Origin of the sequence: Terrimonas sp., assembly GCF_003075435.1 — a bacterium.
GTDB lineage: Bacteria > Bacteroidota > Bacteroidia > Chitinophagales > Chitinophagaceae > Agriterribacter.
In genome coordinates this window covers 57672-115342 of sequence record NZ_QCZJ01000013.1, presented here as the reverse complement: position 1 = coordinate 115342, position 57671 = coordinate 57672, and the positions used below count along the sequence as shown (strand labels likewise).

General features: G+C 39.3%; 58 protein-coding genes (2 of these 58 cut by a window edge). 25 read left to right on the top strand and 33 right to left on the bottom strand.

Annotation, left to right across the window (positions count from 1 at the left end):
* Nucleotides 1–113, bottom strand: partial view of a response regulator gene (locus tag DC498_RS15125; protein WP_116875011.1) — the beginning only. Its footprint begins 655 nt before the window's first position; only the first 113 of its 768 coding nucleotides appear in the window; its start codon is at nucleotides 111–113; the stop codon falls past the left edge of the window.
* A 327-nt stretch (nucleotides 114–440) separates the two neighbouring features.
* Between DC498_RS15125 and rpoN the strand changes: the two genes are divergently transcribed.
* Nucleotides 441–1925 carry an RNA polymerase factor sigma-54 gene (rpoN, locus tag DC498_RS15120; RefSeq protein WP_116875010.1) on the top strand — a complete coding sequence of 495 codons (1485 nt, stop codon included), beginning with the start codon at nucleotides 441–443 and terminating at the stop codon, nucleotides 1923–1925.
* Nucleotides 1922–2584 (top strand): hypothetical protein, encoded by a 663-nt coding sequence (locus tag DC498_RS15115; RefSeq protein WP_116875009.1) that lies wholly within the window; start codon nucleotides 1922–1924, stop codon nucleotides 2582–2584. Before rpoN ends, DC498_RS15115 begins: the two co-directional genes overlap by 4 nt.
* A 57-nt stretch (nucleotides 2585–2641) precedes the next feature.
* Here DC498_RS15115 and DC498_RS15110 read toward each other — a convergent pair whose 3' ends face one another.
* The 7 genes from DC498_RS15110 to DC498_RS15080 all read right to left on the bottom strand — a co-directional run bounded on the left by DC498_RS15110 (nucleotide 2642) and on the right by DC498_RS15080 (nucleotide 10977).
* Nucleotides 2642–3394 (bottom strand): murein L,D-transpeptidase catalytic domain family protein, encoded by a 753-nt coding sequence (locus DC498_RS15110; protein WP_116875008.1) that lies wholly within the window; start codon nucleotides 3392–3394, stop codon nucleotides 2642–2644.
* 240 nt (nucleotides 3395–3634) lie between these two features.
* Nucleotides 3635–5857, bottom strand: coding sequence for an FUSC family membrane protein (locus DC498_RS15105; protein WP_116875007.1), 2223 nt, complete (start codon nucleotides 5855–5857; stop codon nucleotides 3635–3637).
* 167 nt (nucleotides 5858–6024) lie between these two features.
* Nucleotides 6025–6882 (bottom strand): DUF6089 family protein, encoded by an 858-nt coding sequence (locus DC498_RS15100; RefSeq protein ID WP_116875006.1) that lies wholly within the window; start codon nucleotides 6880–6882, stop codon nucleotides 6025–6027.
* Between the two features lie 134 nt (nucleotides 6883–7016).
* Nucleotides 7017–7892 (bottom strand): NAD kinase, encoded by an 876-nt coding sequence (locus tag DC498_RS15095; RefSeq protein WP_116875005.1) that lies wholly within the window; start codon nucleotides 7890–7892, stop codon nucleotides 7017–7019.
* A 93-nt stretch (nucleotides 7893–7985) separates the two neighbouring features.
* A complete protein-coding gene (locus DC498_RS15090; protein ID WP_165813856.1) occupies nucleotides 7986–9389 on the bottom strand; it encodes a POTRA domain-containing protein in 1404 nt (467 codons plus the stop codon).
* A 120-nt stretch (nucleotides 9390–9509) separates the two neighbouring features.
* Nucleotides 9510–10169, bottom strand: a complete 660-nt coding sequence (locus tag DC498_RS15085) for a CBS domain-containing protein (RefSeq protein WP_116875003.1) — start codon at nucleotides 10167–10169, stop codon at nucleotides 9510–9512.
* Nucleotides 10170–10197: 28 nt separating this feature from the next.
* Nucleotides 10198–10977: an alpha/beta fold hydrolase gene (locus DC498_RS15080; protein WP_116875002.1), complete on the bottom strand. Its 780-nt coding sequence runs from the start codon at nucleotides 10975–10977 to the stop codon at nucleotides 10198–10200.
* A gap of 184 nt (nucleotides 10978–11161) precedes the next feature.
* Here DC498_RS15080 and DC498_RS15075 point away from each other — a divergent pair, with 184 nt between their 5' ends.
* From DC498_RS15075 to DC498_RS15065, 3 genes are all read left to right on the top strand, one after another.
* On the top strand, nucleotides 11162–12151 hold the full coding sequence (locus DC498_RS15075; protein ID WP_116875001.1) for an aldo/keto reductase: 990 nt from the start codon (nucleotides 11162–11164) through the stop codon (nucleotides 12149–12151).
* Between the two features lie 356 nt (nucleotides 12152–12507).
* Nucleotides 12508–13926 carry a sensor histidine kinase gene (locus tag DC498_RS15070; RefSeq protein WP_116875000.1) on the top strand — a complete coding sequence of 473 codons (1419 nt, stop codon included), beginning with the start codon at nucleotides 12508–12510 and terminating at the stop codon, nucleotides 13924–13926.
* On the top strand, nucleotides 13919–14608 hold the full coding sequence (locus tag DC498_RS15065; protein WP_116874999.1) for a response regulator transcription factor: 690 nt from the start codon (nucleotides 13919–13921) through the stop codon (nucleotides 14606–14608). The genes DC498_RS15070 and DC498_RS15065 overlap by 8 nt, the downstream gene beginning before the upstream one ends.
* A 38-nt stretch (nucleotides 14609–14646) precedes the next feature.
* Here DC498_RS15065 and DC498_RS15060 read toward each other — a convergent pair whose 3' ends face one another.
* The 5 genes from DC498_RS15060 to DC498_RS15040 all read right to left on the bottom strand — a co-directional run bounded on the left by DC498_RS15060 (nucleotide 14647) and on the right by DC498_RS15040 (nucleotide 17627).
* Nucleotides 14647–14934: a hypothetical protein gene (locus DC498_RS15060; RefSeq protein ID WP_116874998.1), complete on the bottom strand. Its 288-nt coding sequence runs from the start codon at nucleotides 14932–14934 to the stop codon at nucleotides 14647–14649.
* Between the two features lie 12 nt (nucleotides 14935–14946).
* Nucleotides 14947–15429, bottom strand: a complete 483-nt coding sequence (locus DC498_RS15055) for a response regulator (RefSeq protein ID WP_116874997.1) — start codon at nucleotides 15427–15429, stop codon at nucleotides 14947–14949.
* Between the two features lie 102 nt (nucleotides 15430–15531).
* Nucleotides 15532–16554 carry a Holliday junction branch migration DNA helicase RuvB gene (gene ruvB, locus DC498_RS15050; protein WP_116874996.1) on the bottom strand — a complete coding sequence of 341 codons (1023 nt, stop codon included), beginning with the start codon at nucleotides 16552–16554 and terminating at the stop codon, nucleotides 15532–15534.
* Between the two features lie 20 nt (nucleotides 16555–16574).
* Nucleotides 16575–16991 (bottom strand): Fur family transcriptional regulator, encoded by a 417-nt coding sequence (locus DC498_RS15045; protein WP_116875047.1) that lies wholly within the window; start codon nucleotides 16989–16991, stop codon nucleotides 16575–16577.
* Between the two features lie 24 nt (nucleotides 16992–17015).
* Nucleotides 17016–17627 (bottom strand): SCO family protein, encoded by a 612-nt coding sequence (locus DC498_RS15040; RefSeq protein ID WP_116874995.1) that lies wholly within the window; start codon nucleotides 17625–17627, stop codon nucleotides 17016–17018.
* A gap of 139 nt (nucleotides 17628–17766) precedes the next feature.
* Between DC498_RS15040 and DC498_RS15035 the strand changes: the two genes are divergently transcribed.
* From DC498_RS15035 to DC498_RS15025, 3 genes are all read left to right on the top strand, one after another.
* Nucleotides 17767–18159 (top strand): MerC domain-containing protein, encoded by a 393-nt coding sequence (locus DC498_RS15035; protein WP_116874994.1) that lies wholly within the window; start codon nucleotides 17767–17769, stop codon nucleotides 18157–18159.
* 96 nt (nucleotides 18160–18255) lie between these two features.
* Nucleotides 18256–19104, top strand: a complete 849-nt coding sequence (locus DC498_RS15030) for a sugar phosphate isomerase/epimerase family protein (protein ID WP_116874993.1) — start codon at nucleotides 18256–18258, stop codon at nucleotides 19102–19104.
* 144 nt (nucleotides 19105–19248) lie between these two features.
* Nucleotides 19249–20583, top strand: coding sequence for a Gfo/Idh/MocA family protein (locus tag DC498_RS15025; protein ID WP_116874992.1), 1335 nt, complete (start codon nucleotides 19249–19251; stop codon nucleotides 20581–20583).
* A 134-nt stretch (nucleotides 20584–20717) separates the two neighbouring features.
* Here DC498_RS15025 and DC498_RS15020 read toward each other — a convergent pair whose 3' ends face one another.
* Nucleotides 20718–21050, bottom strand: a complete 333-nt coding sequence (locus tag DC498_RS15020) for an RNA recognition motif domain-containing protein (protein ID WP_116874991.1) — start codon at nucleotides 21048–21050, stop codon at nucleotides 20718–20720.
* Nucleotides 21051–21299: 249 nt separating this feature from the next.
* Between DC498_RS15020 and DC498_RS15015 the strand changes: the two genes are divergently transcribed.
* From DC498_RS15015 to DC498_RS15005, 3 genes are all read left to right on the top strand, one after another.
* Nucleotides 21300–21944, top strand: a complete 645-nt coding sequence (locus DC498_RS15015; protein WP_116874990.1) for a DsbA family protein — start codon at nucleotides 21300–21302, stop codon at nucleotides 21942–21944.
* Between the two features lie 65 nt (nucleotides 21945–22009).
* Nucleotides 22010–22822, top strand: coding sequence for a hypothetical protein (locus tag DC498_RS15010; protein ID WP_116874989.1), 813 nt, complete (start codon nucleotides 22010–22012; stop codon nucleotides 22820–22822).
* Between the two features lie 196 nt (nucleotides 22823–23018).
* The gene (locus DC498_RS15005) at nucleotides 23019–23945 is read left to right on the top strand and encodes an EamA family transporter (protein WP_116874988.1); all 927 of its coding nucleotides are present in this window, start codon (nucleotides 23019–23021) and stop codon (nucleotides 23943–23945) included.
* Nucleotides 23946–23949: 4 nt separating this feature from the next.
* Here DC498_RS15005 and DC498_RS15000 read toward each other — a convergent pair whose 3' ends face one another.
* The 4 genes from DC498_RS15000 to kbl are packed head-to-tail and all read right to left on the bottom strand — an operon-like array spanning nucleotide 23950 to nucleotide 27673.
* Complete coding sequence (locus DC498_RS15000; protein WP_116874987.1) at nucleotides 23950–24570, bottom strand: tetratricopeptide repeat protein; 621 nt, start codon at nucleotides 24568–24570, stop codon at nucleotides 23950–23952.
* Nucleotides 24567–25568 (bottom strand): VWA domain-containing protein, encoded by a 1002-nt coding sequence (locus tag DC498_RS14995; RefSeq protein ID WP_116874986.1) that lies wholly within the window; start codon nucleotides 25566–25568, stop codon nucleotides 24567–24569. The genes DC498_RS15000 and DC498_RS14995 overlap by 4 nt, the downstream gene beginning before the upstream one ends.
* Nucleotides 25569–25604: 36 nt before the next feature.
* Nucleotides 25605–26420: a class D beta-lactamase gene (gene blaOXA / locus DC498_RS14990; protein ID WP_116874985.1), complete on the bottom strand. Its 816-nt coding sequence runs from the start codon at nucleotides 26418–26420 to the stop codon at nucleotides 25605–25607.
* Nucleotides 26421–26467: 47 nt separating this feature from the next.
* Entirely contained in the window at nucleotides 26468–27673 is a 1206-nt protein-coding gene (gene kbl / locus DC498_RS14985) for a glycine C-acetyltransferase (RefSeq protein ID WP_116874984.1), read from the bottom strand.
* Between the two features lie 297 nt (nucleotides 27674–27970).
* Here kbl and DC498_RS14980 point away from each other — a divergent pair, with 297 nt between their 5' ends.
* Nucleotides 27971–28912, top strand: a complete 942-nt coding sequence (locus DC498_RS14980; RefSeq protein WP_116874983.1) for a hydrogen peroxide-inducible genes activator — start codon at nucleotides 27971–27973, stop codon at nucleotides 28910–28912.
* Nucleotides 28913–29094: 182 nt separating this feature from the next.
* On the opposite strand, the gene DC498_RS14975 is transcribed toward DC498_RS14980, so the two are convergent.
* From DC498_RS14975 to DC498_RS14965, 3 genes are all read right to left on the bottom strand, one after another.
* Nucleotides 29095–29931, bottom strand: a complete 837-nt coding sequence (locus DC498_RS14975; protein WP_116874982.1) for an alpha/beta hydrolase — start codon at nucleotides 29929–29931, stop codon at nucleotides 29095–29097.
* Nucleotides 29924–30715 carry an alpha/beta hydrolase gene (locus DC498_RS14970; protein ID WP_116875046.1) on the bottom strand — a complete coding sequence of 264 codons (792 nt, stop codon included), beginning with the start codon at nucleotides 30713–30715 and terminating at the stop codon, nucleotides 29924–29926. Before DC498_RS14970 ends, DC498_RS14975 begins: the two co-directional genes overlap by 8 nt.
* A gap of 293 nt (nucleotides 30716–31008) precedes the next feature.
* Nucleotides 31009–32970: a KUP/HAK/KT family potassium transporter gene (locus DC498_RS14965; protein ID WP_206197631.1), complete on the bottom strand. Its 1962-nt coding sequence runs from the start codon at nucleotides 32968–32970 to the stop codon at nucleotides 31009–31011.
* 154 nt (nucleotides 32971–33124) lie between these two features.
* Here DC498_RS14965 and DC498_RS14960 point away from each other — a divergent pair, with 154 nt between their 5' ends.
* From DC498_RS14960 to DC498_RS14945, 4 genes are all read left to right on the top strand, one after another.
* Nucleotides 33125–34654, top strand: a complete 1530-nt coding sequence (locus DC498_RS14960) for a hypothetical protein (protein WP_116874980.1) — start codon at nucleotides 33125–33127, stop codon at nucleotides 34652–34654.
* Nucleotides 34655–34664: 10 nt separating this feature from the next.
* Complete coding sequence (locus DC498_RS14955; protein ID WP_116874979.1) at nucleotides 34665–35660, top strand: DUF6427 family protein; 996 nt, start codon at nucleotides 34665–34667, stop codon at nucleotides 35658–35660.
* A 97-nt stretch (nucleotides 35661–35757) separates the two neighbouring features.
* Nucleotides 35758–36435, top strand: coding sequence for a phosphoribosylformylglycinamidine synthase subunit PurQ (purQ, locus tag DC498_RS14950; RefSeq protein WP_116874978.1), 678 nt, complete (start codon nucleotides 35758–35760; stop codon nucleotides 36433–36435).
* An 81-nt stretch (nucleotides 36436–36516) separates the two neighbouring features.
* Nucleotides 36517–36978 carry a protein-disulfide reductase DsbD domain-containing protein gene (locus DC498_RS14945; protein WP_116874977.1) on the top strand — a complete coding sequence of 154 codons (462 nt, stop codon included), beginning with the start codon at nucleotides 36517–36519 and terminating at the stop codon, nucleotides 36976–36978.
* Between the two features lie 226 nt (nucleotides 36979–37204).
* On the opposite strand, the gene DC498_RS14940 is transcribed toward DC498_RS14945, so the two are convergent.
* Nucleotides 37205–37786, bottom strand: a complete 582-nt coding sequence (locus DC498_RS14940) for an RNA polymerase sigma factor (protein WP_116874976.1) — start codon at nucleotides 37784–37786, stop codon at nucleotides 37205–37207.
* Nucleotides 37787–38102: 316 nt separating this feature from the next.
* Between DC498_RS14940 and uvrA the strand changes: the two genes are divergently transcribed.
* The gene (gene uvrA / locus DC498_RS14935) at nucleotides 38103–40919 is read left to right on the top strand and encodes an excinuclease ABC subunit UvrA (RefSeq protein WP_116874975.1); all 2817 of its coding nucleotides are present in this window, start codon (nucleotides 38103–38105) and stop codon (nucleotides 40917–40919) included.
* A gap of 35 nt (nucleotides 40920–40954) precedes the next feature.
* Here uvrA and DC498_RS14930 read toward each other — a convergent pair whose 3' ends face one another.
* The gene (locus DC498_RS14930; protein ID WP_116874974.1) at nucleotides 40955–41578 is read right to left on the bottom strand and encodes a Uma2 family endonuclease; all 624 of its coding nucleotides are present in this window, start codon (nucleotides 41576–41578) and stop codon (nucleotides 40955–40957) included.
* Nucleotides 41579–41644: 66 nt separating this feature from the next.
* Between DC498_RS14930 and guaA the strand changes: the two genes are divergently transcribed.
* From guaA to DC498_RS14915, 3 genes are read left to right on the top strand one after another with little or no spacing between them, the layout of a single operon-like run.
* Nucleotides 41645–43180 carry a glutamine-hydrolyzing GMP synthase gene (gene guaA / locus DC498_RS14925; protein WP_116875045.1) on the top strand — a complete coding sequence of 512 codons (1536 nt, stop codon included), beginning with the start codon at nucleotides 41645–41647 and terminating at the stop codon, nucleotides 43178–43180.
* A 27-nt stretch (nucleotides 43181–43207) separates the two neighbouring features.
* Nucleotides 43208–44389 carry an ABC transporter substrate-binding protein gene (locus tag DC498_RS14920; RefSeq protein WP_116874973.1) on the top strand — a complete coding sequence of 394 codons (1182 nt, stop codon included), beginning with the start codon at nucleotides 43208–43210 and terminating at the stop codon, nucleotides 44387–44389.
* A gap of 37 nt (nucleotides 44390–44426) precedes the next feature.
* A complete protein-coding gene (locus DC498_RS14915) occupies nucleotides 44427–45875 on the top strand; it encodes a M28 family peptidase (protein WP_206197630.1) in 1449 nt (482 codons plus the stop codon).
* A 250-nt stretch (nucleotides 45876–46125) separates the two neighbouring features.
* Here the strand turns inward: DC498_RS14915 and DC498_RS14910 are convergent, their stop codons facing one another.
* Together DC498_RS14910 and DC498_RS14905 are read right to left on the bottom strand one after the other, a co-directional pair.
* The gene (locus DC498_RS14910; protein ID WP_116875043.1) at nucleotides 46126–46761 is read right to left on the bottom strand and encodes a carbonic anhydrase; all 636 of its coding nucleotides are present in this window, start codon (nucleotides 46759–46761) and stop codon (nucleotides 46126–46128) included.
* Nucleotides 46762–47096: 335 nt separating this feature from the next.
* Nucleotides 47097–47405, bottom strand: coding sequence for a hypothetical protein (locus DC498_RS14905; protein ID WP_116874972.1), 309 nt, complete (start codon nucleotides 47403–47405; stop codon nucleotides 47097–47099).
* A 238-nt stretch (nucleotides 47406–47643) separates the two neighbouring features.
* Here DC498_RS14905 and DC498_RS14900 point away from each other — a divergent pair, with 238 nt between their 5' ends.
* Nucleotides 47644–48321: a lipoprotein signal peptidase gene (locus tag DC498_RS14900; protein ID WP_116874971.1), complete on the top strand. Its 678-nt coding sequence runs from the start codon at nucleotides 47644–47646 to the stop codon at nucleotides 48319–48321.
* 202 nt (nucleotides 48322–48523) lie between these two features.
* Nucleotides 48524–49657: a TlpA family protein disulfide reductase gene (locus DC498_RS26580; RefSeq protein WP_240628024.1), complete on the top strand. Its 1134-nt coding sequence runs from the start codon at nucleotides 48524–48526 to the stop codon at nucleotides 49655–49657.
* A gap of 1 nt (nucleotide 49658) precedes the next feature.
* Here the strand turns inward: DC498_RS26580 and DC498_RS14890 are convergent, their stop codons facing one another.
* Genes DC498_RS14890 through DC498_RS14880 form a run of 3 tightly spaced genes read right to left on the bottom strand, consistent with a single transcriptional unit; the run spans nucleotide 49659 to nucleotide 51680 of the window.
* Complete coding sequence (locus DC498_RS14890) at nucleotides 49659–50528, bottom strand: TraB/GumN family protein (protein WP_206197629.1); 870 nt, start codon at nucleotides 50526–50528, stop codon at nucleotides 49659–49661.
* A 9-nt stretch (nucleotides 50529–50537) separates the two neighbouring features.
* Entirely contained in the window at nucleotides 50538–51167 is a 630-nt protein-coding gene (locus DC498_RS14885) for a hypothetical protein (RefSeq protein WP_116874970.1), read from the bottom strand.
* A 15-nt stretch (nucleotides 51168–51182) separates the two neighbouring features.
* Nucleotides 51183–51680 (bottom strand): RNA polymerase sigma factor, encoded by a 498-nt coding sequence (locus DC498_RS14880; protein ID WP_240628023.1) that lies wholly within the window; start codon nucleotides 51678–51680, stop codon nucleotides 51183–51185.
* Nucleotides 51681–51764: 84 nt separating this feature from the next.
* On the opposite strand from DC498_RS14880, the gene DC498_RS14875 reads away from it, so the two are divergent.
* A complete protein-coding gene (locus DC498_RS14875; protein ID WP_116874969.1) occupies nucleotides 51765–52121 on the top strand; it encodes a hypothetical protein in 357 nt (118 codons plus the stop codon).
* Nucleotides 52122–52208: 87 nt separating this feature from the next.
* Here DC498_RS14875 and DC498_RS14870 read toward each other — a convergent pair whose 3' ends face one another.
* Together DC498_RS14870 and DC498_RS14865 are read right to left on the bottom strand one after the other, a co-directional pair.
* A complete protein-coding gene (locus tag DC498_RS14870; protein WP_116874968.1) occupies nucleotides 52209–52775 on the bottom strand; it encodes a DUF1543 domain-containing protein in 567 nt (188 codons plus the stop codon).
* A gap of 22 nt (nucleotides 52776–52797) precedes the next feature.
* Nucleotides 52798–52998: a hypothetical protein gene (locus DC498_RS14865; RefSeq protein ID WP_116874967.1), complete on the bottom strand. Its 201-nt coding sequence runs from the start codon at nucleotides 52996–52998 to the stop codon at nucleotides 52798–52800.
* A 104-nt stretch (nucleotides 52999–53102) separates the two neighbouring features.
* Here DC498_RS14865 and DC498_RS14860 point away from each other — a divergent pair, with 104 nt between their 5' ends.
* Complete coding sequence (locus DC498_RS14860; protein WP_116874966.1) at nucleotides 53103–53816, top strand: MBL fold metallo-hydrolase; 714 nt, start codon at nucleotides 53103–53105, stop codon at nucleotides 53814–53816.
* 298 nt (nucleotides 53817–54114) lie between these two features.
* Here DC498_RS14860 and DC498_RS14850 read toward each other — a convergent pair whose 3' ends face one another.
* The 3 genes from DC498_RS14850 to rny form a co-directional block, all read right to left on the bottom strand.
* Nucleotides 54115–54342, bottom strand: a complete 228-nt coding sequence (locus DC498_RS14850; protein WP_116874964.1) for a Sec-independent protein translocase subunit TatA/TatB — start codon at nucleotides 54340–54342, stop codon at nucleotides 54115–54117.
* 149 nt (nucleotides 54343–54491) lie between these two features.
* Nucleotides 54492–54848, bottom strand: a complete 357-nt coding sequence (gene rplS / locus DC498_RS14845) for a 50S ribosomal protein L19 (RefSeq protein WP_116874963.1) — start codon at nucleotides 54846–54848, stop codon at nucleotides 54492–54494.
* 189 nt (nucleotides 54849–55037) lie between these two features.
* Nucleotides 55038–56603 (bottom strand): ribonuclease Y, encoded by a 1566-nt coding sequence (gene rny / locus DC498_RS14840; protein ID WP_206197628.1) that lies wholly within the window; start codon nucleotides 56601–56603, stop codon nucleotides 55038–55040.
* A 152-nt stretch (nucleotides 56604–56755) separates the two neighbouring features.
* Here rny and DC498_RS14835 point away from each other — a divergent pair, with 152 nt between their 5' ends.
* A protein-coding gene (locus DC498_RS14835) for a TlpA disulfide reductase family protein (RefSeq protein ID WP_116874962.1) crosses the window boundary here: on the top strand, nucleotides 56756–57671 show its 5' portion. 206 nt of this gene lie beyond the right edge of the window; 916 of the gene's 1122 nt are visible here — the first part of the coding sequence; it begins with the start codon at nucleotides 56756–56758; its stop codon lies beyond the right edge, outside the window.

The following is a 57671-nucleotide window of genomic DNA, read 5'->3' as shown; positions in this document are numbered from 1 at the left end:
GCTTCGGTAATGTTAGCACCCGTTCTGCTTAAAATAGCAGAAGCAAGCAAAGTATTCATCTCGTTATCCTCTACCAAAAGCACTGAGATATTTCTTAATGGCTTATCACACATAATAAACTGATGTAGAAGTGATTGATTATTAACGGATGAGCCACAAATTTAGTGTTACAGTCTTTACCCTCATTTATAAAACCGTTTTGTTTTCCACATGTGGAAAAAATAAATTTTTCAATAAAAAGAGAATGAAACCATTTATTACAAACAATTGGTTTTCAATAATTAAAATTAAAAAAAATAAATAAACCGTGTTAAATAAAACACAAAGAGGAAAATTGTTTTAGTGTATAGTTAATTTGTAAGTAATTTGCGGCCTGATTTTTGCTATGAAGCGCCATTTTTTATTAACTTCCATAATCAAATGACTTTTAATTAATCTCTATGGCCCTGAGTCAGAGTCTTCAACAAAAACTTCTTCAAAAATTATCGCCGCAGCAAATTCAATTGATGAAGTTGCTCCAGGTTCCTACGGCCAATTTAGAAGAAAGAATAAAAGAAGAAATGGAGGAGAATCCGGCTCTCGAAACAGCAGATGAAACACATGACGAAAGCGATACAGAAATAGCGGATGAATTTGAAAGCGGTGAAGATGAGGATTTTGAAAGCGAAGGCAGCGAGGATGAGTATGATAATATTGACATCAGCGACTATGTAAGCGACGAAGATGATATAGCTGATTACAAGCTAAAGGATGATAACTACCCGGAGATGGATGAGAAGCAGACCATCCCTTTCAAAATAGAGAGCACATTTCATGAGTTTCTTTTAGATCAGCTTACTATGCTTACGCTTGATGAAAAGCAACGAAAAATAGCAGAGCAGATAGTAGGCAGTATTGATGATGATGGTTATTTGAGACGCGATTATGGCGCAATAGCCGATGACCTTGCTTTCAGGCAAAATATTGCTGCTACCGAAGAAGAGATTGCAGACCTGGTAAAGCAAATACAGCAATTTGATCCGCCGGGAATATGTGCAAGAGACTTAAAAGAATGTTTATTACTGCAATTGGAAAGAAAACGCGAAGAGGGAAATGAAGTTGCCATGACCATCAATATTCTGTCTGATTATTTTGATGAGTTTACTAAGAAACATTACGATAAAATTCAGCGGGGATTAAACCTCACTGATGAAGATCTGAAGGCGGCTATTAACCAGATCATCCGCCTCAACCCCAAACCTGGCGGTAATATTGGCGAGGTCAATAAAGCTGAAAGCTATATTATTCCTGACTTTTTTATCCACAATAATAACAATACACTTGAGCTTACCCTTAATTCAAAAAACGCCCCCGACTTACGAATAAGCGAGGGTTATAAAGACATGCTGAGGGATTATGATAAGGGCAGCAAAAAAGATAAACGCCAGAAAGAAGCAGTACTATTTATCAAACAGAAAATAGATGCAGCCAAGTGGTTTATTGACGCGATAAAGCAACGCCAGCATACTTTATACACCACTATGCATTCCATAATGGAATACCAGCACGACTTCTTTTTAACAGGAGATGAAACGATGCTTAAACCTATGATTTTAAAAGATATTGCAGAACGAACAGGATTGGATATATCAACGGTAAGCCGTGTTGCAAACAGCAAATTTGTGCAAACAGAATTTGGAACATACCGGCTTAAATTCTTTTTCAGTGAATCGCTGAGCACAGAAAGTGGTGAAGAGGTATCTACAAGAGAAGTAAAAAAGATATTGAGCGATATGGTGGAAGGAGAAAGCAAAAAGAAACCATTGAGCGATGAAAGACTTACTGAGTTACTTCAGCAAAAAGGTTATAACATTGCAAGACGCACCGTAGCAAAATACCGCGAGCAGCTTAATATACCTGTTGCCCGGCTAAGAAAACAATTATGATGAGCTCTGTTTCTACTACCACTGCGGTGCATACATCGCCTGTTATTAAAGCATTAGCAAATTTCTTTTCCTGGATATTCCATCCTTTGTTTATCGGCCTGTATATGTGTTTGTATATTGTTTACCTGCAGCCGGATTATTTTATAGGGGTAAGCAAGATCACCAGGCTGCAAACGATATTGATCTATATAGTAAATAGTATTTTTTTTCCACTCATCTCCGTATTGCTATGTAAAGCCCTTGGCTTTATTGATTCTATTTATCTGAAAACCAGGAAAGACAGAATACTGCTCTATACTATTTGCATGATCTATTTTTTCTGGAACTTCTATGTATTCAAAAACAAAGGAGATATACCATCCGTGATGGCAATAATGACGCTTGGTATTTTTCTTGCCACTGCAATAGCTTTCATTGCCAACATTTATTTTAAAATCAGCATGCACACTACCGGCGCCGGGGGATTGATCGGCTTCTTTACGGTTCTTTTATATACATCCCCTGCTGTTGTAAGTATTCCGTTTGCATTTGCAGTACTTATTACAGGCATTATCTGCACCTCCCGTTTACTTGTATCTGATCATAATATGGCTGATATTATTGGAGGACTTGTTACAGGATTCATCAGCCAGTGGATAGCTGCTTGGTTTCTCGGATAAAAAAAGCCCGCTATCCATAGGATACGGGCATCAACCTTAACCATTCTTACATTCACCTTAACCGTTTAGAACCGTAGAAAGTTTGAAATATTTTTTATCGGGTGAATATATGAAAAGGCATGACCCGTCTTTAATTACATCAATAATAGCCGCGTTTTCTTCCATAGGAATGGCAGGGCATCCGAAACTCCGTCCCAATATACCTCTTGCCGCCAGAAACTGAGGATTTGCATATTCAGCACCATGCATTACAATAGCTCTCCGGTAAGCTCTGTCGTTAATATTTCTTTCCACTCCCTGCAAACGCAGAGAGTACCCGTTCTCACCCCTGTATGTTGACGCTGTAACATAAAACCCGAGACTGCTTTTATTTGAAGATGGCACATTCGAAAAACTACGGGCATATTCTCCCCCGGAATTTCTGCCATGCGCTACCAGCGTATTAAACAGCAACACTTCGTTCTTCAAATCAATTACATACAATCTTTTGTTTTTAGAAGATTTTGAAAAATCCACGATAGTAAGGATGCTGTCTTTATTCAATCGCCCTTTCATCATCAGTTTACTGAAACCTTCCATAGCTATTTCCAGCACCTTTTTTTGCAAGCCGGATGCATCCAAGCCTGCACTGTCGTACAACCTGTTGAGGAAAGATTGTTTTGCTTCAATATTAATGTCAGCGGGTAAATAATATGTAATACCGGGAAGAGCCGGAGATATAGCATTTGTTTTGAGTGTACTTGCTACAAAAACAGGAAATGCGGATAGCAATAAATATGCTATGTGTTTACGGGTAATACGGATTTTCATGGATATCTTTTTTCTAAGCCTGAATTTAAACGGCATACGCTTTTAGATATTGTTAACAATAAAAGCACTCAATCAGCAGGCAATTTCTCAAGTGGTTTAAAATCAACTCTTTTTCAGGTAGCCACACAATATAGCGGGTATTAACCGGCCAAGGTTTTGATATAGATTAACAGAAACCTATTTTGGTGTTTTTTAAATTATCTGAATGCGTTTTCTTAGCAAAATCCATACCTTGTTTTACTAAATTATCAATTTTTTGAGAACATTAATAATGTCCGAAATAATGGTTTGTATGAGTTCAAACTGATCGGATATTGCTTTAAATCCTGAAAATTGCTTACGTGTATCACTTTCCTGCATACCACTTTGGAGTTCTTCTACTCTTTTATTACGAAGATTTTGAATAATATCTCTTACTCTTGCAAAACCCTGTTCGTTGAGCACAGGCAGGTCGCTTTTTTTGTGCTGCGATAAAGCTAAAGCATACTGCATTTGCAGCTCTATTGATTGAGCTACCGATTTAAAAGCATCAGACCGGTATCTCAAAGCAAGCGATTTGGCGTAAGTAGCCAGGGAAGCAATATGAGAAGTAAGCATATGATTACTTACTACCAACTGGTGCAATAATTCCGGGTGTTTATTTCTGCCTGAAGGCTCTGATAACAAACGCTGAAACGCGTCTGATAAATTTGCCAAAGCAACATACGCTTCTTTTCTGGTGATCTTATATTCATTTATATCCAGCGAATTTGCATAAAATGCTTTGGCCACAGTAGTAAAATATTTTGTATTGGCTTCCATAAGCCGCGCAATATATTCATCTACCTGCTCACGCTCCCATTTGGGTAAAATAAAAAACGCACCAATAAAAGAAATAGCCGAGCCTATCGCCGTATCAATAATCCGATCTGTAGAAACACTTCTGAAATCTACTGGATGCAAAAAGTGAAACGACAATAAAACATACAGCGTAATACCAATTACACTGATGAAATATTTAATCTGCAAAAAACTGTAACCTACAATCATTGAAACAATGGTTCCTATAAATAATATATAAGTTTCGGTTACATAATTCAGGATTAAAAACCCGATAAACACACCTACAATTGTTCCGAGAAGCCTTTCAACATTTCTGCTTTTGCTAAGGCTGTATGCAGGCTTTAAAATGGTAACAATGGTAAGCAATATCCAATAGCTATGCCCAAAGGGAAATAACTGTGAAATGGCATACCCTGCAAAAATGCATATACTTACCCTGACCGAATGCCTGAAAATATTTGATTGCAGCGACAGATTTTCCTTAAGCAATTTGGGATCCAGTTCCTGCGTAGAAACAAATTTTTCAACATCCACAACATCTGGTTTTACTTCTTTGCTTACCTTACTGCTATATGTGCTATACCTACGCAAACGTTTAATACGTTCTGCTATGTCCTTTATTGAATTAAGCACATGCCGCAGGCTGATAAACCCTTCCAGGTTTTCAGGTGATATATGACTTTCCCTGTAAGCAACAAAATAGTCTTCTGTTTCTGTTATCAGTTCGCTAAGCCTTTCATTACCCTTAGGAGGAAAGCCGCTTTGAATCACCAGTCCTAACTTATCTAATTCAACAGCAGTTTCAACAATAAGCAATCTGAATTTTTCCAGGATATCTCCTTCTTTAAAATAGGAGCGTAAAGCGTTGTAATTTTGCTGCGTTGTCATTACCTGTTCAAAGAGGTCCACAGAATCAAGAAACATCATCAACAGTATTCTTCCTTTTGTAGTTGATTCACGCGTAAATCCTCTTGCCTTAAATAATAGCTCACGCAATTGTTCCTGCTGGTTATGTATGTTTATCTGAAGCGGAAGAATTTCTTTATAAATCTCATCAGGATCAGTATTAAAGCTATACATTTTCGATTTCACCTGTAAGTATTCCGCAGTTTCAATTATACATTCGCCAAGCGCCTGCTGAATAAGAAGGTAAGGGCGCAAAGAATATAGCACCAGGCTCATTAACATATACCACATGCCCCCTGCAAGCATAAACAGCGCATCCTGCCAAACCCTGTCCTGCGAATGATGTACATCAATGTTCAGCACGATAACTATAATTGCTATTAAACCTATTGAGCTGGCCCGCGCTCCGTAAATACCAATAAAAGAAAGGAAAAAACCGAGCAATGTAAGCTCTATAGCAAGCAGCCAGGGATAATAGCGGGTAAATCCTATAATGATGGCTACTACAAAATTTAAAATATTACTCACCAGCATACCATTGCGCCTGTGATGTATGGGGCCCGGAGAATCGGTAAGGCTAACCATTAAAGCGCCGAGCGGCATGGCAATACCTATCGACAATAAATCATAATGATATAGAATAAGTGCCGGCAAAATTGCACCCGCGGTAATGCGCACGCCCTTAGTAAGATACTGACCAGTGATGAATTTTGTAAATTCATTTATATAATTCATGTAGAAATAGGTCCTGTTTACAGCAAAGCTATCCTATAATATGGATTTATCATTTGCGGGATGGTAAAAGGCAGATGGAGGAAGGTATAAGGTCAGAGGCAGGAAGTATACGGTGCAACATACCAAACTTTTGTTCCCTGCCTTATACAATATTACAAGGTCAGCATTTAATATTTTGCCGTAGGACATTTATAAGAAGTAAGCGTTAAAGCCAGCCCTACTTCAGCAATAATATATGCATCACGCTGGCCGCTAAATCCTCTCTGGCGTCCTTTGGTTCCGATGCGTACTCCATCCCCTGTTTCATAAGAACGATCCTGTAATAAATACCATGCGGTAGCAGTACCGTCGGGCATTGTTTGTGCATATGCATCCGGTGCATAGGTAGTACTTATATCATCAAGATAATCTGTGGTAGTAAAACGATAAGCAACTTCAAATGAGAAATTCAGGTTAGGATTAATGCTGTATTTAACTCCCATTCCCAAAGGCATACAAAAAGCCACAGCACTGTATGGCTTGCGATTGGGGTATAAAGAAGAGCCTTGTCCTTCGGTACCTATATTTCTTAAATAAAACTTGGTTCCTCCAAGATATGCGTATGGATCATAATTAAACGCGCCGATACCCAATGTAACATAGGGCGTGAATCTTAAATAAGGATCGCCTGGAACAAACCGCATGAAATTAAAATCTCCCTGCAGGGTTGCTTCCCATATATTAGAATTAAAGCTGAGGTTCCTTCTTTTCTGAAATTCATTATTGCTGTAAATATCAGAATAACCGAGCTGCGCGTAATGTAATCCTAACCGCAAAGCGATATACTCGCTGAACTGTTTGCGAAAAAAAACACCAACAGCAGGTTTAGGCCTGTTAATTCCTACATTAGTATTTAAATCTCCAAAATAGTGTGCTGCTCCAACAGTCACGCCAATTTCTCCTTCCTGTTTCACTCCGTCAACTACCTGTGCTCTGGAAGCTGAGAAGATAATCACTAATAAAAAAGACACGGATAACTTCTTCATCAAACATTAATTTACTTTAAGTAAAACTGCTTCGATATATGGAGGTTTGAGGATAAATGATTGTTGTGCAAAATACGTGATTACCGTGGAAACTCCATAAGATATCCGTCGATTTTAATTAAATCTTAATATGTCTAATTCCTCTTATCCAGGCCCCAGGAGAGTTTGTTGCGGAGCGTTTGCAGGAAACTGTTTTCATTCAGGCGGATAAGGCTAAGCGAAAAGGCTTCCTTTTTAATAGCAATCTGAGTATCCTTACTTACAATTTCGCGCCTGGAATCTAATGCGCATATAAATTGATCGGTTCTGCCTTCTACCTCAAAAGAAACAATATTGTTGTCTGGAATTATGATGGGCCGCACATTAAGGTTATGCGGAGCCACAGGAGTAATTACAAAACTTGCGGATTCAGGAAATACCACCGGTCCATTGCAGCTTAATGAATATCCGGTTGATCCTGTTGGTGTTGCTACTATCAGCCCGTCTGCCCAATAGGTATTTAAAAACTCCCCGTTAAGATAGGTATGAATTTTTATCATCGATGAGGTATCCTTTTTATGAATAGCAAATTCATTCAGCCCATAGGGCGTGTCTCCAAAAAGCGGAATATTGGCATCAAGATGAATCAAACTTCTCTTATCAATGAGGTAAGTTCTGTTTGCAAGAGAAGTAACCGCATCCCGCAGCTCATGTTTGCCTATAGTAGCCAAAAAACCCAGTCGTCCAAAATTAATACCCAGCACAGGTATATTTGAATCGCGTATAAACGTGAGCGTATCCAGCATGGTTCCATCTCCTCCCATACTTAGCAAGCACTCAAAACTATCGTCAAGTTCAGATGCGTCGGTAAAGGTATTATGCTGATCTGCTGAAGTAATATCTTTTATCTGCTCAAAAAAATCACGATAGATAACAAAAGTGATTTTCTGCTTTTCCAGTTCTTTGAATAGCAGCAAAACATCATCCTTATTAACACTTTCACCACCCCTGCTGTATATTGCGATTTTCATGTAAATAAAATTTGCTTAAAAGATTTATGGCTGAGACCGCTCCAAAATTAAACATCAATTTTAATAACAGCTACCCGTTTATTTTATCCTGAATTACAACCCAAGTCCTGCCTGGAAAAAGAGTCCGCGCTGGCCTAATTGATTAAAGCTGTACTCCAGCGAAATAGTAGCATCATATATACTCCAGATATCCAAACCACCGCCACCGGTATATAATAACCTGTTGTTTAGAACATTGGATGGGGGCGGTGTTTTATTATATACATATCCGGCATCGCCATACACTTTCAGGTAAAATTTAAAAGGTATGGTACCATACAGCCTCGATTTTAAGCCCGTGCGCAACTTGGGCGTCCATATCTCCCGCCTGAAAGTAGCTTTGGTTACGCCTGCCACTGACCCGTCTACTACATAATTTTCAAGTCCTCTTAAAAAATTATCTCCGTAGCCAAGTAATTGCTGGTTATAATATGGTTGATCAAAAGGTAACTTCACAACAGCATTTCCCTGCAAGGCAAAATAATATTTCGGCGCAACTTCCCAGTATTTTCCTCCTTTTGCATTAAACTCCCACAGGTTCATGTTTTTGTTAAGCCCTCTCTTTAAAAGAGATACTTCCCATTGGTGTCCTTTAAGCGGATAAGGAATATAATTTACGTTGATGGACTGATACTGATAAAACAGTTCAGGGAACCGGGCGGTTTTCTTCCCGCCATCAAAATAGCGCGGATTTCTTTCAAAAAGAGAATCATTGATCTTAACCACATTATAGCTTATCCTGGCTACATGCCGTTTTATATACCCTGTTCTGAAACTATACCCAACGCCTACTCGAAAACGGCTTGTTATAAATTCATGAGGATCTTTATAAAATGCCTGCTTATCCTCTTTTGTAGCGTAGTTCAGTTCTTTATTGGCTGAATATAAAAAGTCAAAACTGATACCCTGCTTCAGAGATTTATCAAAATATGGAGCTGTATAATTCATTACTACCTGCCTTGAATAACCGGAAATCAACCAGATATTCAGCTTATCATTTCTGCCACTTACATTATATCCAATCAGTTTAATGCCATAGTTTACACGGCTTAAGCTGGCATCGTATTCCTTAATCCATACATTAAAGTTGCGGTCAATAGGTTTCAGGTAAGGCACCGGAAAATAATACCAGCGTTCTTTTACATCTACCAGTATATCAAGCGAGTCATTATTCCAGTTGGTAAAATCAACAGCCACATCAATAAAAAGCCCGGTGTTCATAAGGTTTTGCTTTGAAAGCGGGATATTTTTCAGGATATCGGAAATAGAATATTTCTCTCCCCTTTTTAGGGGTACCTCCCTGGCTATTATATAAGGTTTTGTGATTTTATTTCCTGTAGCAATAACATTGCGTATTGTTATAAAAGAATGTTGCAGCACTTCATCATCCTCGTGTGGCTTTTCCTCTAAATCCTGTGCTTTCAAATACTGAAGTGAACAGAGCAAAATCCCAAGCATCAACACATATTTGTTCGAGTACCTCATTAAAATCCTTGTGGATATACTTTTTATTGATAGGCTAAAGAATTAAAAATAGCACTATTAAACAAATTTCAGGCTCAGGAAACCTAAAAAGAATTATATGTTTAAATAATTCATGAGATGATCCAGGTTATTCTGCAATTCATTTTGATATAATTCCTCACCATTATAGTAACGGATATTATATTCATGCCTTTGAAGTGTGGCTACGATATCAGATATTTCGGTTTTATTGATGCGAATGGTAACAGTAAGCAGTTGAGTTGCTGTATCGAAATAGCTGTTAAGCTGTGTAATATAAGCATCATTCGATTCTATAAGCCGGTTCAGCTCTCCTGCAGAAAAATCATTTTTCTCCATTTCAAGCACTATAATTCCCCCCTGCTCATCAATACCGGAAAAAATACTCAGTTGCCTGAATAAATCATCTTCGCTTATCACTCCAAGTAATTCATATTGCTCTGCAATAACAGGCACAACAGATAAATGCATATCTCTTGCCCTTTTAACAGCCAATAGAAAGAAATCATTTTGCCTTACAAAAGGCTTTATAAAATCAGTATGAAGATGTTGAAGAAGGCTTTTTTCATCATTATCAAGTAATACTTCTTCACTTATCAAACCTAAATATTTTTCATCTGCTACAATAGGAAGATGCGAAACATGAAAATCATTCATTTCCTGCAATGCCTTTCCGGCAGTATCATCCAAATGCAAAAATGGAATGCTTTGCGATATGAGTTGCCCTGCAAACATAAATAAGCCTTTTTTCTACAGATGCAAATTACCGGGTAACCGCTGCAGGCTCTTTCAGTTTTGTGAGAAACTGATGCAAAATTTTGTTAAACTCTTCCGGTACCTCCATCATAGGTGCGTGACCGCATTTATCAATGAAATGCAGTTCGCTGTTTGGTATCAGTTTATTAAACTCTCTGCCAACAAACGGCGGTGTAATCGTATCATTGTTACCCCAAACCAATAAGGTTGGTTGTTTTATTTCATTCAGTTCTTCGCCAAGATTATTCCTGATGGCGCTTTTTGCAAGCGCAATGATTTTAATAACCTTAAGCCTGTTGCTGGTTATTTCAAATACTTCATCAACCAGCTCCTTGGTAGCCATTTTAGGATCGTAAAAAGTAAGTTCGGTTTTCTTGCGGATATACTCATAATCACCCCGCTTAGGGTAAGTATCTCCCATACCATTTTCAAACAAACCGGAGCTTCCGGTAAGTATTAATGATTTAATATTTTGGGGATGTTTAAGAATATGAAGCAATGCCACATGCCCGCCGAGAGAGTTTCCTAAAAGATGAACATTGGTATACCCTTTGTATTCAATAAATTTCTGAACAAATTTTTCAATACCGCCAACGGAAGTATGCAGTAAATCAAGCTCTAAAAGCGGCAATACAGGAACAACCACTTTATATTCTTTCTTGAAATATTCAATCAGGGGTTCAAAGTTGCTCAGGGCTCCAAACAAGCCATGCAGCAATATCAGGGTTTCTCCACTCCCTTCTTCAATATAGCGGAACTTATTTTCTTGTTTTATCTCGTAACTCATCCTTATTTACCTCAATTAATTGCTAAAGTAATTTTTTTGCTTCAATATACAGCACCGGAGGCTACAAAGAAAAGGAAAAAACTTCGAAATAATTGGTTATTGCAATTACCCCCGGTCTTCTTTCTATCGAATAAAGGGGTATTTTTGAGAATCTATTACTTTACTGATTAATAACTTTTTAACTATGGATTATCGCAGAATGGGCCGCACAGGCCTAGAACTTAGTGTGTTGTCATATGGTAGCTGGGTTACCTTTCACAAACAGGTTGATGATACACTTGCAGATGAACTGATGGGAATAGCTTATGACAGTGGTATTAATTTTTTTGATAATGCAGAAGTATATGCCCTGGGTGAAAGTGAAAAGCTGATGGGCAGGGTATTGAAAAGAAAAAACTGGGACAGGACATCGTATACCGTTTCTTCAAAAGCATATTTTGGATGGAGGGGAAAAAATAATAAACCCAATCAAACCGGACTGAGCCGTAAACACCTGGTAGAAGCCTGTAACGAAGCTTTACAACGCCTGCAACTCGATTACCTTGATCTGTTCTTCTGTCATCGCCCCGATACCAATGTGCCTATTGCAGAAGTGGTCTGGACGATGAATCATTTAATACAACAGGGTAAAATATTATATTGGGGCACCAGCCAATGGAGCGCCGCGGAAATTATGGAAGCTCACCGCGCAGCACAGGAGTACAAACTGATAGGACCTGCAATGGAGCAACCACAATATAATATGTTTGAGCGCTTCAAAATGGAACAGGATTATTTACCCGTTTTTCAGAATGCAGGCTTGGGCACAACTATATGGAGCCCGCTTGCAGCAGGATTTTTAACAGGCAAATATAATAACGGCATTCCCGAAGGATCACGCCTTGCCATTGAAGGCTTTGACTGGCTGAAAGAAAGATGGGTGCAGGATGAAAAAATCAAAAAAGTGAAGCAGCTTGCAGTACTTTCAAAAAATTTGAATGTGTCTCTTGCAAGCCTTGCCATTGCATGGACCATACATAACCCAAATGTAACCACAGCTATACTGGGCGCCACACGAAAAGAACAATTATCAGAAAATTTAAAAGCGCTGGAAGTAGTTAAAGTTCTTTCCCCGGATATAATAGAAGAGATTGAAAAAATCCTGCAAAACAAACCCCGGCTCGACCTGGCATAGTATATAATTAAAAACCGCTCCTTACAGGGAGCGGTAAACACACTTTATGGTGATCTAGGGATAGGCGATTATAAACCATCCAACTGATGCTTACCACGCTTTCTCTTATGGTAATGCTTTATCGGATAAAAGTCCGGCTGTTGAACAAACCTTTGGAACAAGCTGGAAAACAACCTATTAACAGCAAACGTCTTTTGTAATTTTAACAGGCGCATAGCAAATGTTTTTGATTGGATATTAGTAAAGATTGGAAAATAACGAATGGATCTCTGATTTATTATGCAAACCACCCAACCTTGTTAATTAAGGTTAAAGCATTTAATATTATTATTTACTTGCCTCTATTTTTGTAATTAATGAAGAAGACTTTCCTTACATCCCTGGGGTTAATGATTGCAGCAATAGTACTTATTACTGCATTCCAGGTTTACTGGTTGACCATGAAGGTAGATGAAGAGAAGAGAACCTTACGATTCCGCACAAACGCTTTATTCAGGGAATCTGTTTTTGAGCTGCAATCTTCAAAGCTGAAAATTGATAGCTCGGCAAAATGGATGATTGGCTATCCGCCAGGTGTGGCAAGATTTGCAGATGTAATCCGTAAGCGTATATCAGACTCCTTAATGCCGCTTTTGCCAGAAAATAAGAATTCAATTATTACACTTGAGCGGCCGCCCGGCACGCCGCCGCCGCCCGACTCAAGCCCCAGGATACCATACAGAGCGGGTGACAGGTATTTCGAAGTTTTGATGGGGATAGATTCCCTGCAGGATTCTTTACGCATTCATGATATACAAGCAGTATTTACTAAAAACCTGTCCAGGGAACAGATTAATGTTCCTTTTTCTATTATTAAAACAGATGGAGATGGTTTTAAACGCGATGAACCGGGAAGAAGAGAATGGAATAAAGTCGTTATCGGGCTTTCTCACCCAATCACCTATACCCTGCAGTTAGGAAATGATGTTAATTATATTTTCCGTCAATTACTGCCGCAGATACTCTTCTCCGTTTTTTTATTAACGCTTACGATTTTTGCATTTATATTCCTCTACAGAAGTCTTAAGACGCAGCATAGATTAACAGACATTAAAAATGACTTTATCAGCAATATAACCCACGAGCTTAAAACACCTATTGCTACGGTTAGCGTAGCTGTTGAAGCCATCAAAAATTTTGATGTGCTGAAGCAACCCGAAAAAACAAAAGAATACCTCGGCATTGCCGGCAATGAGTTAAACAGGCTTTCTCTTCTTGTAGATAAAGTACTGAAATTATCTATGTTTGAGAAGCAGCAGGTTGACCTGCAATACGAACAGTTTGATATAAAGCAACTGGTACAGGAAGTATTAACCTCCATGAGCCTCCAGTTTGAAAAGGCCCAGGCAGTAGTAAACTTTAATTATTCAGGAGATCATTTTATTATATCGGCCGATCATTTACATTTAACAAGTGTTATTTACAACCTGCTGGATAATGCTTTAAAGTACAGCAAAAAGAAGCCGGTAATTGATGTAACAGTTCAATCTGATGGAAAAGAATGTATATTGAGTGTGAAAGATGATGGTGTGGGAGTACCGGTTGAGTATAAGGATAAAATTTTTGAAAAATTTTTCAGGGTGCCTGCAGGTAATAAACACAATGTAAAAGGATATGGATTGGGGTTGAGCTATGTTGCACATATAGTGCAGCAACATAGAGGTACCATTCGTATACAAAGTCAGCCAAACAAAGGAAGCGAGTTTATAGTAACAATACCCGTTGCCAATGCCTAAAGTAAAAATACTTTACGTAGAAGATGAAATGTTTCTTGCCAAGATAGTTAAAGAAAGTCTTGAAAGCAGGGATTATGAAGTATTGCTTGAAATGGATGGCGGCGAGGCTGTGCAGCAATTCATTGCTGCAACTCCTGATATTTGCATACTTGATATTATGCTGCCCAATAAGGACGGCTTTACCATAGCTGAAGAAATACGACGGATTAATACTGCCATACCCATTATTTTTTTAACGGCAAAAACACAAACAGCTGATCTTGTTAAAGGGTTTAATCTTGGTGGCAACGACTATATCCGCAAGCCATTCAGCATGGAGGAGTTAATAGTGCGTATTGAGAACGCGCTGCGTAATAAAGAAAACAATAATGCAGCGGATACGCCTAAAAACGAGATCAATATTGGCAACTTTTCTTTTAACCCACATCGTCAAACCTTATCCGATGGTGATGAAAGAAAACTTTCATTCCGCGAAAGTGAGTTACTCCGCCTACTGTATGAAAACAGGGAACGTGTAATTGACCGCAGGGATATACTCAATGTTTTGTGGGGGAGCGATTCTTTTTTCAATTCAAGAACACTGGATGTATATATTACCAAATTGAGAGGATATTTAAAAAACGACCCTGCCTTACAGATCATTACTGTCAAAGGAATCGGCTACAGGTTTGTGATGGAATAAAAACAAATAGCGCTCCAACGAATTGAAGCGCCGCAGCTTTAAACGGGTTGGATCGACTGCTTAATTTCAGCTTTACTATTGTATACTTTCAAAAACCACATTATTGTAAAGCTTGGAATAAAATCAAGTCCGGGGAAAAGTTCTTCAACAAAATTCAACACTCCTCCAACAGCTCCTTTCCATCCTCCAAAAAGTTTATAAAATATCAGCGCAGATACAGGCGCCCAGATGATATCTCCAAATTCTCCTAAAATTGGTAACGCATAACTCGCATAACCCAGGAGGTCGAGTAAAATACATACTAACAAAGAAGGATTTTTTTTCATTCGCTTTTAATTTCAATAATATGACGAATATTTTCTCAAAAAGTTGCAAGTCGAAAAAGCCTGCCCGTGGAGGTATTGTTTCAGCTTAAATTCTATTTCAGCAAGGCGAAAAGGTTTTGAAATTACCTGGTCAATACCTGCATCTCTATACATTTTCCGCTCTTCATTAGTTGAATGCACGGTAATAGCAATTACAGGAATACTACGAAAAGGCTCTTCCATTTTCCTTAGCGCCAGTACGGCATCATACCCATTTACAACCGGCATTTCTATATCCATAAAAACAATTGCCGGGTTGCTGAGCGTTATCTTTTCCAAAGCTTCGCTGCCATTGCCTGCCTCTATTACATCATATCCTAAATCTTTAAGCAATTCTGAAATAAGCAGTAAAGTATCAGGATCATGTTCAACAACCATTACTGTTGGAGAAATATTTTTTTTATGAATGTCAGCATATTTCCCAGGTCTGTGTCCGGAGGCAAGAAAATTATCCATTGGCAAACTATAAAAAGGTACGGCTACATGCCTTCATTAAAGATAACGCAATACTGTCAGTAACAGCTATTTTTATGCCGGATACCAATATGTTATTAAATATCAAAACAATGTATCCTGCCGCGGAAAATTTTTACCAAGATGTTCATAAGCTTTTTGAGTAGCCTCTCTGCCGCGTGTTGTTCTCATTATGAAGCCTTCCTGTATTAAAAAAGGTTCATATACTTCTTCTAAAGTGCCCTGCTCTTCGCCAACAGCGGTAGCAATAGTATTTATCCCCACAGGGCCGCCTTTAAACTTTTCTATGATGGTGGAGAGTATTTTATTATCCATTTCATCAAGTCCGTGCTCATCTACATTCAGCGCTTTCAATGCATGAATAGTAATACCTGTATCAATTTTCCCGTCATTCAACACCTGTGCAAAGTCTCTCACCCTGCGCAATAAGCCATTTGCAATACGGGGTGTACCACGGCTTCTGCGCGAAATTTCTGCGGCAGCCTTTGCGTCAATATCTGCATGCAAAATTTTTGCTGAACGTATAATTATTCCCTTCAGCGTTTCAGCTGTATAATATTCAAGCCGTGATTTAATGGCAAACCTGGAGAGCAAAGGAGCTGTTAGCAAACCACTTCTGGTTGTTGCACCCACCAATGTAAACGGATTAAGATTAATTTGTATACTTCTTGTATTGGGCCCGGTATCTATCATTATATCTATCCTGCTATCTTCCATTGCAGAATATAAATATTCCTCCACAACAGTACTCAACCGGTGTATCTCATCAATAAACAATACATCATTGGTTTGCAAACTTGTTAATAGTCCCGCAAGATCTGCCGGCTTTTCAATTACAGGCCCTGAAGTTTCTTTGATATTCACCCCAAGCTCATGCGCAACAATACGGCTTAAGGTAGTTTTGCCTAAGCCCGGAGGCCCGTGAAAAAGAATATGGTCAAGTGATTCACCCCGTATTTTAGCGGCTTTAATAAATATCCTGAGGTTTTCTATTACTTTTTCCTGCCCGCTGAAATCAGCTATCTCCCCGGGGCGGATATTGTTTTCAAAATCTTTTTCCGTGGTACTAAGCGAACTTTTGTCAGCATTAAGATTTGGATTCTGCATATAATTGTTTGCTCAGTTTATCAACTGCATTCTTTACAAATTCCGCTTACTACTACTTCTGTTTGTTGCGTTTTATAGCCGCGGGGTAATTTAATTTCAGGCACATGTACATCGTCAAGACAGGTGGTGATACCACAGATTTTACAGATAAAATGAACATGGTCATCATGGTGATGGCCCTGCTCGCAATTGTCTTTACACAATGCGTATTTAACAGAATTGTCAGGCGTTGGTATGGTATGAATGATCCCTTTTTCAAGAAACGCCTGCAGTGTACGGTATACCGTTACACGGTCAAATTTTTCACCGGCTTTTGTTTCAATATCATGGTGCGCCATAGCACTATCCGCCTGGAGAAACAGTTCCAGGATCTTTCTCCTGCTATCAGTAACGCTGAGCTGGCTTTTTTTTAAAACATCTACAATCTGTTCTTCCATATCATACATTTTGATACAACTGCGTCAAATTTTCTCTTTCAGCAAATCATCTATATCACTGTTCAATTTAGCAATTTCATTTTTCTTCAACCCGTCATAAATACCACGCACCCTGCCATTCCTGTCTATTAAAGCAAAAAACTGCGTATGTAAAAATTGTTCGTTTATACTTGTAGCATTGTTCTTTGGGTCATCCAATATATAACTTTCCCTTGCCGCTTTATATAAATCTTCTTTGGCTCCGGTAACAAACCACCAGTGTTTTATATCAGCCTGCATGGAATCTGCATAATATTTTAAACGCGCCACGCTGTCATTGGCAGGATCTACAGTATGCGACAGTATCAGAAAATCATTGTTTGCTTTATGTTTCTCATATACCGTCTTCATATTTGTGTTCATCTTAGGGCAGATGCCAGGGCAGGTTGTAAAGAAAAACTCTGCTATATATACTTTGTTCTTTACGTCTTTATCGGATATTATCTGCCCATCCTGTCGCTGAAAGCTGAAAGGACGCACATCATTTAACACAGGAAGCCTCGATTTTGAAGGGTCGATTATAGAAGTTAAAAAAATATAAAATCCCCCAAAAAGGATCACAAAAAATACAATATAAACCCAGGTTTTCTTTTTCATAAAAATAGTGCTGCAAAGTTACGATTGAAACGCTATCATCACTGAACAGGATTGATAAGAAATATTTTAACTAAATTAATATACTGCATTTTGCAACAATGTTGCAAAATGCAGTATATTTGCAACCCTTTTATTGAAGATGTTTAAAATTAATTATGACGCTCTTGGTATAACCGCTTCAGTAGCCTGCGCTTTTCATTGCGCTGTACTGCCGCTTATTTTAACCAGCTTACCCATATTTGGAATAGATATCATTCATAATTACCTGTTTGAATTTGGAATGATAGCTCTTGCATTTGTTGTAGGCTTATATGCATTATACCACGGTTATAAAAAGCATCATCACAAATTTTTACCTACCCTGCTCTTTACAGCCGGCATCTCATTTTTATTGCTGAAAGAGATATTTCATGACTATCATCTCTGGCTGCTGATACCCGCCGTTGTTTTAATTGTATCAGCCCATTATCTCAACTACCGGCTTTGCCGTAAGGCAAATCATTGCCATTCCGGCGACTGCGACCATCATTAATACCCGCTATAGAAATATTTTTTCTCATCATTGTCAAAGTTGACCTGACAAGTTTCTTTTTCTTAATTTCATTCCTCAATCAATAATCATCTTGCCATGACAACACGCAGATCATTTATCAAACAAACAAGCCTGTTTTCTTTAGCGGCTTTCGCTAATCCGTCTTCATTAACCTATAAACAACATGCCGTTGGATTACAGCTATATACACTCAGGGATGATATAATGAAAGATCCCAAAGGCATTATTGAAAAGGTAGCAGCACTGGGATATAATGAAGTAGAATCTTTTGGCTACAGGGATGGAAAATATTTTGGACTGACGCCGGCTGAATTTGCTACGCTGTTAAAAAACAATAAACTTTCTCACCCCAGCGGGCACTATCTGCTGGCAAACCTTAATAATAATTGGGAAAAAACGGTTGAAGATGCCGTAACGGCTGGTCAGAAGTATATCATCATTGCCTACCTGTTTGATACCGAACGAAAAACAATTGACGATTATAAAAAAATTGCAGCGCAGTTTAATAAAGCCGCAGAAGTGTGTAAGAAAGCCGGTATTCAATTTGGTTACCACAACCATGATTTTGAGTTTATTGATATGGGCGGACAAAAAGGATATGATATTTTATTGAAAGAGACAGATCCGCAGCTTGTAAAATTTGAACTGGATCTTTACTGGATATCTTATGCAGGTATTAATCCCGTAAATATGTTCAAAGCCAACCCGGGTCGCTATCCGCTTTGGCATGTAAAAGATATGGATAATACACCCAAAAAATTCTTTACCGAAGTAGGCAACGGTGTAATTGATTTCAAAAAAATTTTTGCCGCTGCCCGTACTGCCGGCATGAAACATTTTTTTGTTGAGCAGGATGTATGCCCTGGTCCTCCACTGGTGAGTATTGAAAAAAGCATCAGTTATTTAAGGAAAAATATCCTGTAAGGCAGGAGGCGTTTAATGTAGAGACAAGGCATGCCCTGTCTCTACATTAAACGTTAAACGACAAACCATAAACTACAAACCAAAAACCTTCAACCCAAAACCCTCCAGCAACAATATCATCATTATCCATAAACAATAACGATTATGCCAGGCAGAAGAAAATTTTTATACGACAGTTCCCGTATTGCCGCCGCGTCTGTATTACTACCGGCTTTTTCAAACAAAATATTTGCTGCAGGTCAAAAAACCATAGCAGCTTCTGACCAGATAAATATTGGTGCTATCGGCATTAATGGTATGGGATGGAGCGATACCAAAGCCGCGCTTAAAGTGCCTGGCGTAAATCTTGTAGCCTTATGCGATGTTGATAAAAATGTAATTGATAAACGCCTTGGCGAAGCATCAGCATTAAACTTTGATGCCTCAAAAGTAAAAACATATACAGACTACCGGAAACTGCTTGAAAACAAAGATATAGATGCCGTGATCATTGGAACTCCCGACCACTGGCATTGCCTGCAGATGGTGGAAGCCTGCAGGGCAGGAAAACATGTGTATGTTGAAAAGCCTATTGGTAACTCTATAGCTGAGTGCAACGCAATGGTAGCCGCGCAAAAAAAATATAACCGCGTAGTGCAGGTTGGGCAATGGCAAAGAAGCCAGCAGCATTTTAGAGATGCTATAGCGTTTGTACACTCTGGCAAATTAGGTAATATCCGCACCGCAAAAGTCTGGTGTTACCAGGGCTGGATGAAACCTATGGAAGTACAACCTGATTCAGCACCACCTGCAGGCGTTGATTACAAAAGCTGGCTCGGGCCGGCGCCAACCAAGCCATTTAATGCAAGCAGGTTCCATTTTAATTTCCGCTGGTTTTGGGATTATGCTGGTGGATTGATGACGGATTGGGGTGTTCACTTACTTGATTATGCACTGTTTGGCATGCAGGCAGACGTTCCCAAAACCGTTATGGCACTCGGCGGAAAATTTGCGTACCCCGATCTTGCACAGGAAACGCCTGATACCTTAACAACGCTATATGAATTTGATAAGTTCAACCTGGTTTGGGACCATGCAATGGGCATAGATAATGGTCAATATGGACGTGACCATGGTATTGCTTTTGTAGGTAATAACGCCACGCTAGTTTTAGACAGGGGAGGCTGGGAAATAATTGAGGAAAAAAACTCGAAAGATAAAATACCCAGCATGCCGAAGGTAAAACCATCTGAAAGCGGGCTTAACAAACACATGGAAAATTTTGCTTCGGTAATCCGTTCAGGAAAAATGGAAGAATTAACAGCCCCTATACAGGTTGGTGCGGATGTAGCCATAGTAGCGCAAATGGGTAATATCGCGTTCAGAAGCGGCAAAAGATTAGCCTGGGATAAACAAAAGGGAAAATTTACAGATGAAGCTGTGAATAAAACATATTTCGCCAAAGAATATTATAATGGGTACAAGATACCGGAGTTGTAGGTGGGGTTTGTAGTTTATGGTTGCGTAGACCTTACACCTTCTACAAATAAAAAAGAATAAGGCTGTATATCTGCAATCAATACAATCTTATTCTTTTTGTTAATAGCTTATGCTACAGCTTCAAATGAAGGAGATTAATAACGACCGCGACCGCCACCGTTATTGCTGCCTGCAAATGAACGCCTGTTGCCACCATTACCGCGACCACCGCCATTGCTGCGCTCTTCGCGTGGCTTAGCTTCAGTTACAGTAATTGCACGTCCTTCTACAACGCCTTTGTCTAATTCGCTGATAGCTTTTTTAGCTTCTTCGTCATTAGGCATTTCAACAAAACCGAAACCACGGCTACGGCCAGTGAATTTATCGGTAATTACTCTTGCAGAAGAAACTTCACCGTATTCTTCAAAAAACGCTTTTAAGTCTTCATCAACTACGTTGAAGCTTAAATTTGAAACATAAATGTTCATCAGTACTATGAAATTAAATTAAAAATGAAATCTGAGAAAACAGGGGAACAAAAGACGACTGAACTATTAGCAGAAGATGCGTAGCAGATTAAATCATTTCTTTTACCGGGACTGTACAAACTCAAATTTTGACGCCGCAAATGTACGGCTTATTTTGTTCTCAGCGCATTTATTTTCCTTCTTAATACCATCTTTTTTGTTAATTACCGGTTGCAGACTATATATCTTCGCTTTTCTCATCTCAACAAAATGCGACCAATACTTATTTATTGTTACGATGCCTATTGCTGCTGGTGCTATGGTTTTAGCCCAATTCTTTCAAAATTGGAGCGTATTTACGAACAAATCCTTGATTTTGAGGTAGTATCAGGCGGAATGATACTCCCACAAAAACCCCTGCATATCAGCATAATGACTTCTTTTTTTGCAGAAACCAGTAAAGCGGTGGAAGAAACAACAGGAGTGAAATTCGGGAAAGATTTTTTATGGCATATAGAAAACCCTGCTGATAGCGACTGGTTTCCCAATTCAGAAAAACCTGCAATAGCCATGTGCATATTCAAACAATATCACCCCAACCAGGCTATAGCTTTTGCCGCCGACCTGCAATACGCCCTGTTTTTTGAGGGAAGGGACTTATGTGATAATGAAGCTTACCGCCACCTGCTTGACAAATATAATATACCGGCAGAAGAATTTTATATACAAATGCAGCAAAAAGAATTTAAAGAACAGGCGGAAGAAGACCTTGCCATCTGCAGGCAATTAAAAGTCAGTGGTTTCCCGGCACTATTTCTGCAAACTGATACATCAAAAATATACGCAGTAGCCAATGGCTATACTGATTATGATACGGTAAATGCCCGGTTGCAGGAAATTCTTACACAGCAGTAAATTCAGATGCAACGCAAACCAATTGAGCCTTGTCATCGTAGTTATTATACACATGTAAACCCCGGATGAATAAATTATTGTACATATTCGCCATCTGTATTTTGCTGGCAGGCTGCGAAAAAAACGAGGCGCCTTCCAATGTTAACAGAAGTGATGCTGCACTAGCTTTTGTAAAAGCATTATCTAACGGGCAGGAAATAGTACAGAATGAATTTCAATATTCTGCTGACGGCAAAATAAAAACAGCACTGGGATATAAAGATTACAGTAAAAATATCATCAGCTATAAAAGGGTTTACAGCTATGAGGATGATAAGCTTGCAAGCAGTGAAATACAGATGGACATATCTTCATCGCTTTATGCGGTTAATTACATATATAGTAAAACACAGTACGAGTATAGTAATAATCTTATTATTCAATCCAACTATTTGTCTAAAAAGAACGACCAGTACGAACTGACTTCTTTTACTACCTATACCTATAATGATAAGAAGCTGCCTGTAAAAGTGTCGAGATATGCTGCCGGCGGCTCCCTGTACGCTTATTCAACATACACTTATGATGAAAGCGGGAATGTTATTTTATCGGAAGATTACCAGTTGAATGCTTTAGGCGAACCGGTTAAAAATATGCAGCGCAGCTATCAATATGATGATAAGAAGAATCCTTATAAAAATGCATATACGCTTTTAGAAAACATCCCTTATTCCATAAATCAAAATAATATTACCGCATCTGCCTGGACTGATTATACTACTAACCCACAGGGAAATACCGGCAACTCCATAACAAAATATAACAGCTATAATAGCTACGGATACCCAACATCGATGGATGAACAGGGGAATATTTTTTTGCTGGAATATAAGTGGTAAGGCGTTTATGGTTTGTAGTTTGTGGTTAGCAGTTGTACCAACTATAAACAGCAAACAATACAATCAATAACCAGAACCGGAAGCAACATTTCCACTTACCTACCCATCTGAATGACCTTGCTTTTGTGGCCAATTTCAAATCTCAAATCCCCAATTTCAAATCTGTTGAATATTTTAGTTTAGGTTTGCAGCCGCAATGCAAGCCGATACACAGCCCGTTTCAACAGCAAAAGTGATAGCCGCTTTTGCTGTAATATATATTGTTTGGGGGTCCACTTATTTTTTTATTCAAATTGCCATACGCAATATGCCGGTAACGATTATGGGCTCGCTCAGGTTTATTACGGCGGCGGTACTAATGCTTGGGTGGTGTATTGCAAACAAAGAAAAAGTATTTGTATGGCGTGATATCATTCCTGCTTTTATTACCGGGCTGCTTCTTTTATATATCGGCAATGGCGCGGTTGCCTGGTCTGAGCAGTATTTAGCCAGTTCGCTTGTTGCTGTTTTCATTGCATCTTCACCGGTATGGTTTATTATTCTGGATTACAGCAAATGGAAAGAAAATTTTGCCAACCGCTTTACTATAGCAGGCATATTATTGGGTTTTGCCGGTATATTTTTTCTTTTTGGTAAAAACCTGCAACAGGCGTTAACCGCTACAGCCAATAAATGGGAGGTCATTTCACTTGGAGTACTCACTATTGGCTCAATATCATGGGCTGCGGGTTCGCTGTATGGTAAATACAAACCCACTTCTTTTTCAGGCCCTGTAAACTCAGGCTGGCAAATGTTAGGCGCAGGCCTGGCTTATGCTGTTACCGGGTTGATAAGAAACGACTGGGGTCAATTTGATCTGCATAATGTTACACCTTCAGGCTGGGCAGCCATTGCATACCTGGTTACAATGGGATCATTGGTTGGCTACAGTTCCTATGTTTGGCTATTGAAAGTTCGGCCTGCAACACAGGTAAGCACACACGCTTATGTAAACCCGGTTGTAGCTGTTTTGCTGGGGGTGTTTTTTGCAAACGAAAAAATCACTTTTGTACAGTTAATAGGACTGGCGGTTATTTTAGGAGGCGTGCTACTGGTAAATCTCGCAAAAAACAGGAGAAGGTAAAACACTACCAGTCTTTTTCAGGCTGAGTATTTGACTGCTGCTTCTTCATGGTTTTATCCTGCAATTTCTTTTCCTGTTCCTCCAGCGCCTTTAATAATTGCTGTACCTGCTGCTGGTTAAGTTTGTTTTGTTTGGGCTGAGGTTGTTTTTCTTCTTTCTTTTGATTTTGCTTTTGCTCCTGCTGTTTTTGCTGCTGCTGTTTTTTTTCGTTCAATGCCCGCTGCAAATTTTCCCGTGCAAGAGAATCTGTGGGATTTATCCGCAGCGATTGCTTATAGGCTTCAATACTTTCTTCCAGCTTTTTTTGTTGTGTGAATGATACTCCCTTATTATAATACAACTGCGACTGCATTTTCTTTTCCTCTGTTTGCTTTACAGCTTCCTCAAACACTTTGGCAGCCTCTTCAAATTTTTTTTCTTTAAACAAAGCATTACCCATATTGAAAGAAGCCTTCACATTATTGGGATCTTTTTCAAGCGCAGCTTTATATGCCTGCGCAGCTTTTTCATATTGCTGCGCCCGGTATGCTTCATTGCCTTTGCTTATAAGGCGGTCTGCTTCCTCCTGGCCAAAAGCAAAATGACCGGTTGTAATGAACATTATAATAAAAGCGATATACTTCATGCTTTTTTTGCTGTTCTCTTTTCTGATATGAACAATTCACCCATCAACCCGATAAGGGCAAGTGCCAAAAACCATTGAAAAAAGCTCCTGTAATTTAAAGTACTGTTATCACTAATAGCTTTCTGTTCCATTGAAGATACCTGTGACTGGATTTTACCTGCTACTGTTTCAATATCATTCAACTGCTGGTATATACCATTGGCATTATGTGCTATATTCATCAATTCCTGCTCATTCAGCTTAGAAATAACAACATTTCCCTGCATATCACGCTTTGGCTCCCCGGTAAAAGGATTAATAATGACACTTCCCTCAGTAGAACCTACCCCAATTGTATTAATAACAACACCGTTTTCTGCTAATTCTTTTGCAACCTTTTCTGCTTTCTCATCATGGTCTTCGCCGTCAGTGATCAATAAAACCGCTTTATACTTTTTGTCTTTCTTATTAAAGCCTGTGTTAGCGATCCGTAACGCTTCAGCAACAACCGTACCCTGTGTTGGCACAGCTTCCGGCGACGCATTGTTGATGTACAGCCGCGCCGCGGAATGATCAGCGGTGAGTGGCATCTGCATATATGCCCTGCCGGCAAAAATCACAAGCCCTATACGGTCATTTTGCAATTGATCCATCAATTTATTGGCCAATTGCTTTGCTTTTTCAAGGCGGCTCGGCTTTACATCCTGCGAAAGCATGCTCCTGCTTACATCCAGCGCAATCATTACATCTATCCCCTGCCGGTTTATTTTTTCCACTTCAGTGGCAGATTGCAGGTTAGCTGCGGCAATCACCAAAAGCCCAAAACCTGTTACAAGTATTATAAACCGCAAAAGATATCTTTTGGGAAGAAAGCTTTTGGTAAGCTGAGCTACCAGTTTTTCATCCCCTATTTTCCTGCTGGTATTTTTTTTCCAGCGCAATACCGCAAGAAAGAGCAATACCAGCACCGGTATCAGCAGCAATAACAACAGGTGTTCTATATGTTCAAAACGAAACAAGAAAAATATTTATTAATGAATTTCGCTTAACAAAATCTACATCTTTCCTTCAAAAAAGCCTAATTGCTTTAATATCCCGTATAAAATTTCTTTTCTCAAAGCCGGGTCAGTATTGGGGTCGGCAGATTCCGTATTCAGCACAAAAAAATACGGATGCCGGTTTTCCTCAATCCAACCTGCTACCCAGCCAATAGCATGCCCCTCTTTATTATAACCCCAGCCGGTTTTATAACTTATCTTGTAATTACTGTTATCTTCCTGCAGCATCATTGCTTTTACAGCATCCTGCACACCTTTGCGAAAAGGTAGTTTATCAAAGTATAATTTTTTTACAAGTCCTAATTCCTCATCCGGGGAAATTAACAGGGAATTATCGAGCCAGAATGAATCAACGGCATTACCGATGGTTTTATTACCATAGTTCAAGGTATCAATCCATTTCTGCATGCTATCCTTACCAATAGTTCTTGCTATTTGCTGAAAATGCGGAACAGAAGAATATTGAAATGCTTTTGTAATACTCAGGTCCTGGTTCCAGTTTTGTATTGGCCTTTGTATGCTATCCCATTTAATAATACTGTTTTCATTCATCACTACGCCTGTTTGCAAAGCAATCAACGCATTTACAATTTTAAAAGTGGATGCAGGTAAAAACCGGGTAGTATCTCTTTTTAAATTATATATTTTAAACACTCCTCTTCCATTATCAAATAACGCGAAACAACCATCAACCTTCTTTTCATCAAAGAACTTTTTTAAGGAATTGTCTTCAGATACATTATTCATTGAGCAGGAGCCTGCAGTAAAAATGGAGATAATAAGTAAACAGTAAGAAAAATATTTTTTTATCATTATTATATAAAATTATACAACGGTATTAATACCCGTATTACGCCAATCTATTTAATTATACCCAAAGCTTTGCCCACTTTTGTAAAAGCAGCGATGGCTTTATCAAGATGGTGCTGCTCGTGGGCAGCGCTCAACTGAACGCGTATACGTGCCTGCCCTTTTGGAACAACAGGGAAGAAAAACCCGATCACATATATACCTTCTTCCAGCAATTGAGCAGCCATGTTTTGTGCCAGCACTGCATCATAAAGCATGATGGGCACTATAGGATGATCACCGGGTTTTATATCAAAGCCCGCTTCAGTCATTTTACTGCGAAAGTATTTGGTATTTTGTTCAAGCTTATCACGAAGCGCCGTTGTTTCACTAAGCATATCAAGCACTGCTATAGAAGCGCCAACAATGCCTGGAGCAACAGTGTTAGAAAACAAATACGGCCTGGAACGCTGTCTCAGCATATCTATTACTTCTTTTCTGCCGCTGGTAAACCCGCCTGAAGCGCCACCCAAGGCCTTACCAAGTGTGCCGGTAATGATATCTATTTTACCCATCACCCCACGGTACTCATGCGTTCCCCTGCCGGTTTTTCCTAAAAAACCGCTGGAGTGACATTCATCTATCATTATAGCAGCATCATATTTTTCAGCCAGCGCACAAATCTTATCCAGTTGGGCAATGGTGCCGTCCATACTGAATGAACCATCGGTAACAATAATACGGCTGCGGGCACTTTGCGCTTCCTGCAATTTTGTTTCAAGATCAGCCATATCATTATGATTATATCTAAAGCGTTGAGCCTTACATAGTCTTACGCCATCAATGATAGAAGCGTGATTAAGCGCATCAGAAATAATCGCATCCTTTTCATCAAAAAGCGGCTCAAATACGCCACCATTGGCATCAAAAGCCGCCGCATATAATATGGTATCTTCTGTACCAAGAAAAGCGGATATCTTTTTTTCAAGCTCTTTATGAATATCCTGCGTGCCGCAGATAAACCGGACACTGCTCAGTCCATAGCCCCTTGTATCTACGTATTTCTTGGCAGCTTTAATAACTTCCGGGTGCGATGATAGTCCCAGGTAATTATTGGCGCAAAGATTTATCACTGATTTTAAACCTTCCTTACCGGGAATTTTAACTTCTATATCCGCCCCTTGCGGACTTTCTATGATCCTTTCAGACTTATAAAGCCCGTTTTTCTGTATTTCTTCCAGTTCAAGCCTTATCCTTTCAACTAATTTTTCGTTCATAACCTGTTATTTAGCGCCACAAACCTACGTGCTTTTTAAAAAAAATAATCATTGGCATTTTTTAGACGAAAAGATTTCTCTTAAACAGAATTTTAGTAATTATTAACAACAGATTCATTAACTTAGCTGCTCTAAATAGATAAAGGGTATAGAAAAAATCTACACAAGATGCCCGGCATTTTCTAGTGCCGGGTTTTTTATTTGTATCTGAAAGTGGTTACCATCAATGTACCCGGAACAAAAAACGTATTTCCTTTATTGATTTAATTTTACATTTGAATAGATTTTCTCTATAATATGACATTCGTCCAACTGGAATATATTGTTGCATTAGATAACTACCGCCAATTTACACTTGCTGCTGAGAGCTGCTTTATCACCCAGCCAACCCTGAGTATGCAGATACAGAAGCTTGAAGAGGAATTAGGTATTATGATCTTTGATCGCACAAAGCAGCCAGTGGCAACAACTGAAATGGGAAAAGAAATTATTAAGCAGGCAAAGGTCATCCTGGCACAAAAACAGGTAATGCACGAGCTTGTGCAGAGTAAAAAGGGAATAGTTGCAGGCGAATTAAAGCTCGGCATTATTCCTACACTGGCACCATACCTTCTGCCGCTTTTTATACAAAATTTTGCGTCAAAGTATAAGCAGGTAAAGCTTATTGTAAGCGAGATGACTACAGATAATATTATCAAATCGCTTACCGAAGGATCTATTGATGCAGGAATACTGGTTACCCCTTTGCAAAAAAGCGGGATAAAGGAATATCCTTTGTTTTATGAGGAACTGGTAGCTTATGTATCTCGGAAGAATGCCTTGTATGAAAAAAATTATGTGCTTGCACAGGATATAGATCCCAACAAATTGTGGTTGCTGGAAGAAGGGCATTGTTTCAGATCGCAGATAGAAAACTTATGCGAGTTAAGGAAAATGAGCACAGCCGGGAGCCATTTTGACTATGAAACAGGAAGTATAGAAACATTAAGAAGGATGGTTGACCTGAACGATGGTATTACTATTTTGCCAGAACTGGCTACACTTGATATGCCTGCGAAACAATTACAGTTGATCAGGCAGTTTAAAAAACCTGTTCCCATGCGGGAGGTAAGTATTGTAGTGCAAAGAGATTTTGTAAAAAAGAGATTAATTGATGCATTGAAAAATGAGATTATTCAATCGATACCTGATAAAATTAAAAAAAATCAATCGGTGAATGTGGTACCCATAAAGTATTAAGGGTTCTTTTCAGATGACGTTCAAATGCTCCGCCATTTTGGCCGCATAACACGGATGCGGTAGTTTAATCATTTTTACGCGGGGAGAAACCTGACGGGAGTTTTGTACTAATGCTTAACTGCTGCATAACAGATTTACCTTAGATGAGAAAAGTTCTTCCCGACGGACTTTTACTGATACTATCACAAGGCCAACACACTATCTAACTTCTCTTTAAACAGTGGAAATTCACTTAAATTATTATGCTCGCCTTTGGGTATAGTTATAAACTCATCTTTAGGATTCAGGAGCGATTTTAATTTTGCAGCATTGCTGTATGGTATTACATTATCGCCTGTGCCATGAAATATAGTGATGGGTGCATTGATAATATTAATATGGGCATAAGTTGGAAGCTTGTATTTCAATAGCCTGCCTACCGGGTAAACAGGCAGATAATGCGATGCAAGTGAAGTGATGCTGTAATACGGTGTTTCCAGTATCAGCCGTTTAGCAGACTTTTTTGAAGCCAGCCACGCGGCTATACCTGTGCCGAGCGACTTACCGTATATAATTATATTATCCGCATTGTATTTTGCTTTTGCCATTACATATAGCTGCTCAGCATAATCATACAATATTTGCTCTGTTAGTTTGCCGGAACTTTTTCCAAAACCCGGATAATCAATCATCCATACTTCATAGCCTTTGCTTGTAAATGCCGGGGCATATTTGGCATACCATTCGATATTTTTCCTGTTGCCATGAAAGTATAATACCACGCCTTTTGCCAAGCTGTCGTCAGTTAAAAACTGAACTACGTCCATAGTATACGCTTCATCTAATACTACATTCGTTTCTTTATATGGAACAGAAAAATTGAATTTCTTTTCTTTTGCAATAATCTCAGGATGAAATAAAAATCTATCCTGGAAAAAATATGCTGCAACCCCAATGAGCAGGTAAATAACAAGCAGGATATTCAGCAGCCTGATCCATTTTCGTTTACGAGACACCGGTAGTTTAACCCTTTCAGTCATATTTTAAAATATCCCTTATAAAATTGTGATACTCGGGGAACGAAGGTAAATTATTATGTCCTCCTCCATTTATTCTTATTAATGTGATTTTATTCGGACTTAATTTTTGCAGGTTTTCGCTATGCCGTATAGGTATCAGCATATCTTTTGTGCCATGCAGAATATAAGTATGGCAGTTTACTTTTCTTATCCACTTATCGGTTCTTAAATGATAGCGCAATACATATTTCACAGGCAGGAGCGGCAGAAAACGTTCCACCACTTTTATAAAGCTATAATACGGCGCATCAAGAATGAGATAGCGGGGCCTGTTATCTGAAGCTACTTTTGCCGCAAATCCGCTCCCTATGCTTCTTCCATATACAATGATGTGATGTTCGTTATACTTATTGGCGAGCTGTGTATATATAAACTGCACATCGGCCAGCATCTTTCTTTCACTGCGCTTGCCGGTACTTTTTCCGAAACCACGATAATCAACCAATACTACATCATATTTATAGCGGTAAAAGTCTTTTGCATATTTTCCCCAACCTTTGATGCTTCGTGTATTGCCATGGAAATACAATATCAAACCAAGCGGTTTTTCTACATAAAAATGTAAACCATTAATCCTCACGCCAGGTTCAATATCAAAAAACAACTCTTCAAAAGGAGCATCGTATACAAACTTAAAATCAGCCGGCAGCTTTTCGGGCTTAAAGATGAATTTTTCCTGAACAAAATATATTATGATCAGCAAAAGAATAATGGCTCCGGCTATATACAAAATAGTAGATGACAATGCAATCCGATATTTACACCATGAAAATAATAAAAGACGGAGATAAGATAAAGCCTTATTGAGTGCATTCCAAATCTTCGCGTGTATGGTAATCATGTGCAGATGCCTCCTGCCTCAGCATGACAAAAGGCAGTGCAGTGTTCGGCGTTAGTGCTGTTGTTGAACATTTGTTCTATTGTTCAACATACATTCTCCTGCTTGTCATGCTGAGGCACGAGGCATCTACTTTAGAAGTGGTGCCTACATGCGACAATTTGGAATGCATCCGTCTTATTTACAAACCGGGAAACTATTTAATCCTTGTAAATACGGTTAAGCTTTAAGTTGGTAAGGGGAGCAACGATCAGCGGAAATTTTTCAACCGTTACATAACTCGCATCCAGCCCAAAACCTCTTTCTTCCGAAAGGCTGATCTCCTTTATCCAGAAATATCCGCGCATGATCAATGTTTCCCAGAACGGCAATTCATTATCCATGCTCAGGAATTTTTCCATCACGATAAACTGGAAATCACCAATAACATTATTCCGCTGAAGGCTTTCGTAGCGGCTGGTAATATTTACTTCTTTGTTCTTCACCATATCCTCCACCACTTTTCTGAACATAATATTAATGCGTGGCTCAACACGGAAACCCAACCTGAATTCAACCCTTATTACCTCATTGGGAATAATGGTTTGCACCTCGTACTCACAGGTATATGGGTTATCCAGCGTATCCACATGCACAAACCAATATATATCTGCACGTTTGGGTTTCCTGTTAAGAATAGAATAGATGATCTTATGCTCTATTTCTTTAGGATTATTGGCGCTTGTTAAATAAATAAGATGAGTGGCATATTTCGCCACAGAAGGATCATTGCTCAGTTCCTGCAACATGGGGAGATAATCTTCGAGCTTTACAAACTCAACATAGCGGTTCTTTATTTTTCTGCTCCTGAACCAGATATACATTACCAGGAACATTACACCGCCGATAATTACCGTAATATAACCGCCATGCGTAAATTTTTGCAGTAATGCAATCAGGTAACCGCCTTCAATAGTAATATATCCTACCAAAAACAGCCATATCCACCCGGAAGCCACCCTGTTCTTAACAAGATAGTTGGCAAAGAGAATGGTTGTCATCAGCATGGTTACAATTATTGCCAGTCCATATGCCGCTCCCATGCGGGAGGAGGTTTGAAAATACAGCACTACACCAACACAACCGATAAACAATATCGTGTTTAAAGAAGGGATGAATAACTGCCCTTTTTCTTCAGATGGGTACCTGATCTTCAGCCTTGGCCAAAGATTAAGCCGTATTGCTTCACCAATTAACGTAAACGAACCTGAGATCATGGCCTGGCTTGCGATGATTGCAGCTACTGTAGCTATAATTACTCCCGGTAAAACAAACCAGTCGGGCATAAGGTCAAAAAAAGGATTGATTGAAGCATGCGATCCCGCCGGAACATTGAGGTGATGACTTATTAAACTGGCGCCTTGTCCAAGGTAGTTGAGGAGTAAACATGATTTCACAAAAATCCATGAAACACGTATGTTTTCCCTGCCGCAATGCCCAAGATCACTATACAGGGCTTCCGCCCCGGTAGTACATAAAAATACCGCTCCCAATATCCACAGGGCCTGCGGATTTACACTAAGCAGTTTTATAGCATAATAAGGGTTAAATGCCCGTAAAATAGACAGGTCATCAAACAGATGTATGGCTCCAAATACAGCTAACATGCTAAACCATATTGTCATTAAAGGACCAAAAAACCTGCCTATGGATGCGGTTCCAAATTGCTGGAGAAAGAAAAAGAAAGAAAGTATACCTATTACAATATAAATGATATATTCATCAAGGTTATGAAATGCAGGCAGCTTTTGCAAACCCTCTATTGCGGAGGTAATGGTAATCGGGGGTGTTATCATCCCATCTGCCAGCAGCGCCGCGCCACCTATCATGGCTGGTATAACCAACCATTTTCGCCTTCGCCTTACCAGGGCATACAAAGCAAATATTCCTCCTTCACCTTTGTTATCTGCCTGTAGTACCAGTATTACATATTTGATGGTTGTTTGAAGGGTTATTGTCCAGATTATACAGGAAAGACTTCCTATTATGAGGTCTTCGGTAATAGATCTGTCAGCAATGATTTCGCTGAAAACATAAAGAGGAGAAGTCCCAATATCTCCGTATATTATACCCAGTGCGATAACAAGACCGGCAAGGGTAGCTTTGTTTGTGTGTTTGCCCACGGTGATGCAGGTTAATACTTTCTGTGTCAGAATTCAAAACGCCAAAGGTATAAGGTAAATTACAAATTGGTTAAAATAATGTATAATCCATATACAATACCTAAAAACCATCTAATTTGCAAAGGAAATTAAGTTATCATAAAAATCATATCCAATGAGGCAAATACGTTCTGCCATTTTTATGTTCTTGCTTGTGTTGCCTATAGCCCTTTGTGCCCAGCGGATCCGCTATTCCGAGCCCACAAAAGATGATTTTCGCCAGGTAAATTTTGAAGTAATCGGGAAAGTGGGCGGTAACATTGTTATTTACAAGAACTATAAATCAAAAAACGATCTTTCTATTTTTGACGGGGATATGAAGCTTGCCAATAAAATTAACCTTGAGTTTCTTCCGGATAAGCTTATCAATGTTGATTTTGTTCCTTACAACGACTTTTTTTATATGATCTATCAATATGAAAAAAGAAATATCGTTTACTGCAATGTGGTAAAAATGGATGGAGAAGGTCAAAAATTAGTTGGGCCGGTTGAAATTGATACTACACAGATCGGAGGATCAAGCGATAATAAAATATATTCAACCATCTTCAGTGAGAACAAGCAACGCATTATGGTGTTCAAGATCAACAAGAGAAATGAAAAAAATTATTTTTTCACCACGCTCTTGTATAACGACAAAATGGAGTTTATTAAGAAAAGCCGTTTACCCGTTACAATGAAACAGAGAGATGCTGTATTTAGTGACTTTATTGTAGACAACGATGGTGACTTTATTTTTGCTAAATGCGGCAGAACAGGCAGCAGGGATAATATTTCACATGTTGACCTGGTACAGAAGCCTGCTATGGCAGACAGCTTCAGCGTAAATAATATTCCTCTTACAACCAACTTTCTTGATGAGGTGAAGATTAAAGCAGATAATATTAACCGCAACATCCTGCTAAGCTCTCTTTACTTTAAACAAAAGCGTGGTAACGTAGAAGGCATGTATATAGCGATATGGAATAAAGATGCCAATAAAATAACCGCGGAAAGCTACAATGTTTTCAATGATGATTTAAAAGAAAACGCGAGGTCTGAAAATACTACTGCCAAAACCGCTTTCAACGATTATTTTATCCGCCAGGTGCTACCCAAGAAAGATGGAGGATTTTTAGTGGTGAGCGAATTGTACTTTACCTCCTCACGCGGCAGCAACTGGAACCGTTACGATTACCTGTATAGCCCGTATGGGTTTTCGCCATATTCATCGTATTACAACTCCTACTGGAGCCCATATGGATACGGAAGCCCCTGGAACAGGTGGAATTATTATGGTAACAGCACCCGTTACTACAGCGAGAACATCGCGGTTTTCTCTTTTGATTCGGATGCAAGCATACAATGGAGCAATGTTTTGCATAAAAGCCAGTTTGACGACAATTCAGACAACAGCCTTTCTTACATGATTTACAATACAGGCGGGGAAATAAATTTTTTATATAACCAGCAGGAGCGCAGGGTAAAATTATTATCAGAACAAAGCGTTAATGGAAATGGAGATGTAAAACGTTCTCCAACTTTAAAAAACCTTGATAAGGATTATGAGTTCCTGCCTAAATATGGCAAACAGGTTGGTGCAAGGCAGGTTGTTATGCCATGTATGTACAGGAACTATATCTGCTTTGCAAAAATTGATTTTTAAATAAATTCCTGTGATCGGATCTTTCAAAACTAACTCACCGCTTAATATTATTTTTTTGCTGATTTATGGCGTTGTATTAAAGTTTTATGCTTTTTTACATCCGCATATTCCTGTTGCGCAGGCAACGGATGGATTTCTCTATCATCGCTTTCTCAACTTTTTGGCGCCGTTTGGTAAGGAAGTACCTATTATCTATCCTATTATAGTACTGATACTGATTCTGTCGCAGGCAATCAGTTTTACAAACTTCATCAACAATCAAAAGCTGTTGCCCAAAGCAACATACCTGCCGGCAATGGCTTATGTGCTAATCACTTCTTTATTTCCCGAGTGGTGGCAACTTTCATCAGCACTTATCATTAACAGCTTATTGGCCTGGGTATGGGCAATGCTTAGTAATCTCTTCAATAATCCCAGGCCAAAAACACTGGTATTTAATGCAGGACTGGTTATAAGCTTAACATCATTTCTCTATTTCCCTTCTATATGTTTTATACTCATGGTTTTCTTCGCGCTTATTTCCATGCGTCCTTTTAACCTCAGTGAATGGATCATAGCAATACTGGGCTTATTAACGCCTTATTATTTTTTATTTGCTGTTTTATTTCTCGCAGGCAACTGGAACCCGCTTACCTATCTACCGTCATTATCAGTAAGCATTCCTAAGTTTCAATACGATATGTGGGCCTGGGTTGCTATTGTTTTACTGATCATTCCTTTTTTAATAAGTGGATTTTATATACAGCGCAATATCCTTAAAATGCTTATCCAGGTTAGAAAGAGCTGGAGCCTTATACTGGTATACCTGATTATAGCTTTGCTTATTCCGTTTATCAATTTTGCTTCCTCATTTGAGTACTGGATCTTATGTGCTTTGCCTTTTGCGGCTTTTCATGCATACACCTATTTTTATGCGGAAAAGAAATGGATACTGCTGGTGATACATTGGCTATTTATCATTTTTATTCTCACCCTAAATATCTGGTTGCCTGCCGTGAAAGGATAGCCGGGATAATGCCGGTGCTATGGCTTAGTTCCTCATAATTGTCTGTTTCAGCATAAGCCTTTACCTTTGCTTTTCCATAAATACATTATAATTCATTATGAAATTCGGCGTAGTTGTTTTTCCCGGCTCAAACTGTGATGCAGATATGATCAATGCTTTAAGCAAAGACCTTGGTTATGAAGTTATTGAGCTTTGGCATAAGGATAAAGATCTTGGCATGTTCTCTACAGAAGACTGTATTGTACTGCCCGGCGGATTTTCTTATGGTGATTATTTACGCTGTGGCGCTATAGCAAGGTTCAGCCCGATGATGCAAAGCGTGATTTCTTTTGCAGGAAAAGGTGGAAAAGTACTGGGTGTTTGTAACGGGTTCCAGATTCTTTGCGAAGCCGGCTTATTGCCTGGTGTATTGTTGCGCAATGAGAATATGAAATTTATCTGCAGAAATATATTCCTAAAAGGAGATGATGGTATAGTATCAAAAATTCCTGTTGCACATGGCGAAGGAAGGTTTTATGCGGATAATGCCACATTAGATGAGCTGGAGAATAATGGACAGGTAATTTACCGTTACTGTGATGAAAACGGCAATATTACTCCCGAAGCCAATCCCAATGGCAGCCTTCGCAACATTGCCGGAATATCCAATGCCGCAGGCAATGTTTTTGGAATGATGCCGCATCCTGAACGCGCCTGCAATGAAAGACTGGGAAATACAGATGGCAAAAAAATATTCCACGATCTGTTTGTTGCCCGGAAAACCGAGCTGGTATAGTTTTTTACAAAAGTTTAAGTATTGCGGGCAATTATTTTGCGTCAATAAGACGTTATTTGTTGAGTATGTAAATTTTTGTGTATGAAACATCTTCTTCTGTTAACAACTTCTTTGCTTATTGGCGTATGTGTTTTTGCCCAGTCCGGCTCGGCGCAAAAAGTGAAATGGAATTTCAGCTCAAAAAAGCTGAATGATAAAACATACGAACTAAGGTTATCTGCAATAGTTGATGGCAATTACCATATATATGCACAAAATGTGGGTGTTGAAGGCCCTGTGGCAACAAGTTTTACATTCAATAAAAACCCTTTGGTAGTATTAAATGGAAAAGTGAAAGAAGAGGGGAAAATAATTAAGAAGCATGAAGAAGTGTGGGGTGGTAACGTAAATTTTTATGAAAAGAAGGTTGAATTTGTTCAGCTTGTGCAGCTAAAATCAAAAGTTAAAACCAATATTGGCGGAACGGTGGAGTTTATGGTTTGCGATGATAAACAATGTTTGCCACCATCAGAAGTAAATTTTAAAATAGATATAGGCGGATAATATTTTTATTAGAGGGACACTTATTATCCGGTCCCACTATTAGTTCTTATAATTAACCATTAAGACATTAAGAGATTTAAGTAAAAAAACCTTAATGACGCTTAACTTCTTAATGGTTTTCAAAACATATACTGTTTTCTACGCACTAAATAGGGTTCCTGTTAATAAGGAAATAAGAACGGGGTTGTATTTTAACTATACAACCCCGTTTGATTTAGTAGAGTTCTTACAATGCAATTTGTTTTTCCTGCATCATTTTGCGGAGGTTAATTAAACCATAGCGCATACGGCCTAAGGCAGTATTAATGCTGCAGTCTGTTAATGTAGCAATTTCTTTAAAGCTCAATTCTGCATAATGCCTTAAAATAATAACCTCGCGTTGATCTTCAGGTAATCTGTCAAGCATTTCACGAACACGGTCGTGGCTTTGACGTTGCATCATACGACGGTCAACACCATCTTCTGAAAAATTGATCACTTCAAAAATGTCACGATCATCACCGGTTTTAATAGTTGGTGTGCGTTTCACTTTACGGAAATGATCTACGCAAAGGTTGTGGGCAATACGCATAGCCCAGGGTAAAAATTTTCCTTCCTCAGTGTACCTGCCACTACGTATAGTGTCAATAACCCTGATAAATACATCCTGAAAAATGTCTTCTGCAAGATATTTATCCTTAACAAGCAGAAAAATGGATGTGTAAATTTTGTCTTTGTGACGAATAATGAGTGCTTCAAGCGCTGAAGCTTCTCCAGACATAAAAAGGTTGATCAATTGCTGATCAGGCAGGTTGGTTAGGGAATTCATAAACTTCTACGGTTTTTAATGGTTGGGATTTTGATACCCCATTATCATATAATAAGAAGTAGAAGTAATACCAAAAGGCGGTAATGATTTTAATTCTAGTTTCTTTCGTATGATATTGGGACAGCTAAAATAGAGCTTTTTTTTAATCAACCAAACTTTTGTTAAATATTTTTCGATTAATTATCGAAAAACTTCGATAACCGATAAAATATTAAATACTAACCCTTAAAAGCAATAATAGCAAATATCATTATTGTACTGTAAAATATACTTTTTTGCCACGCTAAACAATTTAGCATTAATTTTGTTGCCCTCTATGGCAGCAACTTCAACAATTAAAAATTCTCCTGCGCCTGCTACTGATGCTATTTTGATAAAAGGCGCGAGAGTACATAATCTAAAAAATGTTACCGTTGAAATCCCCAGGAATAAACTGGTGGTGGTGACGGGCGTTTCAGGCTCCGGTAAATCATCTTTAACAATTGATACCTTATTTGCGGAGGGTCAACGCAGGTATGCGGAAAGCCTGAGCGCCTATGCGAGACAGTTCCTTAACCGCATGAATAAACCAGATGTTGACTTCATTAAAGGTTTATGCCCTGCGATTGCTATAGAACAAAAGGTTATTACCCGCACACCACGCTCTACCGTAGGCAGTATGACGGAAGTATATGATTACCTCCGTTTATTGTATGCGCGTATCGGCAAAACTATTTCTCCGGTGAGCGGCGAAGAAGTAAAAAAGGATGATGTAAATGATGTAGTAAAGTTTATCTCCACCCAAAAAACCGGCGATAAAATATTAATACTATCTGATTTTAAACTACGGGGCAAAAGAAATGCCGCTGAAGAACTGAATATTTTGCTTCAAAAAGGATTTTCAAGACTATATATAACAGCGAAAGATAAACCGGGTGAAATACTCAGAATTGAAGACGAGCTTGAACGGAAAGAAGCTGAACTGAAAAAAAGATATAGTGGTAATGCATATATATTAATAGACAGGATTGTTGTAAAAGATTTTGACGAAGACGATCTGCACCGTCTTGCAGATTCGATAGGCACAGCTTTTTTTGAAGGCGAGGGCGAAATGCTTATTGAAATTAACGGATCTGCACAGGTAAGCTTCTCCAATAAATTCGAGAGAGACGGTATAAAGTTCGAAGAACCTGTTCCCAATCTTTTCTCGTTTAACAATCCCTATGGTGCCTGCCCTGTATGTGAGGGTTTCTCGCAGGTGTTGGGTATTGACCCGGAACTGGTAATTCCTAACCCGAGATTAAGTGTGTATGACAGCGCTGTTGCCCCCTGGAAAGGTGAGAAATTAAGTAAGTGGAAAGATAATTTTGTAAGAGCAGCAAAGAATTTCGGGTTCCCTGTTCATAAGCCGGTAATTGATTTAACCAAAGAACAGTATAATCAGCTTTGGGAGGGGAATAAATACGCGGAAGGTATCAACGACTTTTTTAAAGAAGTAGAGCAAAACCTTTACAAAGTACAATACAGGGTTTTGTTATCGAGATACAGAGGCAGAACAGTCTGTCCTGAATGCAAAGGATATCGTCTGCGCAAAGAAGCCTTATATGTAAAAGTTGGAGGTAAGCATATTGGTGAGTTATGTGAGATACAGGTTAAAGATTTAAAACAGTGGTTTGATACGCTTGACCTAAGCGAATACGACCAACAGGTAGCAAAACGTATTCTTATTGAGATACATCAACGGTTGCAGGTATTACTTGATGTTGGATTGGGTTATTTAAGCCTGAGCCGCTTAGCCAATTCATTAAGCGGCGGAGAAAGCCAACGCATTCAGCTTACACGCAGCCTGGGCAGCAATCTTACCAATTCACTATATATATTAGATGAACCGTCTATAGGATTACATTCAAGAGATACGGCGCGACTGATAAAAGTATTGAAAGAGCTGAGAGATCTGAACAATACGGTGGTGGTGGTTGAACACGACGAGATGATGATGCGGGAAGCAGATCATATTATTGATATGGGTCCCCTTGCAAGTCATTTAGGCGGTGAAGTGATTGCCGAAGGTGATTATGACAATATCATCAGCAATCAAAACAGCCTTACCGGTAAATACCTTAGCGGGCGACTTACAATAGACGTACCTGCTAAAACCCGCAAATGGAAACGCTCTGTTACTATTGAAGACGCAAGGCAGAACAATCTTAAGAATATTACAGTTGAATTACCGCTGGGCATATTAACCGCCATCACAGGCGTGAGCGGCAGCGGCAAAACAACATTGATAAAACAGATTGCTTATCCTGCCTTAAAAAAAATAAAGGGTGAATTTGTAGATAAGGTTGGCATGCATAAAGCCATTACCGGCGATATTGACTTTATCACCCAGATTGAACTTGTTGATCAGAACCCGATTGGTAAATCATCGCGCAGCAATCCCGTAACCTATATAAAAGCGTACGACGAAATAAGAGACCTGTATGCCAAACAACCATTGAGTAAAATCAATGGCTTTCAGCCAAAGCATTTTTCTTTCAATGTAGAAGGAGGAAGATGTGATGCATGTAAAGGTGAAGGTGAACAAATTGTAGAAATGCAGTTTCTGGCAGATGTACATTTGGTGTGTGATGTTTGCCACGGCAGGCGTTTTAAAGATGAAGTGCTGGAAGTAACTTACAAAGAGAAAAATATTTTTGATGTGCTGGAAATGAGTGTTGATGAAGCCCTCCACTTCTTTAAAGACGAAAAAGACATTTATACAAAACTGAAGCCGCTCGCAGATGTAGGATTAGGCTATGTAAAGCTGGGACAATCGAGTGATACATTATCCGGTGGTGAAGCACAGCGTGTAAAGCTTGCTTCTTTTCTTGGTAAAGGCAAAGCGCAGGGACATATACTGTTCATTTTTGATGAACCTACAACAGGCTTGCATTTTCATGATATTAATAAACTGCTTGCTTCATTTAATGCGTTGATTGACCAGGGTCATTCCATTTGGGTGATTGAACATAATACAGATGTAATTAAAAGCGCGGATTGGGTAATTGATCTTGGTCCCGAAGCCGGCGACCAGGGAGGCAATCTTGTTTTTGCCGGTGAGCCGCAAAATTTGAAAAAGATAAAGGAAAGCCATACGGGGAAATTTTTATAGGAGGCTACGAACCTTTGAAAGGTTCGTAGCCCTACTTACCTACCTCCCAATTGTACCCCGGCATAAATATCCGCTAAAACAATATTTTCATTAATCGTTTTGATATAAAGCATTTCCTCAACTGTATCGTATTCTTCCAGTTCCCAGTGATTTGATTCATTCAGCCGGAATATTTCAATATGTACGCTTTCAGAATCCACCAGTATATATTCTTTTAGCGTGGGTATATCGCGGTACAGCTTAAACTTTTCGCCGCGGTCGTAGTTTTTGGTGGATGGGGAAAGTATTTCAACAATTACTGCCGGGTTTAAAATATTCCAGTCGTCATCGTTAAAGGTTTCAGGTTCTCCGCAAATAATGGAAATATCGGGGTAGGTAAAGAGTGTATTGGCTTCAATGTGTATGCGTTGGTCGCTGCCAAAAGGCTGACATTTCTTACCATTCAGCTTAATACCTAATCCGATAAGCATGTTTCTGGATATGGTATTGTGCGGTAATTTAGCGCCGGACATAGCAAATATCTCACCCCTATAGTACTCATGTTTTTCAGTAGCAGTTTCTTCCATTGCAAGGTATTCTTCAACGGTAAACTTTTGTTTGCCGTAGGCAACGGCTGGCTCTCTTACTTCCATACTATAAAAATACAGCTTTTTATACATGGTTTCCAGTCTTTGAAAGATTGGAAACCCTCTGAAATATCGGCATTTTATTACCTTCGCAGCCAAATGACAGAAAAGATTCTCATCCTGGATTTCGGCTCCCAGTATACCCAGCTTATAGCCCGTGCCGTTCGCGAAGCAAATGTGTATTGCGAAATAACGCCCTTCAACAAACCTATACAGTATTCTCCTGAATTAAAGGGTGTTATATTATCCGGCTCTCCTTTTTCGGTAAATGATGCAAATGCGCCGATTGTTGATGTTGAAGCCATTAGTAAACAATTACCTGTTTTAGGTGTTTGTTATGGTGCACAGCTCACCGCAAAAACCTTTGGCGGCAAAGTGGAACGTTCTGAAAAACGGGAATACGGCAGAGCACAGCTAAAAATTAAACAGCAGGATGTATTATGGGATAATGTAAAACCCGAATCGCAGGTTTGGATGAGCCACGGCGATTCCATATTACAAACACCTGCTGATTTTGAAATACTCGGCGTTACAGAATCCATCCCCGTAGCGGCATTTAAGAAAAACGGAACTGAGGCTAATGTTATTTATGGATTACAGTTTCATCCTGAAGTATATCACTCCGAATATGGCAAAAAGATAATCAACAATTTCCTGGTCAAGGTTTGCGGTTGCACCCAGGATTGGACACCGGCGCATTTCATCAGCGACACAGTTGCCCAACTCAAAAAGCAAATCGGAGACAGGAAAGTAATAATGGCATTAAGTGGTGGTGTTGATTCAACCGTGGCTGCTACACTTATACATAAAGCGATCGGCGATCGCTTATTCGGAATTTTTGTTGATAACGGGGTATTGCGTAAAGATGAATTTGGACAGGTGCTTGAAACCTATAACCAGATCGGCTTAAATGTGAAAGGAATTGATGCAAGAGAACATTTCTATACCAAACTTGCCGGCAAAACCAATCCTGAAGAAAAACGAAAGATCATTGGTAAAACATTCATTGATGTATTTGATGAAGAATCTCACAAAATAGAAGGAATTGGGTTGTTAGGTCAAGGCACTATATATCCTGATGTAATTGAAAGTATTTCTGTTCACGGACCTTCTGTTACGATAAAATCTCACCATAATGTGGGTGGACTGCCCGATACCATGAAGCTGGAACTGGTAGAGCCGCTTCGTTATCTTTTTAAAGATGAAGTAAGAAGAGTGGGAGCTGAGTTAGGGATACCGCATGCCATGCTTTCCCGTCATCCTTTTCCCGGGCCGGGTTTGGCCATTCGTATATTGGGTGAAATAACCGAAGAAAAAGTTAAATTACTGCAGGAAGCAGACGCGGTTTATATCAACGGGCTTAAATCATTTGGGCTGTATGATAAAGTGTGGCAGGCAGGTGCTATCTTACTTCCTGTTAAAAGTGTGGGTGTTATGGGTGATGAGCGCACATACGAGTTTACTGTAGCGCTTCGCGCAGTAACATCAGTAGATGGGATGACGGCCGACTGGGCTCATTTGCCTTATGAATTTCTGGCACATATTTCTAATGAAATTATCAATAATGTAAGAGGCATCAACCGCGTGGTGTACGATATCAGCAGTAAACCTCCTGCAACTATAGAGTGGGAATAACCCGTCTTATTGATTAAAGTTCAAGGCATGAATAAATCCGGCATTTTTATCATTGGCTTACTGTTATTGTTTTGCAAAAATACTATTGCGCAGGTGCCGTCTTCAAACCATCCGCGTATAGCTTTTTTTGTTCCGCTATATCTTGATTCGGCCTTTGATGCATCAGGCAAATACAAATGGGGCAAAACAATGCCGCGCTATATTAATGCAGGACTCGAATTTTACAACGGCGCAAATATTGCGCTTGATTCTCTCAATAATGAAGGCGTGCAACTGAATGTGCAGGTATATGATGCAAAAAACGCTAAACAATCTATATACAACATTGCCGACAGCGGCGCACTGGATAGTACCGATGCTATTATAGGAGCGGTAAGCGGCAAAGAGTATCTTGACCTGGCAACCATTGCCAAAGAAAAAAAGATCCCTTTCATCTCCGCTACCTATCCCAATGATGGCGGCATATCAGAAAATCCTTACGTTATAATTGTAAATTCAAAACTCAATACACACCTCCAGGTTTTATACAATTATATGCTGCGCAATTTCGGAACACATAAGCTGGTAATGTTCCGCCGGCAGAATGGCGCAGACGACAGGGTTACCGAAGTTTTTAAATCGCTTAATACATCCGCCGCAGGCGAAGTGCTCAACATAAAAACAGTTCTATTAAATAATGTTTTCTCTGCCGACGACATAGCTTCCTCTTTAGATGGGGATAGAGAAAATATCATTATCTGTGGCAGCCTTGATGATAATTTTGCAAGGAATATTATTTCAAACGCAGCCTCGCTTATCACTAAATATAAAATCACTTTAGTAGGCATGCCTACATGGGAAGACTATACAGATCTTACCCGACCCGAATTAAGAGAGCTACCCATCATATACTCTTCCTCATTTTTCAACCCCGGGCAGGAAAATAACTGGGTTAAAGATTTCACACAACAATATGGCAGGAACGCATATGTTACGCCAACCGAAACAGCTTTCCGGGGATTTGAAATAACCTATCTTTTCGCTCATCTCTTACAAGATGGAAAAAGCAATCTAACCAGCCATCTTAATGATACTACGCACACCATTCTTACCAACTTTGATTTTAAGCCTGTATATAAAAGCAAAAGCTCAAAAATCCCTGATTACTATGAGAACAAAAGAGTTTTTATTGTAAAACAATGGAATGATGAACTGTCCAGGCTCAATTGATTGCCCGCCCCATTTTCTGACTTTTTAATTTTTAAGTATGATGCGTAAGAGTATTCTTTACATTGTTTTATGCTGTCTTTCTGTTTCCACAATTTTTGCTCAGTCAAAACCCGGCTGGGTAAACGTGTTTAAAAGTATTAATGAAGAAGTAGATAAAAACTCCTGGGCTTATGTCAATTTAAAAGATGCCACTGAAAAAATCGGGCACAGGCTTACCGGTTCGGAAAATGGAGCAAAGGCTGAGCAGTACGCTTATGATTTGTTGAAATCGTATCATCTTGAGGTAAAATTTCAGCCTTTTGAAGCAGAGAGCTGGAGCAGGGGGGAGCTTACTGTAAAAATCAATGATAGTGCTTATAAAGCCGTTTCTTTGGCACATTCACCCGTTAAAGCAGCAATAACTGCAGCCCTGATAGACTGCGGCAATGGACTTGAAGAAGATTATATAAAAGCTGCAGACAAAATAAAAGGTAAAATTGTTTTAATACCTATTGGTTTGTTACCGGGCTCTGCGCAGGGATTGCGTAACCTGCACCGCTCAGAAAAAACAGCGCTGGCTACCAAATACGGAGCGGCAGGCATAATATTTTTTAATGCAGCGCCGGGAGGGATACTGCTCACCGGTACAGCATCTGTTACAGGCAAGCTTATAACTATACCAGCGGTTTGTATAAGCAATGAAGATGGAATGCAGTTAAAAGAACAACTCAATCAAAGCCCGGCGTCAGCATATATAAAAATGAGTAATTTTTCCGGCAGGGTAAAAGCAAGAAATGTAGTTGCCACGCTTAAAGGAAAGAAACTGCCCAATGAAAAAATTGTTATCGGCGGGCATCTCGATAGCTGGGACCTGGCTTCCGGCGCCATTGACAATGGTATTGGCTCATTTGCCATACTGGATATTGCCCGCACTTTTGCGGCTTTAAAACTGCAGCCCGAACGCACCATTGAGTTTGTAATGTTCATGGGCGAAGAAGAAGGATTGCTTGGCTCAAAAGCTTATATAGAACAGGCATCAAAAGACGGTTCTTATAAAAATATCCGCTATATGCTTAATCTTGATATGTCGAATGATCCCAAAGGTTATCATGCAACATCTGAAGAAGATAAAGTATTATTTCAATCCATAGGGGAAATAGCACAAAGCATAGATACTTCATTCAAAAACACTTTTTCATCAGGTATGGGATTGCACAGCGATCATCAGCCTTTTATGCTTCGCGGCATACCAACCGGTGGCGTTAACGGGCATTTAAGCAGGGAAGTGCTGAATTGTTATCATGCGGATTGCGATGCATTTGACCTGGTGAATGAAAGCGAGCTGAAAAATACGGTTCGCTTTAGCGCAATGCTTTTATACGGACTGGCAGATGCTGCTCAAATAAAGGCAAAACACATCCCCGATAATATGCTTAAACAAAAACTTATAGATAGTAATTTAAAAGAGCCATTGCAGATTGCCGGCGAATGGCGCTGGGGAATGTAGTACAAATATATTATTGAATAAGGCGGGTGGTCTAAGTTTAAGACCACCCGCTTTTATATTTACTGTAAGCTTTGGCGTCAGCCGGTTATTTGGCAAAAGGCAAAAAGCAGAGGACATTCTTTTCGCCTTCTATCTCCTCCCCTTAGCCTTCCACGCTTATACAACGAGTTAATGAGCAGCAGGTTCCGAACCCGGTTTGCCAACACCTGCTACCACCAACCTTTAACCTTCTGCTTTATGCCTTCCACCCTTATGCAAACTCATACTTATACAACGAGTCAATAGGAGTTCCTGCTTTAATTTCAAGAATAGGATTTATTAATCCGTCTTTAAGATCATATACCCATGCATGAATATCCGGCCCTTTTCTTTCTTTCCACGCATTTTGAATAGTAGATGTTTTGCAGATCTTTTCTGCCTGCTCAATTACATTTAATTCAACCAGCCTGTTTGACCTGGCATTCATATCCTCAATCGCATCCAGTTCTTCACGGTTATTCCTGTATACATCTTTAATAACACGCAACCACATATTCAGCACCTGGTTAAAGTCTTCATTACCCATAGCGGCTTTTACGCCGCCACAACCATAGTGCCCACAAATAATTACGTGCTTTACTTCCAAATATTTTACAGCATACTCCAGCACACTAAGCAGGTTTACGTCTGTATGCACAACCATATTGGCAATATTTCTGTGCACAAAAATTTCACCAGGTTCAGTGCCCGTAATTTCATTGGCAGGCACACGGCTATCACTACAGCCAATCCATAAAAACTCTGGTTTTTGTACTTCGGCAAGTTTTTTAAAATAACGTGGATTAACTGATAATTTGTTCGAAGCCCATTCCTTATTTGCTTCTAATAATTGTTCGTATGATTTCATAAATATTTCTATTAAAAATGAATTGAATTGCAATTAATTATTATGTTCCCAGGCTAAGCTTTACGGCTCAACAAAGCAACCTGCATAAATTCGCCCATCTGTTATTCTAACCTCTGTACATACAACATTGGCTGTACACGAAATCAGAATGAAATCAAAGGCGGATGCACGGAAAAAATTTGTTTGAATGGCTGTACAGAAGAGGAGATGTCATTACGTAGTGAAAAGAAGAATAATTCCTTTTACAATACTTCACAACTTTTTTTATTGGGTGATAAAAGATATACCTCTTCGTAAAAAGTTTTGAAAATCCTGAACAGCCTTACAGGAAAAGTTTAAGCTTCGGGAGGAGGAGAGAGTAATTCCCCGTAATACGCTACATATATTAAACCGCCTGTATTACTTTCGTGAATAAGCGCAGCTTCATTTATAACAGGCATTTGAAAATGTTCGTGTAAATATTCAGAAAAAGTATTGGCGTTGCTGCCACTTTTTTCTTCATTTAAACCGGAAAAAGGATTGTTATCTTCCTCCGGCGATTGAGAAACATCCGTTGAACTCAATTCAATACTGGCTATTTGTAACTGCTTTTTAGCATTAATGATAAAAGGAGTACTTACGGTAAGCCATAACAGTATCGCCATTAAAAAGATACTTAATAAAAGTTGCGATTTACTATATATGGACTTTTTACAATTCATCACTGGCAACAAATATACAAATTAGACTTGCTTATCGGCAATATTTGTATCAATGTTAACGATTTAGTCATAGCTGTTCGTATATTTATTAACAGTAATTGTATAATAGAAAATAATATCATAATAACTGCAACCGGATGAAAAACCACCTTTTTCATGTAGGTTTGCGCAAAATTTTCAGGTGAAATTCAGATCGGTAATACTTTTAACATTAGCAATCCTGGTGCTTGACCAGGGATTAAAGATTTGGATTAAAACAAATTTTTATATCGGGGAAGAAAAAAATATTATTGGCTCATGGTTTCGTTTACACTTTATTGAAAATGAAGGAATGGCTTATGGCTGGAAACTTGGCGGCGATTGGGGCAAAATCATACTTACACTTTTCAGGCTGCTTGCAGTAATTTTTGGAACATTTTACCTGAAACATATTATTCGCGAAAAGCAGCATAAAGGATTTATTATTTGTGCAACCCTTATTTACGCCGGAGCAATCGGCAACCTGATTGATAGTATGTTCTACGGGTTGATCTTTGAAAACAGCGGCGATATGTATAATCCTTATATATCAGCTATTTTCCCAAAAGAAGGTTATGCCGGATTTTTACATGGCCGTGTAGTAGATATGTTATATTTCCCCATCATCAGGGATGCAAAATTTCCAAATTGGTTCCCGTTTTGGGGAGGAGAAGATTTTGAATTTTTCAGACCAGTATTTAATATAGCGGATGCTGCAATATCTTTAGGTGTAATAACCATCCTGTTATTTCAAAAAAGATTTTTCGACAGGCACAAAAAGGAAAACAACCCTACTATTGAAACCAATAGTACTGTTAATGATGAAGTCCAGGTTTTGTAACCCCTGCATCACCCTTCCTGGTGCCATATCAACTAAAAAATCTCGGTACGTTGTTGATAAACGTGCGACATGAGACAAGCTTTCATGCCTCACATTTCACAGTTGACATAACACTAGTATCCTTCCCATAATTCATACAACAATTGCTAACAGCATTTGATTATTGTTGAATATCTTGCGGTCTAAAGCTGTTTAACCGATCATGTTTTCCAGGATAATGTATATATGCTCATTTGCTGTTGCTGTCCTTTTATCATCCTGCAGCAATCCAAAGAATACCTTTACAATACATCTTACTGTTGAAAACAGCCCCGGGCCACAGGCAGTGTCGCTGATAGGCAAAGATTATGGACAATCTCCGTTATTACTCGACACGGCTACTATTACTGCCGGCAATAATACCTGTACGCTCAAAACAGTTACATCAATGCCTGGTATATACAGCATAACTTTTGAAAAAGATGGCAGGTATATCTTATTGAGCAATGATGAACCGGTTATTAATCTCTCTGTAGACTGGAATAAGTTTTCAGATTATAGCGCCTCCTCACCTGCTTCCACATCATTAAAAAGCCTGTTGATTACTTTTAATGGATTTCTGCATGACATTGACATGATAAGAAAAGATACTATCCAACATCATGCTGACAGTATACGTATGGAAGGGAAGTCCCGGATAGAAAAGAGAACAAATGATGCTAAACAATACCTCTCCCAATTTACAGACACCACAAAAAACCCTGCTGTAGCAATATATGCGCTGGGTATTCTGCAACAACAGCAGAATGACTCTGCAATAATGAAACCATTGATACAGCGCCTGGTTACACGTTTCCCTGCCGATGAAACCGTAGCAAACCTGAATAAAGATTATAGTACCTGGTTAAAAAAACAGCATATCGTTGCTACCGGAAATGCTGCGCCATTATTCAGCTTGCCTGATACATCAGGTCATGTAATTCCGCTGGAGTCATTAAAAGGGAAATATGTGCTTGTAGATTTTTGGGCGAGTTGGTGTGCACCATGCAGGAAAGAAAACCCGAATGTTGTTAAGGCGTTTACTGATTTTAAAGAAAAAAACTTTACTGTATTTGGCGTTTCGTTAGACAAAGACAAACAGGCATGGATAGATGCTATTCATAAAGATGGACTGGTATGGCAACAGGTAAGTGATTTGAAAGAATGGGAGAGTGTAGTTGTTGCGCTGTATAACATTGAAGGGATACCTTATAATGTATTGCTCGATCCGGAAGGTAAAATTGTTGCCATGGACCTTCGCGGTGAAGCATTACATAAAAAACTTTCGGAAATTTTAACCCCGGCTACCGTACGCTGATTTATTTCAAAGCTTTTACAGTATAACCCCGGGTGCGCAGGAGGTTGATCACTCCTTTATCGCCAGCCAGGTGACCTGCGCCAACGGCAAAAAAAACACGTGATTCTTTCATTGCGCCTTCCATTACCGGTATCCATTTCTGGTTACGGTTAAAAAGCAAAACATCTTCGGAACCGGCAATATCAGGAGAAGAAATAGTTTGATCATACAGCGCCTGAAGATCCTGCGCTTTGTATAATGCTATCATCTTAGAAAAATCTTCCTTTTGCTCATAAAACTCATTGGCATACCTCATTAGCATCTGCGCCTGTACACTATCCGGCATGTCATCAAAAATCTTCATTTGCTCTTCTATAGTTTCCAACCCAAGCACTTCCTTGTTTTGTTCTCCTGCCATTTTAACAAAACTCATTTCATACGATTCCTGGTCCGGGCAGTTCAGTGTTTTCAGGCTGATGATACTGAACAGTACAAAAGGCTTCATGGTAATAAACATAGTTAAAGGCATGCCTATGCTATCCCGGAAAAAAACATTCAGCTTTTCATAATCTTCTTTATTAAAAAAATCGCTCAGCTTTTTTCCCTGTAACATTGAAAGCTGCAGCATCTTCATGTTCATAGCCGGATCATCCATATCAACTTCGAGGTAAAGTTTATCAGCAGCAGCAAAATTCTTCTTCAATATTTCACTCATTAAAAAATCTTTCCTGCAGATCATGTGCACAGTGCCATACAGGTATGACGGCTTAGTTAACCCGTTTCCGCTGATCTCCCACAAAAGGGAGTTATCATCACTTCCCTGCGCCTTTATATTTTCCGGGTAACATTGATACATCAATAAAGCTGATAATAAAAAATAAAAGTGTTTCATATTGGTTTTTTACATCTCTTCGTTCATTTCATTCAGCATGGCTCTTAACCGTGCGATATGCTTTCCATATAACTTATAAATATACCAGCGGTAAAGATAGTAAAGTGCAATTGTTAAAAAAACTGAGAACACTATATATCCCAAAGTGAAATTCAAATTACCCACTACTGATTGCAATGAAGGGAAGATGGTAATATGCTTATATGAAAGCAACAGATAAAAAAAAGTCATTAGCAGGGGAACAAGTACAATGCCGGCAATAAGATATAAACGGATATACTTTTCAAGAGTTGATAACTGAATCTCAATATTTGATTTTACGCTCAGTGAAGTGTTCTGCATTGTTTTCAGCAACCTGTTTTTCCTGAAGTAATACAATAAAAAGCCGGCTGCCAGTATTATATACATCCAGCTTACCTCCCTGAAATTTCCACCAAAAGCAGTAAAATAGAAGCCGGCTATTGCCGCCACACATATCAGCACAACAATTACTTCGATAAAAAGATTTCTCTTTAACGCAGTAATTATTTTCTGTTGAAATGAGGTTGCTTTTTGCAAAACATCAGCATCAACTTTTACAACCCGCGGTGGCATCCCGTTGGTTTCACTCCAAATTTCTTTTAACAGCTCTAATTCCATCTGGCTTTTTTTATATCATTCTCCCGAAACCTGTTTTCTCAGTTTCTCTTTAATACGGTTCATTTTTACGCGCAGACTACCCTGTGTCATTCCCAGTATATCTTCCATTTCTTCATAGGTCTTATCTTCAATATACAACATCACTAAAGCTTTTTCCACATCAGTTAACTGAGCAATGGCATTATACATTAGCTTTAACCGCTCGGTTTTAATCAAATCCTCCCCGTCATTAATCATGGAAAATTCAGCATCTATTGCCACGGTAAATACCTGCCTTTGTTGCTTTCTGTAGCCTGCTATCGCGGTATTCAAAGCTATCCTGTAAATCCATGTGCTGATTTTCGCTTCCTGTCTGAAGGTTGGGAATGCTTTCCATATCTGCGCTATCATTTCCTGCAACAAATCCTGCCTGTCTTCTTCGGTATTACCATACATACGGCAAACTTTATGCAGTATACCGCCGTTCTGCCGGAGTATCTCAAGAAATTGCTGTTGTTGCGTATAAGTTGCCAAATGCCCGTTAAGCTAATGATATATAAGTAGCTCCAAAAATAAAAATGTTACATTTATAAAGTGAATTCAGCTACTGTCAATCTAATGCGGGGGACTTACGGTATATTAATTTTAGCCCTGCTGAGCTTTATTTTTTCTGTTGAAGCCAATGCGCAAAAGCACGAGCCAATATTAAAAAAAGAGATGATGAATGTATCGGCAAAACACAGCACCCGGGATGTACATATTGCCGATTCATCCAAACCATTTCTTTCAAAAAATTTTTTACGCAATGTGCCCTTTCAAAATAGTATGCTGCCGGCAAATTACTACGCCAACTGTATTGGTTTCTTTTGCAGAAAGGAACTGGCTATAGAAAAAGCTACAAAAATCCCTTTGCGATTCAGGTTAGGCTCACTCAACTATTGCAATCAACTGGAAGGAAAAGAAAACAGCAGGTAACAATGTTTTACACGAGGCTCACGCAATGGTATAATATTCTTTTTATACTTTATCGCTGCCCTACTGTGATCGCTGCGAGAAACAATATTACCCTTTCAGTTTCTCCAGCGTAAGATACCCGAGATGCAACTCATCATGCTGAATTGTATCAGCCTTACTAATGATTATACTATACTGCTCTTTAAACTTTTCCGGTAGTATATCAGCTATTTCATAAATATCATCTACATCAACCCCGTATTTATCATCAATATGAGATACAGCTCCTTCAAAACCCGTATGCTGGTAAAATGCAGTTTGCTTGGCTCGCTGAATAGCTGCACCTTTATCGCCGCACACCTGCAATATTTTATAATGATATTCTTCAAAATCATCTTTCTTATACCCGCCAAGATTGAGAAAGAATAACTTTTCCTTACCGCCCGCTTCTTCATTTGAAGGCTTTTCTTTCGCTTCAATTTTGAAACCGTCAACATAATTTACTTCACGCCATGCATCAATATGAATTTTACCTTTTACTTCCGGCCAAAAATCTGCTATATCACCACTCAACGCTTTTAAATGTGCCGCAATACCAAAAAATATATCGTGCTGTTCTGTATTTCTGCCCTGGGGCTTGCAGCCCAGCAATAGCATAAAAAGCTTATACTGCATACTCAAAAATAAACAATCAGCTTTATTTGCCTTTTGGTTTTACAGCGGCTGTTTTCTTTTGCTCCTCAGTTTTGGGATTAATGATATTTTCCTTTGCTGGTGCATGTGGAAAGCCTGGAAAATCCTGGTCTATCCGGTTATCAGGATTTGTCTGCACTTCTTCTTTTTTAGTAATAGGCCTGGTTTTACCCTTTGCTTTACCTGTTGATGATTTATCTTTCATAATCTTTTATTTTTAGAGAGTACAATTATGTGCCAATTTATCTCTGCTGTAAATGATTAACCGGTGCGGGAAAAAATTCCACATTTGTAACCAAAGCCAAAGTCATGCAACTATTAAAAAATATTTACCAGGTAGGCGGCGACCTCAACGGTATAACATTCGATAAGCAGGATGCTTTATGGAATGATGGTAATTCCTATATCGTTAAAACAGTTGAAGGATTGATTATGTTTGATTGTGGCTGCGGCGATACACTCAACCAGATATTCCGCAATATGCAGTATTGGGGGTTATCTCCCAAGGATATTAAATATTGCCTGCTTACGCACCCGCATTATGATCATGCCGGGGGAGCACATTTATTGAAGCAAAAAGGTATTCCGCTCATTGCCATTGGAGAAACGGCAGATGCCGTTGCCAGCGGTGATGAACGGTGCTGCGGATATCTCTATCACAAAACCTTTACCCCTGTTACCGTTGACCAAATAGTAAAAGACGGCGAAAGCATAAACTTATCCGGCATCGAAATAGAAGTAATGCATCTGCCAGGGCACAGTATGGGTTGCACGGCTTTTTTATTTATGCATGAAGGAAAGAAAATAGTGATCAGCGGTGATGTGATCGGCACGCTATTAAGCGGTGATTTTGGATGGGGCGGTTCTATTGATTTTGACAAGAAGATATATACCGAATCATTACGCAAATTTGCAAAAGTAGATACCGATATTATGCTGCCGGGTCATGGCATGAGTTATTTTCACAATCCGAGGTGGAGAGTAGAGCAGGCGTTGAATTCGGCATTGATGCTGTGGAGGTAGCTATTCATCTTCCTTTAATCAATGTTATTATCAGAAAAATAAGCCCTCCTAAAAAAAGTATTCCACCGAGAAGCAAGCTAATAGTATTTACAGGATGCCCCATTGTTGTTGTCCATGCAAATGCATTCAATAACCAACCTAAAAGCATTCCCCCAACTGAAAATAATATTTTGGTTTTTCTGGGCAATAAAATTTCCTTTTATTTTTAATTAAATGTTAAGGGAAAAATAAAAAACCGGTAACATAAAGACATTTAAAACACCTTTACATTACCGGTAAAATATAATTTAATAACTAACTAAGCACTCTGTTGCTTGGTTGCGGTGGTATCTTTTTCATTCATGCCTTCTTCAATCTCTTTTTTAACGTTGCTCTTTGCATCGTTAAACTCACGGATACCGCGCCCTAATCCACGCATGAACTCAGGAATTTTACGTCCGCCAAAAAGGATCAACACAGCAAGAATGATCAATATCCACTCAGTTCCACCGGGCATTGATATTAATAAAGCATTGTAAGATAACATTGTAATAAATTTAAAGTTGAGCAAACAAAGGTACAATTTTAATGAATCGGAGAGCTAAGATAAGCAATTCGTTTGATGGTTAACCCATATTTAACAACAAACGGAAACCATTCCTGGTTTCCGTTTGAAATATATTTTTTGAGCAATATTTAGATACTCATTCTTTTTTCCTTGATCCTTGCGCTCTTACCGCTGCGGCTACGCAAAAAGTATAATTTAGCACGACGCACTTTACCTACTTTATGTAAAGTGATTGAATCAATATTAGGAGATGCTATGGGAAATGTTCTTTCAACACCTACGCCATCAGATATTTTACGCACGGTAAATGTAGCAGTGCTACCAGTACCCTGGCGTTTGATTACATCTCCTTTAAAACCCTGTATACGGGTTTTATTTCCTTCAACAACTTTATAATTAACCGTAACGTTATCGCCTGCTTTAAAGCCAGGGAACGTTTTTTGCGGAGTTAACTGTTCGTGTACGTATTGTACTGCTGAGCTCATGACTACAAATTTTAAGGGACGCAAAGGTAGGGAACGAATGCTTAAATGCCAAATGTTTTTGGAAAAGCTGTCTGCTATTAGCTATCAGCTTTCAGCCGTTATTGGTTGCTGTCAGCATCTAATAACCTGATTTTGTTTATGATTTAGTTTTAAATCCACAAACGCCCGCTGACAGCTGACTCCTGACAGCTATCTCGCTACATTCACCGCTCTCTTCTCTCTTATCACCGTTACTTTTATCTGCCCGGGATAGGTCATTTCGGTCTGTATTTTCTGGGCTATTTCAAAGCTGAGCTTTTCGCTGTCGGTATCAGACAATTTATCAGCTTCTGCAATTACCCTCAGCTCACGTCCTGCCTGTATAGCATATGCTTTCTCTACACCGGGATAGGCAAGCGCTATATTCTCAAGCTCTTTAATACGCTGGAGATACTGCTGCATAATTTCCCTGCGTGCTCCGGGCCTTGCGCCGCTGATGGCATCGCAGGCCTGTACTATCGGGGAGATAACATACTGCATTTCAATCTCATCGTGGTGAGCGCCAATGGCATTTACCACTGCCGGGTTTTCTCCATATTTTTCGGCCAGCCTGGCGCCGAATAAGGCGTGGCTCAGCTCACTTTCTTCATCAGGCACTTTGCCTATATCGTGCAGCAATCCTGCCCTTTTTGCCAGTTTGGGGTTAAGCCCCAGTTCTGCCGCCATGGTTGCGCATAGATTTGCCGTTTCACGACTGTGCATCAATAAGTTCTGACCGTAGGAAGAACGGAAACGCATACGCCCTACCATTCTCACCAGTTCTTTATGCAAGCCGTGTATGCCGAGTTCAATAACTGTTCTCTCTCCTATCTCAAGCACCTGCTCTTCTAATTGTTTGCGGGTTTTTTCAACTACTTCCTCAATACGGGCAGGGTGAATACGCCCGTCGGTTACCAGCCGCTGTAAAGCAAGACGGGCAACTTCCCTTCTTAATGGATCAAAGGATGATAACACAATCGCTTCCGGTGTGTCATCAACAATCAGGTCAACACCGGTAGCTGCTTCAATAGCACGGATATTTCTACCCTCGCGGCCAATGATCTGACCTTTTATTTCGTCTGTTTCAAGATTGAAAACAGTAACTGTATTTTCAATAGTCTGCTCAGCTGCGGTACGCTGAATGGTTTGAATAACAATCTTCCGGGCTTCTTTATTAGCCTTTACTTTAGCGTCTTCAATAATTTCCTGCTGAATAGACAGTGCCTGGGATTGCGCTTCATGTTTCAGTGTTTCCAGCAACTGGGCTTTGGCCTCATCAGCGGTTAAAGCAGAAATCTTTTCCAGGCGGCGTATATGCTCTTCCTGGTGCTTTTCCAGTTCCGTACGCTTTTGATTTACCACCTCTATCTGGCGATTCAGGTTTTCCTTGATAGCCTCGTTTTCCTTTGACTGCTTTTCCAGGTTTTCCAGCTTCTGGCTAAGGCTTTGCTCTTTCTGGCGTGCTCGTGTTTCAGATTCGTTGATCTTTTTGTTCTTTTCTAATACCACTTTATCGTGCTCGGCCTGTAGTTGTACAAACTTTTCTTTTGCTTCAAGTAATTTTTCCTTTTTTAATGTTTCGGATGTGGTTTGGGCATCGGCAATCATTTTTTGAGCCTGGGCCTCCGCGTCTTCTATTTGCTTTTTGGTATTGGCAGCAAAAACAAATTTACCCGCTATTATTCCTACCACAATTCCCACAACCCCCACTATAATGGACAAGACATTCAGTTCCATGAATTTTTAATTTATACTGTTCTTTTATGTTTTTCCTTGCTATGCTCATAATAACCATAGTAAGTTGGTAATAGGCGAAGATACAAAACAACCGCCAACGGCGTTACTGTAGTGGTAAAATTCAGTAATTTGCACATTCAATTTTTTTTTACATGAAGAAAGGATTAGCGGTTATCGTGGCTTTTATTCCTTGTTTTTTAATAGCGCAAACCTCGTTCACCCTCTCCGGAAGCCTTAACAAATTAAAGGATACCGTAAAAGTTGTTTACCTGGATTACATCTCCGGAAACGCCAGGATATCAGACAGTTCAAAAGTTGTTGATGGCAAATACAGCTTTAAAGGCATGCTTGATGAACCTACGCTGGGTCGCATAACCGCAGGTCTGTCTAAAAATAATGCTGCTGAAGATATTGCTACAAGCATTTATTTACAACCGGGTAATATCAGCGTAACCAGTACCGGCAGCTTCACCTCCATTGCCGTAAAGGGCTCGTCGGCGCATGATGATTTCAAAAAATTTGAAGATATTATTCAGCCTTACAGTGATACCATGCGCTATTACTACCAGGTATATAGTGAAGCCAGGCAAACCGGCAATACCGCTAAAATGCAGGAGATACAGTCCAAAGCAATGAAGCTTGAAGCCTATATTAAGGAGAAGGTATTTGTGCCGTATATTAAAAATAACCCTTCTTCACCGGTTTCGTTTTTTGTATTGCAGCAGTATGCGGGCAATGATATTGATGTAAACAAGGTTGAGCCTTTGTTTGCCACTTTATCACCTGCTGTTCAAAATCTTAGTTCTGCCAAACAATTAAAAGAACGTATTAACATTGAAAAAAGAACCGCCATAGGCCAGATAGCCGCTGATTTTACCCAAAACGATACACTCGGCAACCCGGTAAAGCTTTCTTCGCTGAGAGGTAAATATTTGCTGGTTGATTTTTGGGCCAGCTGGTGCGGACCTTGCCGCCAGGAAAACCCGAATGTGGTAAATGTTTATAATAAGTTTAAGGATAAAGGCTTTACTGTTTTAGGCGTATCGCTTGATAAACAAAATGCCAAAG

Bases quoted from the DNA above. Each gene is read 5' to 3' on its own strand.
- DC498_RS14860 (WP_116874966.1), top strand. From the start codon at position 53,103: ATGCAACTATTAAAAAATATTTACCAGGTAGGCGGCGACCTCAACGGT.
- DC498_RS15070 (WP_116875000.1), top strand. From the start codon at position 12,508: ATGAAGAAGACTTTCCTTACATCCCTGGGGTTAATGATTGCAGCAATA.
- DC498_RS14885 (WP_116874970.1), bottom strand. From the start codon at position 51,167: ATGGAATTAGAGCTGTTAAAAGAAATTTGGAGTGAAACCAACGGGATG.
- DC498_RS15105 (WP_116875007.1), bottom strand. From the start codon at position 5,857: ATGAATTATATAAATGAATTTACAAAATTCATCACTGGTCAGTATCTT.
- kbl (WP_116874984.1), bottom strand. From the start codon at position 27,673: ATGAACGAAAAATTAGTTGAAAGGATAAGGCTTGAACTGGAAGAAATA.
- guaA (WP_116875045.1), top strand. From the start codon at position 41,645: ATGACAGAAAAGATTCTCATCCTGGATTTCGGCTCCCAGTATACCCAG.
- DC498_RS15085 (WP_116875003.1), bottom strand. From the start codon at position 10,169: ATGTTTGCAGGGCAACTCATATCGCAAAGCATTCCATTTTTGCATTTG.
- DC498_RS15080 (WP_116875002.1), bottom strand. From the start codon at position 10,977: ATGAGTTACGAGATAAAACAAGAAAATAAGTTCCGCTATATTGAAGAA.
- DC498_RS15045 (WP_116875047.1), bottom strand. From the start codon at position 16,991: ATGGAAGAACAGATTGTAGATGTTTTAAAAAAAAGCCAGCTCAGCGTT.
- DC498_RS14875 (WP_116874969.1), top strand. From the start codon at position 51,765: ATGCGGGGGACTTACGGTATATTAATTTTAGCCCTGCTGAGCTTTATT.
- rpoN (WP_116875010.1), top strand. From the start codon at position 441: ATGGCCCTGAGTCAGAGTCTTCAACAAAAACTTCTTCAAAAATTATCG.
- DC498_RS15110 (WP_116875008.1), bottom strand. From the start codon at position 3,394: ATGAAAATCCGTATTACCCGTAAACACATAGCATATTTATTGCTATCC.
- DC498_RS15010 (WP_116874989.1), top strand. From the start codon at position 22,010: ATGAATAAATTATTGTACATATTCGCCATCTGTATTTTGCTGGCAGGC.
- DC498_RS15100 (WP_116875006.1), bottom strand. From the start codon at position 6,882: ATGAAGAAGTTATCCGTGTCTTTTTTATTAGTGATTATCTTCTCAGCT.
- DC498_RS15055 (WP_116874997.1), bottom strand. From the start codon at position 15,429: ATGGATAATTTTCTTGCCTCCGGACACAGACCTGGGAAATATGCTGAC.
- DC498_RS15075 (WP_116875001.1), top strand. From the start codon at position 11,162: ATGGATTATCGCAGAATGGGCCGCACAGGCCTAGAACTTAGTGTGTTG.
- DC498_RS14975 (WP_116874982.1), bottom strand. From the start codon at position 29,931: ATGACTGAAAGGGTTAAACTACCGGTGTCTCGTAAACGAAAATGGATC.
- DC498_RS14920 (WP_116874973.1), top strand. From the start codon at position 43,208: ATGAATAAATCCGGCATTTTTATCATTGGCTTACTGTTATTGTTTTGC.
- DC498_RS14940 (WP_116874976.1), bottom strand. From the start codon at position 37,786: ATGAATTCCCTAACCAACCTGCCTGATCAGCAATTGATCAACCTTTTT.
- DC498_RS14930 (WP_116874974.1), bottom strand. From the start codon at position 41,578: ATGTATAAAAAGCTGTATTTTTATAGTATGGAAGTAAGAGAGCCAGCC.
- DC498_RS15025 (WP_116874992.1), top strand. From the start codon at position 19,249: ATGCCAGGCAGAAGAAAATTTTTATACGACAGTTCCCGTATTGCCGCC.
- DC498_RS14905 (WP_116874972.1), bottom strand. From the start codon at position 47,405: ATGGCGATACTGTTATGGCTTACCGTAAGTACTCCTTTTATCATTAAT.
- DC498_RS15040 (WP_116874995.1), bottom strand. From the start codon at position 17,627: ATGAAAAAGAAAACCTGGGTTTATATTGTATTTTTTGTGATCCTTTTT.
- DC498_RS15020 (WP_116874991.1), bottom strand. From the start codon at position 21,050: ATGAACATTTATGTTTCAAATTTAAGCTTCAACGTAGTTGATGAAGAC.
- DC498_RS14910 (WP_116875043.1), bottom strand. From the start codon at position 46,761: ATGAAATCATACGAACAATTATTAGAAGCAAATAAGGAATGGGCTTCG.
- DC498_RS14870 (WP_116874968.1), bottom strand. From the start codon at position 52,775: ATGCAGTATAAGCTTTTTATGCTATTGCTGGGCTGCAAGCCCCAGGGC.
- DC498_RS15115 (WP_116875009.1), top strand. From the start codon at position 1,922: ATGATGAGCTCTGTTTCTACTACCACTGCGGTGCATACATCGCCTGTT.
- DC498_RS15030 (WP_116874993.1), top strand. From the start codon at position 18,256: ATGACAACACGCAGATCATTTATCAAACAAACAAGCCTGTTTTCTTTA.
- DC498_RS15095 (WP_116875005.1), bottom strand. From the start codon at position 7,892: ATGAAAATCGCAATATACAGCAGGGGTGGTGAAAGTGTTAATAAGGAT.
- DC498_RS14960 (WP_116874980.1), top strand. From the start codon at position 33,125: ATGAGGCAAATACGTTCTGCCATTTTTATGTTCTTGCTTGTGTTGCCT.
- ruvB (WP_116874996.1), bottom strand. From the start codon at position 16,554: ATGCAGAATCCAAATCTTAATGCTGACAAAAGTTCGCTTAGTACCACG.
- DC498_RS14890 (WP_206197629.1), bottom strand. From the start codon at position 50,528: ATGAAACACTTTTATTTTTTATTATCAGCTTTATTGATGTATCAATGT.
- DC498_RS15065 (WP_116874999.1), top strand. From the start codon at position 13,919: ATGCCTAAAGTAAAAATACTTTACGTAGAAGATGAAATGTTTCTTGCC.
- DC498_RS14945 (WP_116874977.1), top strand. From the start codon at position 36,517: ATGAAACATCTTCTTCTGTTAACAACTTCTTTGCTTATTGGCGTATGT.
- DC498_RS15090 (WP_165813856.1), bottom strand. From the start codon at position 9,389: ATGCTTGGGATTTTGCTCTGTTCACTTCAGTATTTGAAAGCACAGGAT.
- DC498_RS15015 (WP_116874990.1), top strand. From the start codon at position 21,300: ATGCGACCAATACTTATTTATTGTTACGATGCCTATTGCTGCTGGTGC.
- rny (WP_206197628.1), bottom strand. From the start codon at position 56,603: ATGGAACTGAATGTCTTGTCCATTATAGTGGGGGTTGTGGGAATTGTG.
- DC498_RS14850 (WP_116874964.1), bottom strand. From the start codon at position 54,342: ATGTTATCTTACAATGCTTTATTAATATCAATGCCCGGTGGAACTGAG.
- DC498_RS14865 (WP_116874967.1), bottom strand. From the start codon at position 52,998: ATGAAAGATAAATCATCAACAGGTAAAGCAAAGGGTAAAACCAGGCCT.
- blaOXA (WP_116874985.1), bottom strand. From the start codon at position 26,420: ATGATAAAAAAATATTTTTCTTACTGTTTACTTATTATCTCCATTTTT.
- rplS (WP_116874963.1), bottom strand. From the start codon at position 54,848: ATGAGCTCAGCAGTACAATACGTACACGAACAGTTAACTCCGCAAAAA.
- purQ (WP_116874978.1), top strand. From the start codon at position 35,758: ATGAAATTCGGCGTAGTTGTTTTTCCCGGCTCAAACTGTGATGCAGAT.
- DC498_RS26580 (WP_240628024.1), top strand. From the start codon at position 48,524: ATGTTTTCCAGGATAATGTATATATGCTCATTTGCTGTTGCTGTCCTT.
- DC498_RS15035 (WP_116874994.1), top strand. From the start codon at position 17,767: ATGTTTAAAATTAATTATGACGCTCTTGGTATAACCGCTTCAGTAGCC.
- DC498_RS15060 (WP_116874998.1), bottom strand. From the start codon at position 14,934: ATGAAAAAAAATCCTTCTTTGTTAGTATGTATTTTACTCGACCTCCTG.
- DC498_RS15005 (WP_116874988.1), top strand. From the start codon at position 23,019: ATGCAAGCCGATACACAGCCCGTTTCAACAGCAAAAGTGATAGCCGCT.
- DC498_RS15000 (WP_116874987.1), bottom strand. From the start codon at position 24,570: ATGAAGTATATCGCTTTTATTATAATGTTCATTACAACCGGTCATTTT.
- DC498_RS14980 (WP_116874983.1), top strand. From the start codon at position 27,971: ATGACATTCGTCCAACTGGAATATATTGTTGCATTAGATAACTACCGC.
- DC498_RS14915 (WP_206197630.1), top strand. From the start codon at position 44,427: ATGATGCGTAAGAGTATTCTTTACATTGTTTTATGCTGTCTTTCTGTT.
- uvrA (WP_116874975.1), top strand. From the start codon at position 38,103: ATGGCAGCAACTTCAACAATTAAAAATTCTCCTGCGCCTGCTACTGAT.